This window comes from Mesorhizobium sp. M0590 (assembly GCF_040320905.1).
GTDB lineage: Bacteria > Pseudomonadota > Alphaproteobacteria > Rhizobiales > Rhizobiaceae > Mesorhizobium.
This window is the reverse complement of record NZ_JAMYQN010000016.1, coordinates 1-55,622: the sequence shown is the minus strand read 5'-3', so window position 1 is coordinate 55,622 and position 55,622 is coordinate 1. Positions and strand designations below refer to the sequence as shown.

General features: G+C 62.4%; 56 protein-coding genes and 3 tRNA genes (1 of these 59 running past the window's edge). 28 read left to right on the top strand and 31 right to left on the bottom strand.

All coding sequences use genetic code 11. The features are described 5' to 3' along the window. The 3 genes from NKI52_RS24010 to NKI52_RS24000 all read left to right on the top strand — a co-directional run. On the top strand, positions 1-187 hold the 3' portion of the coding sequence (locus tag NKI52_RS24010; protein WP_352451102.1) for a CBS domain-containing protein. 245 nt of this gene lie to the left of the window's left edge; only the last 187 of its 432 coding nucleotides appear in the window; the start codon falls outside the window, past its left edge; its stop codon occupies positions 185-187. A gap of 189 nt (positions 188-376) precedes the next feature. Next, entirely contained in the window at positions 377-1,876 is a 1,500-nt protein-coding gene (gatB, locus tag NKI52_RS24005; RefSeq protein ID WP_352699931.1) for an Asp-tRNA(Asn)/Glu-tRNA(Gln) amidotransferase subunit GatB, read from the top strand. A 1-nt stretch (position 1,877) separates the two neighbouring features. Then, positions 1,878-2,366 carry a GNAT family N-acetyltransferase gene (locus NKI52_RS24000; protein WP_352699929.1) on the top strand — a complete coding sequence of 163 codons (489 nt, stop codon included), beginning with the start codon at positions 1,878-1,880 and terminating at the stop codon, positions 2,364-2,366. A 16-nt stretch (positions 2,367-2,382) separates the two neighbouring features. Here the strand turns inward: NKI52_RS24000 and NKI52_RS23995 are convergent, their stop codons facing one another. The 5 genes from NKI52_RS23995 to NKI52_RS23975 form a co-directional block, all read right to left on the bottom strand. Next, the gene (locus NKI52_RS23995; protein WP_352699927.1) at positions 2,383-2,724 is read right to left on the bottom strand and encodes a hypothetical protein; all 342 of its coding nucleotides are present in this window, start codon (positions 2,722-2,724) and stop codon (positions 2,383-2,385) included. A gap of 151 nt (positions 2,725-2,875) precedes the next feature. Then, positions 2,876-4,087, bottom strand: a complete 1,212-nt coding sequence (locus NKI52_RS23990; protein WP_352699925.1) for a hypothetical protein — start codon at positions 4,085-4,087, stop codon at positions 2,876-2,878. A gap of 146 nt (positions 4,088-4,233) precedes the next feature. Further along, positions 4,234-4,533 carry a hypothetical protein gene (locus tag NKI52_RS23985; protein WP_352646745.1) on the bottom strand — a complete coding sequence of 100 codons (300 nt, stop codon included), beginning with the start codon at positions 4,531-4,533 and terminating at the stop codon, positions 4,234-4,236. Positions 4,534-4,627: 94 nt separating this feature from the next. Beyond that, positions 4,628-6,028 (bottom strand): ArnT family glycosyltransferase, encoded by a 1,401-nt coding sequence (locus NKI52_RS23980; protein ID WP_352699923.1) that lies wholly within the window; start codon positions 6,026-6,028, stop codon positions 4,628-4,630. Positions 6,029-6,237: 209 nt separating this feature from the next. After that, positions 6,238-7,410 carry a helix-turn-helix transcriptional regulator gene (locus NKI52_RS23975; RefSeq protein WP_352699921.1) on the bottom strand — a complete coding sequence of 391 codons (1,173 nt, stop codon included), beginning with the start codon at positions 7,408-7,410 and terminating at the stop codon, positions 6,238-6,240. Between the two features lie 254 nt (positions 7,411-7,664). Between NKI52_RS23975 and NKI52_RS23970 the strand changes: the two genes are divergently transcribed. From NKI52_RS23970 to NKI52_RS23960, 3 genes are all read left to right on the top strand, one after another. Beyond that, positions 7,665-8,063 (top strand): NADH:ubiquinone oxidoreductase subunit NDUFA12, encoded by a 399-nt coding sequence (locus tag NKI52_RS23970; protein WP_352458848.1) that lies wholly within the window; start codon positions 7,665-7,667, stop codon positions 8,061-8,063. Positions 8,064-8,234: 171 nt separating this feature from the next. After that, positions 8,235-8,717, top strand: coding sequence for a DUF2155 domain-containing protein (locus tag NKI52_RS23965; protein WP_023674819.1), 483 nt, complete (start codon positions 8,235-8,237; stop codon positions 8,715-8,717). A gap of 88 nt (positions 8,718-8,805) precedes the next feature. After that, positions 8,806-9,174 carry a hypothetical protein gene (locus tag NKI52_RS23960; protein ID WP_352700008.1) on the top strand — a complete coding sequence of 123 codons (369 nt, stop codon included), beginning with the start codon at positions 8,806-8,808 and terminating at the stop codon, positions 9,172-9,174. Positions 9,175-9,257: 83 nt separating this feature from the next. Here NKI52_RS23960 and aat read toward each other — a convergent pair whose 3' ends face one another. The 6 genes from aat to NKI52_RS23930 all read right to left on the bottom strand — a co-directional run bounded on the left by aat (position 9,258) and on the right by NKI52_RS23930 (position 14,605). Next, a complete protein-coding gene (aat, locus tag NKI52_RS23955) occupies positions 9,258-9,875 on the bottom strand; it encodes a leucyl/phenylalanyl-tRNA--protein transferase (protein ID WP_023674821.1) in 618 nt (205 codons plus the stop codon). 15 nt (positions 9,876-9,890) lie between these two features. Further along, positions 9,891-11,234, bottom strand: a complete 1,344-nt coding sequence (accC, locus tag NKI52_RS23950; RefSeq protein WP_023674822.1) for an acetyl-CoA carboxylase biotin carboxylase subunit — start codon at positions 11,232-11,234, stop codon at positions 9,891-9,893. 19 nt (positions 11,235-11,253) lie between these two features. Next, on the bottom strand, positions 11,254-11,712 hold the full coding sequence (gene accB, locus NKI52_RS23945) for an acetyl-CoA carboxylase biotin carboxyl carrier protein (RefSeq protein WP_023674823.1): 459 nt from the start codon (positions 11,710-11,712) through the stop codon (positions 11,254-11,256). Between the two features lie 26 nt (positions 11,713-11,738). Further along, positions 11,739-12,173 carry a type II 3-dehydroquinate dehydratase gene (gene aroQ, locus NKI52_RS23940; protein ID WP_031211260.1) on the bottom strand — a complete coding sequence of 145 codons (435 nt, stop codon included), beginning with the start codon at positions 12,171-12,173 and terminating at the stop codon, positions 11,739-11,741. A 163-nt stretch (positions 12,174-12,336) separates the two neighbouring features. Beyond that, the gene (locus tag NKI52_RS23935) at positions 12,337-13,140 is read right to left on the bottom strand and encodes a DsbA family protein (protein ID WP_023674825.1); all 804 of its coding nucleotides are present in this window, start codon (positions 13,138-13,140) and stop codon (positions 12,337-12,339) included. A 70-nt stretch (positions 13,141-13,210) separates the two neighbouring features. Beyond that, entirely contained in the window at positions 13,211-14,605 is a 1,395-nt protein-coding gene (locus NKI52_RS23930; RefSeq protein ID WP_352472763.1) for a M48 family metalloprotease, read from the bottom strand. Positions 14,606-14,750: 145 nt separating this feature from the next. Here NKI52_RS23930 and NKI52_RS23925 point away from each other — a divergent pair, with 145 nt between their 5' ends. Next, on the top strand, positions 14,751-15,899 hold the full coding sequence (locus NKI52_RS23925) for a pyridoxal phosphate-dependent aminotransferase (protein WP_352699919.1): 1,149 nt from the start codon (positions 14,751-14,753) through the stop codon (positions 15,897-15,899). A gap of 11 nt (positions 15,900-15,910) precedes the next feature. Further along, complete coding sequence (locus NKI52_RS23920; protein WP_352593829.1) at positions 15,911-16,858, top strand: glutaminase; 948 nt, start codon at positions 15,911-15,913, stop codon at positions 16,856-16,858. Between the two features lie 198 nt (positions 16,859-17,056). On the opposite strand, the gene NKI52_RS23915 is transcribed toward NKI52_RS23920, so the two are convergent. Next, entirely contained in the window at positions 17,057-20,026 is a 2,970-nt protein-coding gene (locus tag NKI52_RS23915; RefSeq protein WP_352699917.1) for an Rne/Rng family ribonuclease, read from the bottom strand. 666 nt (positions 20,027-20,692) lie between these two features. Between NKI52_RS23915 and NKI52_RS23910 the strand changes: the two genes are divergently transcribed. From NKI52_RS23910 to NKI52_RS23885, 6 genes are all read left to right on the top strand, one after another. Further along, positions 20,693-21,955, top strand: a complete 1,263-nt coding sequence (locus NKI52_RS23910) for an N-acetylmuramoyl-L-alanine amidase (RefSeq protein WP_352593831.1) — start codon at positions 20,693-20,695, stop codon at positions 21,953-21,955. Positions 21,956-22,169: 214 nt separating this feature from the next. Beyond that, positions 22,170-24,626, top strand: a complete 2,457-nt coding sequence (locus NKI52_RS23905; protein ID WP_023679927.1) for a penicillin-binding protein 1A — start codon at positions 22,170-22,172, stop codon at positions 24,624-24,626. 133 nt (positions 24,627-24,759) lie between these two features. Further along, positions 24,760-25,891 (top strand): peptide chain release factor 2 gene (gene prfB, locus NKI52_RS23900; protein WP_156937454.1). Its coding sequence is split into 2 segments (ribosomal slippage): positions 24,760-24,825 and positions 24,827-25,891, totalling 1,131 coding nucleotides; the frame shifts between segments, so codons are not numbered across the junction. Positions 25,892-26,364: 473 nt separating this feature from the next. After that, positions 26,365-26,751: a hypothetical protein gene (locus NKI52_RS23895; RefSeq protein ID WP_031212810.1), complete on the top strand. Its 387-nt coding sequence runs from the start codon at positions 26,365-26,367 to the stop codon at positions 26,749-26,751. 177 nt (positions 26,752-26,928) lie between these two features. After that, entirely contained in the window at positions 26,929-27,297 is a 369-nt protein-coding gene (locus NKI52_RS23890; protein ID WP_023679923.1) for a GFA family protein, read from the top strand. Positions 27,298-27,471: 174 nt separating this feature from the next. After that, positions 27,472-28,119 carry a YiaD family glycine zipper/OmpA-like lipoprotein gene (locus NKI52_RS23885; RefSeq protein WP_023679922.1) on the top strand — a complete coding sequence of 216 codons (648 nt, stop codon included), beginning with the start codon at positions 27,472-27,474 and terminating at the stop codon, positions 28,117-28,119. Positions 28,120-28,209: 90 nt separating this feature from the next. Here NKI52_RS23885 and NKI52_RS23880 read toward each other — a convergent pair whose 3' ends face one another. Together NKI52_RS23880 and NKI52_RS23875 are read right to left on the bottom strand one after the other, a co-directional pair. Next, positions 28,210-28,482 carry a DUF2798 domain-containing protein gene (locus NKI52_RS23880; RefSeq protein ID WP_352699915.1) on the bottom strand — a complete coding sequence of 91 codons (273 nt, stop codon included), beginning with the start codon at positions 28,480-28,482 and terminating at the stop codon, positions 28,210-28,212. 48 nt (positions 28,483-28,530) lie between these two features. Next, positions 28,531-29,415 (bottom strand): NmrA/HSCARG family protein, encoded by an 885-nt coding sequence (locus tag NKI52_RS23875; protein WP_352570915.1) that lies wholly within the window; start codon positions 29,413-29,415, stop codon positions 28,531-28,533. 120 nt (positions 29,416-29,535) lie between these two features. Here NKI52_RS23875 and NKI52_RS23870 point away from each other — a divergent pair, with 120 nt between their 5' ends. After that, positions 29,536-30,429, top strand: coding sequence for a LysR family transcriptional regulator (locus tag NKI52_RS23870; RefSeq protein WP_352699913.1), 894 nt, complete (start codon positions 29,536-29,538; stop codon positions 30,427-30,429). 447 nt (positions 30,430-30,876) lie between these two features. Continuing rightward, positions 30,877-32,889, top strand: a complete 2,013-nt coding sequence (locus NKI52_RS23865) for a BTAD domain-containing putative transcriptional regulator (RefSeq protein WP_352570917.1) — start codon at positions 30,877-30,879, stop codon at positions 32,887-32,889. 81 nt (positions 32,890-32,970) lie between these two features. Here NKI52_RS23865 and NKI52_RS23860 read toward each other — a convergent pair whose 3' ends face one another. The 7 genes from NKI52_RS23860 to NKI52_RS23830 all read right to left on the bottom strand — a co-directional run bounded on the left by NKI52_RS23860 (position 32,971) and on the right by NKI52_RS23830 (position 40,566). Then, positions 32,971-34,572: a DEAD/DEAH box helicase gene (locus tag NKI52_RS23860; protein ID WP_352570918.1), complete on the bottom strand. Its 1,602-nt coding sequence runs from the start codon at positions 34,570-34,572 to the stop codon at positions 32,971-32,973. A 190-nt stretch (positions 34,573-34,762) separates the two neighbouring features. Beyond that, positions 34,763-35,536 carry an NAD kinase gene (locus tag NKI52_RS23855; RefSeq protein ID WP_352699910.1) on the bottom strand — a complete coding sequence of 258 codons (774 nt, stop codon included), beginning with the start codon at positions 35,534-35,536 and terminating at the stop codon, positions 34,763-34,765. 460 nt (positions 35,537-35,996) lie between these two features. Then, entirely contained in the window at positions 35,997-36,758 is a 762-nt protein-coding gene (locus NKI52_RS23850; RefSeq protein ID WP_352578236.1) for an MBL fold metallo-hydrolase, read from the bottom strand. Next, positions 36,755-37,825: an ABC transporter ATP-binding protein gene (locus tag NKI52_RS23845; RefSeq protein WP_352699908.1), complete on the bottom strand. Its 1,071-nt coding sequence runs from the start codon at positions 37,823-37,825 to the stop codon at positions 36,755-36,757. Before NKI52_RS23845 ends, NKI52_RS23850 begins: the two co-directional genes overlap by 4 nt. Then, positions 37,822-38,604, bottom strand: a complete 783-nt coding sequence (locus NKI52_RS23840) for an ABC transporter permease (RefSeq protein ID WP_352699906.1) — start codon at positions 38,602-38,604, stop codon at positions 37,822-37,824. The genes NKI52_RS23845 and NKI52_RS23840 overlap by 4 nt, the downstream gene beginning before the upstream one ends. 2 nt (positions 38,605-38,606) lie before the next feature. Next, a complete protein-coding gene (locus NKI52_RS23835) occupies positions 38,607-39,446 on the bottom strand; it encodes an ABC transporter permease (protein ID WP_352699904.1) in 840 nt (279 codons plus the stop codon). Positions 39,447-39,459: 13 nt separating this feature from the next. Next, entirely contained in the window at positions 39,460-40,566 is a 1,107-nt protein-coding gene (locus NKI52_RS23830; protein WP_352699902.1) for a polyamine ABC transporter substrate-binding protein, read from the bottom strand. A gap of 91 nt (positions 40,567-40,657) precedes the next feature. Between NKI52_RS23830 and NKI52_RS23825 the strand changes: the two genes are divergently transcribed. Further along, on the top strand, positions 40,658-41,272 hold the full coding sequence (locus tag NKI52_RS23825; RefSeq protein ID WP_023679909.1) for a TetR/AcrR family transcriptional regulator: 615 nt from the start codon (positions 40,658-40,660) through the stop codon (positions 41,270-41,272). Positions 41,273-41,327: 55 nt separating this feature from the next. Here NKI52_RS23825 and NKI52_RS23820 read toward each other — a convergent pair whose 3' ends face one another. Together NKI52_RS23820 and NKI52_RS23815 are read right to left on the bottom strand one after the other, a co-directional pair. Continuing rightward, a complete protein-coding gene (locus tag NKI52_RS23820; protein WP_023679908.1) occupies positions 41,328-41,528 on the bottom strand; it encodes a DUF2905 domain-containing protein in 201 nt (66 codons plus the stop codon). Positions 41,529-41,576: 48 nt separating this feature from the next. Continuing rightward, positions 41,577-42,182, bottom strand: a complete 606-nt coding sequence (locus NKI52_RS23815; protein ID WP_352699900.1) for a cupin domain-containing protein — start codon at positions 42,180-42,182, stop codon at positions 41,577-41,579. A 31-nt stretch (positions 42,183-42,213) separates the two neighbouring features. Between NKI52_RS23815 and NKI52_RS23810 the strand changes: the two genes are divergently transcribed. Then, the gene (locus tag NKI52_RS23810; RefSeq protein ID WP_352699898.1) at positions 42,214-42,603 is read left to right on the top strand and encodes a hypothetical protein; all 390 of its coding nucleotides are present in this window, start codon (positions 42,214-42,216) and stop codon (positions 42,601-42,603) included. Positions 42,604-42,821: 218 nt separating this feature from the next. Here the strand turns inward: NKI52_RS23810 and NKI52_RS23805 are convergent, their stop codons facing one another. Then, the gene (locus tag NKI52_RS23805; RefSeq protein WP_156937488.1) at positions 42,822-43,061 is read right to left on the bottom strand and encodes a hypothetical protein; all 240 of its coding nucleotides are present in this window, start codon (positions 43,059-43,061) and stop codon (positions 42,822-42,824) included. A gap of 153 nt (positions 43,062-43,214) precedes the next feature. Next, positions 43,215-43,290, bottom strand: a tRNA-Thr gene (locus NKI52_RS23800). A 156-nt stretch (positions 43,291-43,446) separates the two neighbouring features. Between NKI52_RS23800 and NKI52_RS23795 the strand changes: the two genes are divergently transcribed. The 3 genes from NKI52_RS23795 (at position 43,447) to NKI52_RS23785 (ending at position 44,911) form a co-directional block, all read left to right on the top strand. After that, on the top strand, positions 43,447-43,614 hold the full coding sequence (locus NKI52_RS23795) for a hypothetical protein (protein WP_352492505.1): 168 nt from the start codon (positions 43,447-43,449) through the stop codon (positions 43,612-43,614). A gap of 176 nt (positions 43,615-43,790) precedes the next feature. Further along, positions 43,791-44,090 (top strand): BA14K family protein, encoded by a 300-nt coding sequence (locus NKI52_RS23790; protein WP_352636975.1) that lies wholly within the window; start codon positions 43,791-43,793, stop codon positions 44,088-44,090. Between the two features lie 464 nt (positions 44,091-44,554). Further along, on the top strand, positions 44,555-44,911 hold the full coding sequence (locus NKI52_RS23785) for a hypothetical protein (RefSeq protein WP_352457467.1): 357 nt from the start codon (positions 44,555-44,557) through the stop codon (positions 44,909-44,911). A gap of 40 nt (positions 44,912-44,951) precedes the next feature. Here the strand turns inward: NKI52_RS23785 and bhcR are convergent, their stop codons facing one another. Next, positions 44,952-45,809 (bottom strand): HTH-type transcriptional regulator BhcR, encoded by an 858-nt coding sequence (gene bhcR, locus NKI52_RS23780; RefSeq protein WP_352699895.1) that lies wholly within the window; start codon positions 45,807-45,809, stop codon positions 44,952-44,954. Positions 45,810-46,011: 202 nt separating this feature from the next. On the opposite strand from bhcR, the gene gcl reads away from it, so the two are divergent. From gcl to NKI52_RS23765, 3 genes are all read left to right on the top strand, one after another. Next, the gene (gene gcl / locus NKI52_RS23775) at positions 46,012-47,793 is read left to right on the top strand and encodes a glyoxylate carboligase (protein WP_352699893.1); all 1,782 of its coding nucleotides are present in this window, start codon (positions 46,012-46,014) and stop codon (positions 47,791-47,793) included. A gap of 169 nt (positions 47,794-47,962) precedes the next feature. Continuing rightward, positions 47,963-48,760: a hydroxypyruvate isomerase gene (hyi, locus tag NKI52_RS23770; RefSeq protein ID WP_023680427.1), complete on the top strand. Its 798-nt coding sequence runs from the start codon at positions 47,963-47,965 to the stop codon at positions 48,758-48,760. Between the two features lie 161 nt (positions 48,761-48,921). Then, on the top strand, positions 48,922-49,809 hold the full coding sequence (locus NKI52_RS23765) for a 2-hydroxy-3-oxopropionate reductase (RefSeq protein ID WP_352699891.1): 888 nt from the start codon (positions 48,922-48,924) through the stop codon (positions 49,807-49,809). A 109-nt stretch (positions 49,810-49,918) separates the two neighbouring features. On the opposite strand, the gene NKI52_RS23760 is transcribed toward NKI52_RS23765, so the two are convergent. Then, the gene (locus NKI52_RS23760) at positions 49,919-50,770 is read right to left on the bottom strand and encodes a TrmH family RNA methyltransferase (protein ID WP_352699889.1); all 852 of its coding nucleotides are present in this window, start codon (positions 50,768-50,770) and stop codon (positions 49,919-49,921) included. Between the two features lie 202 nt (positions 50,771-50,972). Between NKI52_RS23760 and NKI52_RS23755 the strand changes: the two genes are divergently transcribed. Together NKI52_RS23755 and NKI52_RS23750 are read left to right on the top strand one after the other, a co-directional pair. Beyond that, positions 50,973-51,057: transfer RNA gene (locus NKI52_RS23755), tRNA-Tyr, on the top strand. Positions 51,058-51,124: 67 nt separating this feature from the next. Then, positions 51,125-51,198, top strand: a tRNA-Gly gene (locus tag NKI52_RS23750). A 175-nt stretch (positions 51,199-51,373) separates the two neighbouring features. Here the strand turns inward: NKI52_RS23750 and NKI52_RS23745 are convergent. After that, positions 51,374-51,841, bottom strand: coding sequence for a YidB family protein (locus tag NKI52_RS23745; RefSeq protein ID WP_023680430.1), 468 nt, complete (start codon positions 51,839-51,841; stop codon positions 51,374-51,376). Positions 51,842-52,000: 159 nt separating this feature from the next. On the opposite strand from NKI52_RS23745, the gene NKI52_RS23740 reads away from it, so the two are divergent. Then, on the top strand, positions 52,001-52,258 hold the full coding sequence (locus NKI52_RS23740; protein ID WP_023717513.1) for a GlsB/YeaQ/YmgE family stress response membrane protein: 258 nt from the start codon (positions 52,001-52,003) through the stop codon (positions 52,256-52,258). Between the two features lie 45 nt (positions 52,259-52,303). On the opposite strand, the gene NKI52_RS23735 is transcribed toward NKI52_RS23740, so the two are convergent. The 3 genes from NKI52_RS23735 to NKI52_RS23725 form a co-directional block, all read right to left on the bottom strand. Next, entirely contained in the window at positions 52,304-52,963 is a 660-nt protein-coding gene (locus NKI52_RS23735) for a peptidoglycan recognition protein family protein (RefSeq protein ID WP_352699887.1), read from the bottom strand. A gap of 106 nt (positions 52,964-53,069) precedes the next feature. Further along, positions 53,070-53,519 carry a GFA family protein gene (locus tag NKI52_RS23730; RefSeq protein ID WP_352623234.1) on the bottom strand — a complete coding sequence of 150 codons (450 nt, stop codon included), beginning with the start codon at positions 53,517-53,519 and terminating at the stop codon, positions 53,070-53,072. A gap of 33 nt (positions 53,520-53,552) precedes the next feature. Further along, positions 53,553-54,440, bottom strand: coding sequence for a DMT family transporter (locus NKI52_RS23725; protein ID WP_352699885.1), 888 nt, complete (start codon positions 54,438-54,440; stop codon positions 53,553-53,555). 271 nt (positions 54,441-54,711) lie between these two features. Here NKI52_RS23725 and tuf point away from each other — a divergent pair. After that, on the top strand, positions 54,712-55,622 hold a 911-nt coding region (gene tuf, locus NKI52_RS23720), incomplete at its 3' end, for an elongation factor Tu (RefSeq protein ID WP_352699883.1).

Below are 55,622 nucleotides of genomic sequence, written 5' to 3'. Positions count from 1 at the left end.
CTGCAATGAGAACCACACCGTCAACGAGGTCATGGAGATCATGACCAAGGGCCGCTTCCGCCATCTGCCGGTGGAGAAGAACGGGCTGCTCGACGGCATCGTGTCGATCGGCGACGTGGTCAAGCGCCGCATCGAGGATGTCGAGCGCGAGGCCGAGGAGATCAGGGCCTATATCGCCACGGCATAGGTGACGGCGGCCGGGTTGCCGGCAGTTCGATTTTTCAAGCTGCTATCGCAGTTCGTCGCGGCAGGTGCGGGCCTGTGCCGCGTCGGCGCGTGCGGCTTTGCGCTTGTCTCTTTTGGCGGTTTGCACTAGCGAAGTTGCACATCAAAATATGCGTTCTCGCATATCCGCAATTTCAATATGCAGGCCCTTATGAGCATCATCGATACCCGCACGCCCGACGCCAAGCGCCTGGTTCCCGGCGCCACCGGCGACTGGGAGATCATCATCGGCCTCGAGGTCCACGCGCAGGTGACCTCGCAGGCAAAGCTGTTTTCCGGCGCCTCGACCATTTTCGGCGCCGCGCCCAACGCCAATGTCAGCCTGGTCGACGCGGCGATGCCCGGCATGCTGCCGGTCATCAACGAGGAATGCGTCAAGCAGACGATCCGCACCGGGCTGGGCCTGAAGGCCGAGATCAACCACAAATCGGTCTTCGACAGGAAAAACTATTTCTATCCCGACCTGCCGCAGGGCTACCAGATCTCGCAGTTCAAGCAGCCGATCGTCGGCGAGGGGAAGGTGATCGTCTCGGTCGGCCCGGACCGGCAGGGCGAATTCGAGGACATCGAGGTCGGCATCGAGCGCCTGCACCTGGAGCAGGACGCCGGCAAGTCGATGCACGACCAGCATGCGACGATGTCCTATGTCGATCTCAACCGCTCCGGTGTGGCGCTGATGGAGATCGTTTCGAAGCCGGATATGCGCTCCGCCGATGAAGCCAAGGCCTATGTCACCAAGCTGCGCACCATCGTGCGCTACCTCGGCACGTGCGACGGCAATATGGACGAAGGCTCGCTGCGCGCCGACGTCAACGTCTCGGTACGCCGGCCCGGCGGTGAATTCGGCACGCGCTGCGAGATCAAGAACGTCAACTCCATCCGTTTCATCGGCCAGGCCATCGACTACGAGGCGCGCCGCCAGATCGCCATCCTCGAGGACGGCGGCAAGATCGACCAGGAAACGCGGCTGTTCGACCCCAACAAGGGCGAAACGCGCTCGATGCGTTCCAAGGAAGAAGCGCACGACTACCGCTATTTCCCCGATCCCGACCTTCTGCCGCTGGAATTCGACCAGGCCTATGTCGACGAGTTGGCAAAGGACCTGCCGGAACTTCCCGACGCCAAAAAGGCGCGGCTGATCACCTCGCTCGGCCTGTCGACCTACGACGCCTCGATCCTGGTATCGGAAAAGGCGGTCGCCGACTATTTCGAGAAGGTGGCGGCCGGGCGCGATGGCAAGCTTGCCGCCAACTGGGTCATCAACGATTTGCTGGGTGCGTTGAACAGAGCCGGCAAGGACATTGAAAACGCTCCTGTTTCACCCGACCAGCTTGGCGCGGTCATCGACCTGATCAAGGAAGGCACCATCTCCGGCAAGATCGCCAAGGATCTATTCGAGATCGTCTGGAACGAGGGCGGCGATCCGCGTCAGCTGGTCGAAAGCCGCGGCATGAAGCAGGTCACCGATACCGGCGCCATCGAAAAGGCGGTCGACGAGGTGATCGCGGCCAACCCGGACAAGGTCGAGCAGGCGCGCGCCAAGCCGACCATGGCCGGCTGGTTCGTCGGCCAGGTGATGAAGGCGACCGGCGGCAAGGCCAATCCGCAGGCGGTCAACGAGCTGGTCAAGGCCAAGCTCGGGATCGAGTAGGATGTTTGTCCGCACCGCCGGCGAGCGCGATCTGGCGGCGGTGCGCGCATTGCTGGTCGAGACGTGGCATGCCACCTATGACGCCATCTACGGCGGGCCGCGGGTTACCGAAATCACCGATGAATGGCATTCAATCGCCGCGCTCAAGGCACGGCTGACGCGGCCGAACTCGGAGTTCCTGGTCGCCGACGACGGCAAAACCATCGGCGGCATGGCTTTCGCGGCCGCCACCACGGATGCCAGGATCGTCATGCTGAACCAGCTTTACGTGCATCCGGCCTGGCAGAGGCAAGGCATCGGCCAGGCGCTGCTGGACGAGATCGAGGCCAGCTTTCCGGAGGCCAGGACGCTGCGTGTCGAGGTCGAGGAAGCAAATGCTCCGGCTGTCGCCTTCTACCGCGCGAGGGGGTTCTTGCCCGCCGGCAACACGGCCGATTGCGGCGGCGCCTCGGGCTTGCCGGCGCTGGTTTTGGAGAAGCAACTCGGATAGCTCGTTCGCCTGACGCTCAGTTGCGTTTCTCAGGCAGGTTGGAGCAGCCGGCAGCGAGAAACTCGCACGGCAGGCTGCCGCCTCCACCCGACGTGTGCGGGGGCGTGGCGGCTTCGATTTTTTCCACCTCGTAATATTTCGAGGTGACACCCCATTTTTTGACGCCCTGGCACGTCGAGCGCACGCCAACCTCCGTCGCCTTTGCCGCAGTCTTGTAATAGGTGGTGATCCGGCAGGATTGGCTGACCGGCAGCGCGTTCGCCGGGCTCGTGACCGGCGGCAGGAAGTTCGGGAAGGCAAGCAGCGAGATTGCCGCAATGATCCGGACGGCGGGCATGGCGTGAGGAAGGTGCAGCATCGTTTGTCTCCATCGATGGCGCCGCTCGCTCTTGGCGCAGCGGCGCGTTTGTTCCGGCAAGATCAGGCCATGATGCCGGCGCTGCCGCATCTGCCGCGCGGGGGAAGGCGGCAGCGGTCTGAACCGCCGCCGTCATCCGCGAGCGGCCGCGTCAGGGCGTTTTCGGCTTGATGAGCGTCTTTATCGGAACGGCGACTTTTGGAGGCCGGACCGTACTGGTTCCACCATCGACGGCCAGCCCGCCGCTGTTGAGATAGCGCACCGTATAGTGCAGCTCATAGCCCGGAACTCTGATCCATGTAGGCTTGTGATTGAACTGGTCCGGCGGCCTCGAATACCACTTCGGGATCTGCATGATCTTGGAACCGGCACCGAATCCCGCAGTCTTGGCCGCTACCGCGAAGGCGCTGTCTCTGGGATCGTTCGGCGGCTGGTCGACATTGCCGATGACGACCAGCGAATCGTATTTTCGCGCGTCGAGCCTGAGTGCGGGAAGGTTCAGCGCAGCCACGTCGCCTTCGCGCATCGTCAGCGCCTTCTGACGGCCGTCCTCATTGGCGTAGACGTTGAGATTTATGGCCTCGGATTCCGCATAGACGACATTGTTGTGGAAGTCGCGGGCTGGCAGGCGTGTGAGGCTGTCGAAGGTCACTTCAACCGTCGGCTTGGCTATGGCGTCCGTCACCACCAGGTTGCGCCGCGGCACCGTCCAGAAGATGAGATCATCGCCGGTGGCCTGCGTGCCGGCATCGGAGCCGTCTATTGCCGAGCATTTCGAATTTGGAACCGGCGTCGTCACCGGCAGAGGTGCCGAAAACGAGCTCCGTACCTGAGCGTCGATGTAATTGCCGACGTTGAAAACGTCTTCGAGGATGTTGCCGCCCTCGAAGCTCGCCGGGCCGGGTTGCGAGCGGATGATGACCTGGCTGGAATCGGTCTGCCAGCCGCTGCAGAAGACGTTGACGTCTATGGGAATGCCGATGTGGCGGTCGGAGGTCACCGGGATCGAGACTTTGATGGTCAGGATGTAAGGAACTTTGACAAACCAGCTGTTTGGCTGGTTCAGCATCTGCGTCGCAAAGCGCGACGGCCGCCATTGCTTCAGCGATTCGATCGATGCGCGTGACGATCGTCCCTGGGCGGCCAGCTGTGCGTTGGTGGCGTCGACCTTGGCTTGCGCCAGGTTGCGGACGGTGTTGGTGATCAGGAACACGCCGAGTTCGGCTTTGCAGGGCCTGTTCGATTGTGTGGCGTTGCATGGGGCAAGTGCCGCACTGGGAACCGGCGGCCCCGAAGGCGGCGGCTGGGCGGCCGCGGTGGCCGCCATCAGGCAGAAGAACAGCATCGTGCAGGTTTTCAACATGGTATCCTCGCTCTGTCGTTGGAAACCACCCTCCGGCTAGACAGCAGCATGTGTTCGATGGCGGTTCATCGCCCGCACGGGGGATGAACCGCGAAACATCGGGCCGGCCCAGCGACGTCGAGCCGCCGTCCTTTCGGATTGGATATCTACTGCTTCACGACGCCTTTGGTTGTCGCCTTCGGCGCGACGACCTTGGGCTTGGGGGTTTTCGGGCCGGGGTCGACTACCAATGCGGCCGTGCAGGAGCATTTGCCCGAACCGCAGTTCAGGTCGCCCTTGCACATTTTGGAATGCCGCATATCGGTGCAGTCGGCGGTCCCGGAGCAGGAGCAACTGCCTTGCCCAATCGTTCCGGACTGACATTTGAAGCTCCATGCCGGATCGGCGGCAAGGCCGGCCACAGCGAGCGATAAGGCAAAAAGCGTCGTCGAGATGAGCTTGCGCATGAATACCTCCCGGTTCTATCGAGCGATGGAACCACGAAGCAGCAACGCCTTCATCTCCCGCGCGGGGGACGAACTCGCATACCGGTGACGATCGTCAATGCTGTCCCTTCAGCACGACGAGATAGCCGCGTTCGACGCGAAGCCGGAACGCGATTTGCCCTGCAGTGCCGGGATCCTTGGAAACCTTGTCGATGACATAGCCGCTGGGATGCGAGCCAAGCCATTCTTCCGGTTTGTCGGTGGTTTCGAATGGCTTTTGCAACCGGGCCAGGAAGCCGACTTCGCCTTGATAGTCGAAAGCTGCGGCCCAGTCCGCATCCTTTCGCTCGTCGATGAAGTTGGCGAGCGGCGTCAGATCATAGCGTTTGAACGCGGTTGCCGATGCCACCGCGTGGCCGATGCCGAAAATGACAAGCATGACGATGGCCGAGCTCTTCAGCCTGGCGAGCGGGATCTCCGCCATGAAATAGCCGAACAGGATGACCACGAACGGCAACATCGGCACGACATAATGAGGCTGCTTGCCGGATATCGCGCTGAACACGAGAAACACGGCAACGAACGAGAATGACAGCAGGCGCAAGGCGCGCAGATCCGGCGACTTCGCGTCGATCAGGCTGCGTATCCGCGTGCTCAGCTTCAACCGCCACACCTCGGGTATGAAGATCCACGGTATGGACATGACGGGCAGCAGCAGCAGATAGAAATAGAACGGCCGGCCATGCGAATTGCGCAAATTGCCGGTGACGCGCCCCGCCGACTGGTTCCAGACGAGATCGTAGACGAAATTGCCTTTTGTCAGGATGGTCGCCGGCACCAGCCAGATCGCCACCGGAATTAGCGCGGCGAGCAGGGCCAGGCCCACTCCAGCGAGGAAGTTCGGTGTCGTCAGTCCCGCCCGCCCGTCGCGCCAGAACGGGTAGAACAGGATGGGCGCGCCGATATGGATCAGCACCACCGGGCCTTTCGTCAGCACGCCCATGCCGATGAACAGCCCGGCCAGAACGGCCTGCCAGCGGTTGCCGCTGCGGGCAAAGGCAATCAACGACAACAGCGCGGCGAGCACAAAGACCGTCAGCAACAGGTCGAACAGGATCAGCGTCGAATAGATGACGAACACGCTGCTTCCGGCGACCAGCCAGGGGATGCGCCGCGCGATGTCGTCGCGGCCCGGAAACAGGGTCTTTGCCAAAGCCGTCGTCAGCCAGATGACGAGCGAGGAGGCGGCGAAGATGACCAGCATCGCCGCCGGCCGGCTGGCGCCGAGAATGTTCCAGACAAGGTCGACAAGCCAAAACAGCAGTGGCGGCTTCTGCAGATAGGGCGCGAAATTCATCGTCGGGACGAAGATCTGTCCGCTCAGATACATTTCCCAGGTGACGCTGAGATATCGCGTTTCGTCGACGGGCAGCAGTGGCCGGAAAGCGACCGCGATTACGATCAGCCCAAGCAGAAAGAGGTAGGGGAGCAGCCGCTCGGTAGATGTCGGTGTCAAAGATCGAGATCCGCGCCAGAAACCATTTTCATTCCAGCCGAGCATAGTGCCGCGTTTCTGGACCGCGAACGACCGCACCATGATTTTGGCCGAATTGCAACGATGCCGGTTTCGTTTCGCAGATTTTGCGGACGATGGTCTCAAGGGCTTGAAAAACTTGCCGGCCGAGTCTTTTGGACCGCTGCCGGTTCCGGGGAACCTGAGCAAAATCACCTGGAGCGCAAGGGTAAGCGCAAGGGTGGCGACAATTCGCGCATCAACAGTTCGAGCTCGCGCTGATCGCCTGTACCGGTCTTGTCGAAGATCGTCGCCAGCTGCGACTTGACGGTGCCGTCCGAGACGCCGCCGGCCGCGGCGATTTCCTTTCGCGTCAGGCCGGCGGCAACGTGACCGGCGACGCGCCTTTCTGCCGCGGTCAATCCGAACAGCGCCGCAATGGCGTCCAGCGCCGGGGTCGGTGTCGAACCGGCCGCGGCGATGAAGATCGCTGCGGCGGCGCGTTGCGAGATGCGCGCCGAGATTTCACGCCGCGCCAGCGGCATGACATGGGCCACCGCCGGAACGACCGTCCTGGCCAGGGGAATGTTGATGCCGCAAGGTCCGAGCGCGAATTCGTCGCGCGTGCCGAGCTGGACGGCACGGCCGATCGCGGCGTTGGCGTTGGCATAGGTGAACGAAAGCTGTCCGCGCACGCAAGCGACCGAGATGTTTTCGGCGAGCAGCGCTTCGGCTGACGGGTTGGCGAAGATGATGGTCATGTCTTCTGCGACGATCAGCACCGGATGGTCGAGGCTTTCGATGATGGAGCGGAAGATTTCGGCCTTGCGCCGCTCGGCCTCGAACAGGTCGCCGATGGTCACCGCGCGCCGCACATGCGGTGCCAACAGGCAGACAAGCTCGATATCCTCGCGGGAAATCTGGCGCCTGTCCTTGTCGGTAACCACCATCAACGTGCCGATCCGGGTCGGCCGCTTCATCAACGCCACCCAGAAGAAATCGTCCAGGCGGTTGGGTTGCACCCATTCGCGCACGATGCGGCTTTCGAGCCATCTCTGTCGCGTATCCGGGCCTTGCAGGGCGTAGATCGAATCGACGGTGAACGGCACGTCGATCTCCATCTTGGGAACCGCCGCATAGAAAGGCACTTGCGAGCCGTAGTCATGCTTCAACGGCTCAAGAACTGCGGGATCGCCGCAAGACACCGAAAACCGCGCGGAGCTGCTGATCGTGTCGATGACGGCGAGCATGGCAAGCTGGCCTTCCGCCAGGTTGCAGATGGCCTCGAGTGTCGCCTGCCAGCGGTCGACGTCGGCAATCGAATCGTAGATCGCCTCAACGACCTGCGGCAACGCGCGACCGGCCGTGCCCGCCAGCGATGACATGAGCCCCTCTCATTTGCCGTCCTTGAGGCAACGAAGCTTCAACTCCTAGAATAACGCTGCGTAAGGTTGCCAACAACCCATTTCATGTGCTTCGGGCGGCCGCGAAAATGACATGATCGTTTCGCTTCCCGCCACCCATTTGCTCCTCGGTTGCGGCAAGACGCTTGCCTTCGCAATGCCGTGACGCCATAAGCAGGAACAGGCGCCGCAGCCGCCGCGAGGACTTGCTTCAAGGACTTGCCACGAGGATTTGGATGAAAACTTTCCTTCTGCAGTTTTTCACCTGGTGGAATAGCCAGACATTGGGAACGCGCTTCCACACCTGGCGGCACGGCAAGAAGGTCGGGCAGGACGAGGTCGGCAACGTCTACTATGAGGGCGGCGTCGATTCGGAAGGCCGCACCCGTCGCTGGGTCATCTACCGCAACTATTCGGAAGCCTCGGCGATCCCGCCCGGCTGGCACGGCTGGATCCATCATCGTGTCGACGTTGCGCCGCCAAGCGAAGACTACAAGCCACGCGACTGGCAAAAGCCGCATGTGCCGAACCTCACCGGCAGCCCCGCGGCCTATCGCCCGAAAGGCTCGGTGCTGACCAACCAGCATCGTCCGCAGGTGACGGGCGACTACGACGCCTGGACGCCTGGTTCGTGATCGATCGCCGCGACACGCGCGCGGTCCCCACGGGGGCGGTCCCCACGAGGGCGGTCCCCACGAGGGCGGTCCTTTGTCGCCACAATTGCTGTTTAGCTGTTTGCTGATCCGACAGCAGCAACTAGCCTTGGCGTTGAGAGAATCACCCGGGCGCAAACCACCGGACCTTGCATGAGCATGTTCAGCCGAATTTTGACGGGCGGATTAACCGCGGTCGTTCTCGCTTCTATGGTGGCGCTTGCTACTGCGCAGGAATTGGCGCCGCCTGCGCCGGACGCGTCGGTGGCGCCTGCAGCACCCGCAGTATCCGAGCGCATCACCAATCCAGTCGCTGAATTCGCCGGCATCGACAAGATCACCGGCCGTATCATCACCTTCGATGTCTACATCGACGAGACGGTTCAGTTCGGCGCTTTGCAGGTGACGCCGCGCATCTGCTATTCGCGGCCCGAAAACGAAGAGCCGAAGACGGATTCGTTCGTCGAGGTCGACGAGATCACGCTCGATCGGAAGATACGCCGTATCTTCACCGGCTGGATGTTTGCCGAAAGCCCCGGGATCAACGCCGTCGAGCATGCCGTCTATGATATCTGGCTGAAGGGCTGCAAGCAGAAGTCCGACGTGCCGGCACCCGCCGCCCCCAAAACCAACTAGAATCTGTCAGTGCGCGGCGGATACCGCGCCCTGCGGAACCGCCGCGTTGCCCGAGCGTTGGTGCCTCTCTACGGAGGACGTTGCCATGATGATGGCCAACAAGAACGAACTTCTCGACATCGAAAGGGGATTCTGGAGCGGCGGTGCCGACTATTTCAAGGCCAATGCCGATACCGACTGCCTGGTGGCCTTCCCGCAGATGGCGCGGGTGATGAGCAATACCGATCTGGCCGCAACTGCCACGGACCCGAACCGCTGGCGCGATCTCGACATCGACCTCAAGGGCATCATCGAGCCGGGCAGCGACATCGTCATGCTGACCTACGAGGCGCGTGCGACGCGGCAAGATGGCGAAGCCTATGCGGCGCTGGTCAGCACCGGCTATGTCCACCGCGTCAATGGCTGGAAGATGATGTTCCACGCACAGACGCCGCTGGTGACGGCAGAAAAAGGCTGACCGGCCGCAAGAGCAATTCCAGGAAAGTGTGAACGGCTTTCCGTCCGGAATTGCGTTTCTGTGAAACGATGAACCATTCCAGGTTATGGAAAAAACACGGCCTCGCCCTTCAGCGCCTCGGCCAGCATCTTCTCGTACTTGCCGCGCGGCACGTCGATTGCACCGAAGCGTTTGAGATGCTCGGTGGTGAACTGCGTATCGAGCAGTGCAAAGCCACGCGCCTTCAGGCGTTCGACGAGGTGAACCAGGCAGGCCTTTGACGCGTCGGTCTCCCTGGCGAACATGCTCTCGCCGAAGAACACGCGGCCGAGCGATACGCCGTAGAGCCCCCCGACCAATCGGTCGTTGTGCCAGGCCTCGACCGAATGGCAATGGCCCATCCGATGCAGCTCGATATAGGCTTCGCGGATCGGCGCGTTGATCCAGGTCGACCGACGTTCCTCGCGCCTTTCGGCGCAGGCCTCGATCGTCGCCTCGAAGTCGAAATCGATGCGGAACTCGAACAGGTTCTTGCGGATCGTCTTTCTCAGGCTTTTCGGTATGTGGAACCCGTCGAGCGGAATGATGCCGCGCGTCTCCGGCCGCACCCAGAATACTTCGGGGTCATTGGCGCTTTCGGCCATCGGGAAGACGCCGGAGGCATAGGCTTTGAGCAACAGGTCGGTCGGGATGCGATAACCGGGTGCGTAGGGACGGGTCATCGCTTCGCCCCTGTGTCACTCGCCTTCGGCCAGGTATTTTTCCAGCCAGTGGATATCGTAGTCGCCATTAGCGATGTCGGCGTTGCCAACGAGGTCGCGAAACAGTGGCAGCGTCGTCTTGATGCCGTCGACGACGAATTCGTCGAGCGCGCGCCGCAGCCGCATCATGCATTCGACGCGGTTGCGGCCATGCACGATCAGCTTGCCGATCAGGCTGTCGTAGTAGGGCGGGATCTTGTAGCCGGAATAGACGCCGGAATCGACACGGATGCCGAGGCCGCCCGGCGTGTGGAAATGGGTGATGGTGCCCGGCGAGGGGGTGAAGGTGCGCGGATCCTCGGCATTGATGCGGCATTCGATGGCATGGCCGTGGAAGCGGATGTCCTCCTGGCGCACCGAAAGTCCGCCGCCCGAGGCGACGCGGATCTGCTCGTGCACGAGGTCGATGCCGGTAATCGCCTCGGTCACCGGATGTTCGACCTGCAGGCGCGTGTTCATCTCGATGAAATAGAACTCGCCGTCCTCATAGAGGAATTCGATGGTGCCGGCGCCGGAATAGCCGAGATCGGCGATCGCCCTGGCGCAGACGCCGCCAATATGCGCGCGCTCCTCGGCATTGAGCGCCGGCGAGGGCGCTTCTTCCCAGACCTTCTGGTGGCGGCGCTGCAGCGAGCAGTCGCGCTCGCCGAAATGCACGCCGCGCCCGGCGCCGTCGCCGAACACCTGCACTTCGATATGGCGCGGCTTCTGCAGATATTTCTCGATATAGACTGCGTCGTCGCCGAAGGCCGCACCCGCCTCCGAGCGTGCCGTCTGCAGCGCCACCTCGAGATCGGCCTCGCTACGCGCCACTTTCATGCCGCGCCCGCCGCCGCCGGCCGACGCCTTGATGATTACGGGGTAGCCGATCGCGGCGGCAATGCGCTTGGCTTCCTTGTCCTCGGTGACCGCGCCGTCGGAGCCGGGCACCACGGGAATGCCGAGGCGTTTTGCGGTACGCTTGGCCTCGATCTTGTCACCCATGATGCGGATATGGTCGCCGGTCGGGCCGATGAAGGTGATGTTGTGCGCGGCGAGGATGTCGGCGAACTTGGCGTTCTCCGACAGAAAACCGTAGCCGGGATGCACCGCGTCGGCGCCGGTGATCTCGCAGGCGGCGACGATCTGGTGGATGTTGAGATAGCTGTCGCGCGACGGCGGCGGGCCGATGCAGACGCTCTCGTCGGCGAGACGCACATGCATGGCGTCGGCGTCGGCGGTCGAATGCACCACCACCGTCTGGATGCCGAGCTCCTTGCAGGCGCGCAGCACCCTGAGGGCGATTTCGCCGCGATTGGCGATGAGGATTTTCTGGAACATCTTTCGCCTGTTCCCGGCTCTACTCGATCACGACGAGCGGCATACCATATTCGACCGGCTGCGCATCTTCAAACAGGATCGCCGTCACCGTGCCGGCGCGCGGCGAGGGGATCTGGTTCATCGTCTTCATTGCTTCGATGATCAGCAGCGTCTGGCCTTCCTTGACCTTCTGGCCGATTTCGATGAACGGCCTGGCGTCGGGCGACGGTGCCAGATAGGCGGTGCCGACCATCGGCGAGGCAACGGCGTTCTTCGACACGTCGGGCGTCGCCGGCGCGGCCGCTGCCGCAGGCTGCGCGGCTGCCGGGGCATAGGCCGGCTGAGCTGTGGCGACGGCATGGACGGCCGGGGCCTGCCGCGAGACGCGCACCTTCAGATCGCCCAGCTCGACCTCGATCTCGGTCAGGTTGGTGTCGTTCAGTATGCCCGCCAGATCGCGGATCAGCTGCTGGTCAACACCGTTCTTCTTTATCGACATTTTCGAGCCTTCTGTTTGTTGGCCGGTCATAGGCGTGCAGCCAGCGCCTGCAGCGCCAGCGTGTAGCCGAGCGGCCCGAACCCGCAGATCATGCCGACGGCGACCGGCGCGACCATGGAGACGTGGCGGAATGGTTCCCGCGCGTGGATGTTGGAGAGATGCACCTCAGCGACCGGCAGCGGCGCGACAGCGCGGATGGCATCGTGAATGGCGATCGAGGTATGGCCGTAGGCGCCCGGATTGATGACGATCGCGGCGGCCTTGTCGGCGGCCTCCTGGATCCAGTCGACGAGGTCGCCCTCATGGTTCGACTGGCGGAAATCGATCTCCAGCCCAAGTGCGGCACCTGCCTGCTTGCAGTCGTCGGCGATCGCGGCAAGCGTCTTGCCGCCATAGATGCCTGGCTCGCGCTTGCCGAGCGCGTTGAGATTGGGGCCGTTCAGGACGAAAACCGTTTTCAAAATATGCCGACCTTTCCCGGCGCGGCTAAGCCGGCGCGCCGGACCCTCTATAATGGGCATAGACGCTGGCGAAAAGAGCGCAAGTGCGTTCTTTCGCCGTCCACAACAGCCGGAAAACGGCCCGTGCCGGAAACCCGCAGCCTAATCGAAACCCGAATGCTGATCAGAGCGCGGCCTTCGCCGCCTCGATCTTTTCGGCCAGCACTTCCTGGCCAAGCGCGCCGAACACCACCTCGTTGCCGACGACATAGGACGGCGTTCCGGTGATGGCGAGCTTGGTGGCGAGGTCATAGGTCTTGGAGAAGGCCTCGGTGATGCTCGGGTCCTTCATCTTTTCGCGCAGCGCCGCCTCGTCGGCGCCGAGCGACAGCGCCACCTTGATTGCCGCCGCCTCGGTGGCGCGCCCCTGGCCGCCGAGCAGCGCATTGTGGAATTCGCCGTATTTCTCCGGCTTCATCAAATGGAAGGCCATCGAGACGACGCTCGCCTTCTGCGAATCCGGGCCGAGGATCGGGAACTCCTTGAGTACGAAGCGCAGGTCCGGATCGGCCTTGGTCAGCGCGCGCATGTCGTCGATGGCGCGTTTGCAGTAGCCGCAATTATAATCATAGAATTCGACGATGGTGACCTTGCCGTTCGGATTGCCGACAACACCGTCGAAGGAGGAATTGAAGATCTGGTCCTTGGCGTCTTTGATGACGCCGAGACTGGCGACGCGCTGTTCTTCCTTCTGCTTGGCCTCGAGTGCCTGCTGTGCCTCCAGAAGCACTTCCGGGTTCTTCAGGAGATAGTCGCGGACGATGCCTTCGACTTCGGTGCGGTCGAGCTTGGTACCCGAGGACGCCGTCTGGGCAAGCTGCGCCGTGCCGGCCTTCGCCGTCTGCGGATTGCCGGCGACGAAGCCGAATGCCAGCATGGCGAGAGCCGCTGCCACTCCGGTAGTGCCCAGCAGAATTGCCTTGGTCATGATCCTCGATCCTCTTGCCCGTGTTCCGGTCCGCTCGCTTTGGCTGTGTCGCAGCCTGCGTCCGAAAGGTTCACTTCTTCTTACCTGATGGTGCGTAGTTTATAATGTCCTGCGCGCGAAGCCAGCCCGGCTCGCCCCGCTTCATGCTCTGCTGCGCCCGCATGGCGAAGATTTTCGCATTCTTGTAGTCGCCGGAATAGAAATGCCCTTCGGCGGTTGCAAGCTCGGCGGCCGGGATGTTGCCGAGTTCCCCGTAAGCCTGTGCCAGATAGCGGTATCCGGCGGCGTTTTCGCGATCCCGTCCGAGGCCGGTGTTGATCTGCGCCACCGCCTTCTTCAGCGAATCCTGCGTGCCGATCGCCATCAGCGCCTGGCCGTAAGAGACCGGCAGCAGCCCCGATCGCGCCGGATCGAGGCTGACCGACTTGGCATAGGCGTCCGCCGCATCCTTCGGCCGGTTCGCCTTCATCAGGATGTCGCCGCGTAATTCCTGGAAATAGGGATTTTTCGGCTGTTCCTTGATCAACGCGTTGGTCTTGGTGAGCGCCGACGCCAGATTGCCGAAAAGATAGGTCATCTGCGCGTCGCCATAGCGTGAGGCGAGGCTGCCGGGGTTCTTGCGCATCAATCGCGACGCCGCCGCCTGGCCCTGCATGTAGGCGGCGATCTTGATGCGCATCATGTCGTGGCGCTGCTGCAGTGCCGGCGGGTCGACCTTGTCGACGTAAGGGCTCTGCTTCACCAGCACTTCGAGATTGGCGATACGCTCCTGCGGCATCGGATGGCTGATCCTGTAGGGATCGACTTGCGCGCCCGAGAGCGACAATGCGTTCTGGAAGCGGCCAAACGTCTTCAGCATGCCCATGCCGGACTGGCCGGTTGCATTGAGATAGGTGATCGCCGAACGGTCGGCGGTCATCTCTTCGGTGCGCTGATAAGCGAGGATACTGCGTTGCGCCATCTCGCCGCCGCCGGCCACCACGCCCATGCCGGCGCCGGCGAGACCGCGGCTGTTGCTGGTGGCGCCGGCCACCATGGCGCCGGCGCCAAGCAGCGTCGCCAGGATCGCCATCGTCTTGGCGCGCTCGAGCTGTTCTCGCAATTTCTGCTGGTGTCCGCCGGCGATATGGCCGGCCTCGTGGGCAATGACGCCAATGATCTCGTTGGGCGTTTCGGCCGTCATCAGCGCGCCGGTGTTGATGAACAGGCGGCGGCCGGCAACAAAGGCGTTGAAGCTCTGGTCGTTGACCAGCACGATGTTGATGGCGTCGCCCGACAAGCCCGCCGCCTTGAAGATCGGCCGCGCGTAATCGCGCACCAGCGCCTCGATCTCGGCATCGCGCACAACCGGCACATTCTGCGCAAAAGCATTGACCGAGCCGGCCATGGCGACCACCGCGGCAAGCGAAAGCGTCGCGAGGGCGCGCGCTGTCCTGGCGATCGTCGATTTGGGTCGGCTCAACATGGCAGGTCCACTGGTAGACGAGTGGGCGAAGGATGAAAAGTCGGCAGCCTAAACTTACCGAACTTGTGATCCCCACACCAATCGGGCATTTGTGCGGCGCGGCCAGCATGGCCGGCACGTGCGGACAAGTGTGGTGGATTGAAAAATGGTTGTTTCGCTTTCGCGCCGCGGCGCGGTCGAACCGTTCCATGCCATGGACATCCTGGCCGAGGCGAATCGGCTGAAAGCCAAGGGCCTGCCGGTCGTTTCCATGGCCGTCGGCCAGCCTTCCGATCCGGCGCCGGCCGGGGTTCGCGAAGCGGCGGCCAATGCCTTGAAAGCAGGCCGCATCGGCTATACCGACGCGCTGGGCCTCGCCGGCCTGCGCAAGGCGATCGCGGCGCATTATGGCGAGCACTACGGGCTTGACGTTTCGCCCGAGCGGATAGCCGTCACCACCGGATCGTCGGCTGCCTTCAACCTCGCTTTCCTGGCAATGTTCGATCCAGGCGACCGCGTCGCCATCGCTGCGCCCGGCTATCCTGCCTATCGCAACATCATGGCCGCGCTCGGCATCGACGTCGCCGAGATCGAGTTGGACGGCGCCGCCTATCTGCATGCCGAGCACCTGCAAGCCGCGCATCGCGAAAAACCGCTGAAGGGCGTGCTGTTCGCCAGCCCGGCCAACCCGACCGGCGCGGTCATTCCCGCCGGCGATCTCGAGGCGCTGGTCGAGACGGCGCAAGAGCTCGGCATCGCCGTCATCTCGGACGAAATCTACCACCGGCTGGCCTATGCGGCGCCCGACACGACGGCGCTTGCTTTCGGCGCGGATGTGACGGTGATCAATTCCTTCTCGAAATATTATTGCATGACCGGCTGGCGCATCGGCTGGATGGTGCTGCCGCAGGAACTGGTGCGGCCAGTCGAGCGCATCGCCCAGAGCCTCTACATCTCGCCGCCCGAACTGTCCCAGATTGCCGCGATCGAGGCATTCAAGGCGACGCCAGAGCTGGAAGCGGTGAAGGCGCGCTATGCCTGGAACCGCGAGCTCCTGATGCAACGCCTGCCGGAGCTCGGCTTTGCTTTGGCCGCGCCGATGGACGGCGCGTTCTACGCCTTCTGCGACGTCACCAGGCACACCAATGACAGCATGGCGTTTGCGCGCCGGATGCTTGCCGAGGCGCATGTGGCTGCGACGCCGGGCCGCGATTTCGACCCGCTGCAAGGCCATCGTACGATGCGCTTTTCCTATGCCGGCAGCCACGACGACATGGTCGAGGCGATGGCGCGTATCGAACGCTGGCTGAAGTAGCGGGTGCGACGATGCCGGAGTTTGATCAGGCGCCCCAACTCGAACATGCGTTGCGCGAGGTCGCTGCCGAAATGGCGGAGCGTACCGATCGCGGCGACGTCGCCAGCTATATTCCCCAGCTCGGCAAGATCGACCCGAAAAAATTCGGCATTGCCGCGGTGACCAATGACGGCCGCGTGCTGACCGCGGGCGATGCCGACGAGGCGTTTTCGATCCAGAGCATCTCAAAGGTGTTCACGCTGACGCTGGCGCTCGGCAATGTCGGCGACGCGCTGTGGCAGCGGGTTGGGCGCGAACCTTCGGGCAATCCGTTCAACTCGATCGTCCAGCTCGAGCACGAGAACGGCATTCCGCGCAATCCATTCATCAATGCCGGCGCCATCGTGGTCTCGGACATCCTGCTTGCCGGCCATCAGCCGCGCGAGGCGATCGGCGAGATCCTGCGCTTCATCCAGTTCCTGGCCGATGACGACACCATCATCATCGACCGCGAGGTCGCGGCGTCCGAACGCGCCACCGGCTTTCGCAATTTCGCACTTGCCAATTACATGAAATCGTTCGGTAATCTCAATCACGCGCCGGAGCTGGCGCTGGGCGTCTATTTCCACCATTGCGCTATCGCCATGAGCTGCCGGCAACTGGCCCTGGCCGGCCGCTTCCTTGCCAATGGCGGCAAGAACCCGGCGACCGGGCATTCCGTCGTCTCGGCAGAGCGCGCCCGCCGCATCGGCGCGATGATGCTGACCTGCGGCCACTATGACGGCTCCGGCGACTTCGCTTTCCGCGTCGGCATTCCCGGCAAGAGCGGCGTTGGCGGCGGCATATTGGGGATCGTGCCGGGCGTCACCTCGCTTGCCGTCTGGTCCCCTGGCCTCAATGCCAATGGCAATTCGAGGCTGGGGTCGATCGCGCTGGAAAAATTGGCGAAGACGATGAACTGGTCGATCTTCGCGCCATAAGCATTTTGCAGCCAAATGGAATCATTTGGCGTCCGCACAAATGCGGCAAAACAAACAGTTAGAGCGGAATGCCCCATTCAATTTGAATGCATTCCGCTCTGGTGCCTGTCGCCTGAATTGGGGCAAAAAAATCCCGCGCAGCCGATCGGCAGCGCGGGATTTTTTTAATCAGAAAGTCTGGCTAATGCACGGAAAGGCTTAGAAAAAGCCCTTCCGTTGCCACCAGCCGGCACGCTTCGGCTTGTCCTCGGCCTTTGCTTCCTCGGTCTTTGCCTCGTCGGGGACGATCGAGGAGACGACCGGCACGACCGGAGCATCCACCGGTACGGGCTTGCGCCGCGACGGCCGGACCTTCGGCGTTTCCTCGGCAGCCGCCGCTTCGGTCTCCTGCGAAGCCGGCGCAGCGGTCTCGCCGGAAGCCACGGAGGCGGCCTCGGCAGCCGATGTCTCGGCGCCCGCAATCTCGGCAACTGCTTCCGCCGCAACCTTCTTCGGCTTGGCGGCACGGCGCGGCTTCTTCGGCTTTTCGGCGCTCGGCATGTCGTCGTTCGCCGGAGCAAGCACCGCAAGCTCTTCGGCCGGCGGCGCACCTTCCGGCTCGCCGATTACGGGCTCTGCTTCCGACACGGCACCTTCCGTCATGGCGGTGGGCTCGCCGGGGGCAGCTTCCAAGCCGTCCTCGCCGTCCTCACGGCGATTGCGCTTGCCGCCGCGCTTGCCGCGCCGGCGCTTCTTGCCGTGACCGTCGTCCGCCGCTTCCGCCGTTTCGGCAACACCGGCCGGCGTTTCACGTTCCGCTTCGGCGCCTTGATCGCCGGCGGCTACGAAGGCATCGTCTATCGGCGCCGAAACGGAAGCACCTTCCACAGCAGCGCCATGCTCGCGATCGGCGTGTTCACGTTCCCCGTGTTCACGATCCCCGTGTTCACGATCCTTGCCGCCGCGCCGTCTGCGGCGCTTGCGGCGCTTGCGATCGCGGCCTTCGCCGTCCTCGCCGGACCTTGGCTGCTGCGGCTGCTGGGCAGGGCGTGGCTGCTCGGCCTGCACCGGTGCCTCGTCTTCCTCTTCGATGACGATCTCGTCCTCGGGTTCTTCCGGCTCGACATAGGCCGGGAACGTGCGCGCCTCGACAAAGCCTTCCGGCTTTTCGGCCAGCGCGCCGCGGAAGATGGCATAGTGTTGTGCACCGACCGCGTCATCGGCTTCGATGGTGATGGTCACGCCGAAGCGGTGCTCGAATTCCACCAGCGTGCCGCGCTTGTGATTGAGCACATAGAGCGCGGTCGCCGCCGGCGTCCGCACCGTGATGTGGCTGCGCGAATCCTTGAGCAGGAATTCCTCGATTGCCCGCACCACCATCAGCGCGACCGACGAATCGGAGCGCACATGGCCGGTGCCGCCGCAATGCGGGCAAGGCTTCATGGTCGATTCCAGCACGCTGGCACGGATGCGCTGGCGCGACATCTCCATCAGGCCGAAATGCGAGATGCGGCCGACCTGGATGCGGGCACGATCGTTCTTGAGGTGATCCTTCAGCCGCTTCTCGACGGAGCGGTTGTTGCGGTTCTCCTCCATATCGATGAAGTCGATGACGATGAGGCCGGCGAGATCGCGCAGCCTCAATTGCCGGGCGACTTCCTCGGCGGCTTCCAGATTGGTGTGAAGTGCGGTGTCCTCGATCGAGTGCTCCTTGGTGGAACGGCCCGAATTGACATCGATGGCGACCAGCGCTTCCGTCTGGTTGATGATGATGTAGCCGCCGCTCTTCAGCGTCACCTGCGGCTGCAGCATGCGGTCGAGCTGCGCTTCGATGCCGTTGCGCACAAAGATCGGCGTCGTGTCGCGGAACGGCTGAACCACCTTGGCGTGGCTCGGCATCAGCATGCGCATGAAGTCCTTGGCCTCGCGGTAGCCTTCTTCGCCGGAAACCAGGATCTCGTCGATATCCTTGTTGTAAAGGTCGCGCACCGAGCGCTTGATCAGGCTGCCTTCCTCGTAAACCAGGGCAGGGGCCGTGGATTGCAGCGTCAGATTGCGGACGTTTTCCCAAAGCCGCATCAAATATTCATAGTCGCGCTTGATCTCTGCCTTGGTGCGGCTTTCGCCTGCCGTACGCAGGATGACACCCATGCCTTGCGGCACTTCGAGATCGGCGACCACTTCCTTCAGCCGCTTGCGGTCCTGCGCATTGGTGATCTTGCGCGAAATACCGCCGCCGCGTGCCGTGTTCGGCATCAGCACCGAATAGCGGCCGGCCAGTGACAGGTAGGTGGTCAGCGCTGCACCCTTGTTGCCGCGCTCTTCCTTGACGACCTGTACCAGCAGGATCTGCCGGCGCTTGATCACTTCCTGGATCTTGTACTGGCGGCGCACCGGCTTGCGGCGGTTGCGCACTTCTTCCAGCGCGTCCTCGGCGCCGACCGATTCGACCTCGTGATCGTCCGGATGTGAGGATTGCACCTCTTCCAGCATGCCGCGGTCATTGTCTTCGGAGGTTGCTTCGCCGCTTGTCTCTGCCCCGCTTGTCTCGACTTGTGGAACGGCTTCGGAGATTACATCGGCATCGACGCTGGCAGCGATGGAACTCGATCCGCCTTCGGAAGGCTCGGTCTCGCCGCTATCGGCGACTTCATCGCTCTGCCCGGCGGCACCCTCGCTCTGTCCGGCAATGTCGGACATGGTGTTGTCGGCAACGGCATCCAGCTTTTCTGCGACGGCATCTTCGCCGTTCTCGCCATTCTCACCGTCGGCCGCGCCTGCCTCGCGCCTGTGCTCGCCGCGGTCGCGGCTCTTGCCGCCGCGCCGGCGTCCGCGCTTGCCACGGTCGCGGCTCTGGCGGTCCTCGCCTTCGGCGGCTTCCTCGTCCTCTTCGTCCTGGGCTTCCTGTGCTTCCGCACGCAGCAGCGCCTGACGGTCGGCGACCGGAATCTGGTAGTAGTCGGGATGTATTTCACTGAAGGCGAGGAAACCGTGACGGTTGCCGCCATATTCGACAAAGGCTGCCTGGAGGGAAGGTTCGACGCGCGTTACGCGGGCGAGATAGATATTTCCTTTGAGCTGCTTCTTGTCCTGGGATTCAAAGTCGAATTCTTCAATACGGTTACCGCGAACGACGACAACGCGTGTTTCCTCCGGGTGGGAGGCGTCTATCAGCATTTTGTTGGGCATTATTTCGTTTCCTCCCGGCAGCCGTCGGCCGCAGCTTGCAGGACACTGCCCGCTGCCGTGGACCTGGAACATGGGTGCCGGACAATTGAACGTCCGCCGGCCGCTGCCTGAGCGCCATGGCGGTGCCGCCCGCAGCCGTAGTGGCGCGGTTTGTTGCGGACCTTTCCATGATTGCGCTTGAAGCCATCGTCACCAGCAGAACCTTTTGAACCAAAGCCCGGAAAAAACCGGACCAGCTTGTTTGCTCATACAGAGCCGGCACGGGACAATCCCGGCCGTTTTGCTCACGCAGGCGATTCCCCCGCCACGGGAGCACGCCTGCGAAAATCGTCGCGATCACCGATGCCTTCTTCGCCTGAAGCGAAAGGAGCCGTCTTGCGTCTGACCTGTAGCAGGAAGCTGCGGAGGAGGACGGTTCCAGGATTGCAGTGATCCACCATCGCTTTTATGATTTGGCGGGTTGGAAGGCAACCCCGATTCCCGATGCCGGCAAAAAGCCGTTCCGCAGCGGAAGCCCCGGTTCCAAGCCTTCCATGAAAAGGCTTGGTTAACCTTCTCTGGATACCAATCGTTAATCGAGTTCGCGGCCTGCCAGCACTTTGACAAGCAATAGGGCACTTCGACAAGCGATCGGGCATGACGCCAACGGGAGCGATTGGTAGAAAGATGGGACTGGCAGGCTTCGCAGACAAGGGCCGTCATCATGGAGGCTGGTTCTTCCGCACCGCCTGCCTGCTGCCGCTGATCCTGGCTTGCCTGGTCTTTTCGCCGCTTTCGCGTGCTGCCGACGCACCGCTCGGTGCCATAAGCTACAAGATGGCCGGCGATGCCACCAAGATGCGTATCGTCATCAATTTCGACCGCGAGCCCGACATCAAATGGTTCCTGCTGCGCGGCCCCAATCGCCTGGTCATCGATCTCCCGGCCACGAGATTCGCCCTCAATGCCAAGGATATGAAGCCGCGCGGGCTTGTCCGCGCCGTGCGTTACGGCGGACTCGGCGAGGGGAAATCGCGGCTGATTCTCACCGGCAAGGGACCGTTCGCCGTCGACAATCTCGACGTGCTCAAGAACGATGACGGCAACGGCTACCGCATCGCCATCGACATGTCGGCGGCCTCGCAGCGGGAATTCGACGCAGCGCTCGCCAATCAGGCGCTGACCACCGGTTCGACGGTCTCCGCCGACAAGGCCGGCAGGGTCGGTACCGGGCCGGTCTCCAATCCGGGCCATCGTTTCACCGTCGTCATCGATCCCGGCCATGGCGGCATCGACGGCGGCGCCGAGGGCCTGAACGGGACGGTCGAGAAGAACGTGACGCTCGCCTTCGCCATGGAACTGCGCGACAAGCTCGCCGCCGGCGGCAAATACGACGTGTTCCTGACACGTGAGACCGACGTGTTCCTGCGGCTCGACGACCGCGTGCGCATTGCCCGCCAGCATGAGGCCGACCTGCTCATCTCGATCCATGCCGACACGATCAGCCTCAAGGGCATTCGCGGCGCAACGGTCTACACCGTGTCCGACAAGGCTTCCGATCCCGAGGCGCAGGCGCTTGCCGACCGTGAAAATCTTTCCGACCAGTTCGCCGGCATGGAGATCAAGGACGACAGCAAGGAAGTGACCGATATCCTGATCGACCTGATCCGCCGCGAGACGCATAATTTTTCGATGAGCTTCGCCCATACTCTCGTCGGACAGCTTTCCACCAGCGTCGGTCTGATCAACAACCCGCAGCGTTCTGCCGGCTTCAAGGTGCTGAAAGCGCCGGACGTTCCATCCGTGCTGGTCGAACTCGGCTATCTGTCGAACGCCAAGGACGAAGCGCAATTGCTCAGCGCCGATTGGCGCAACAAGGCGACCCAGAGCATAACCAACGCCGTTGCCCTATTTGCTTCGGCCAAGAGCGGAACGGGGGCCGGAGGCTGAAATGTCCGCCGGCGCCCACAACCTGAAGCAGCGTTGCACGGCGACAACACCCTGTGCTTTTATTTCCGGCATTCGAAACCGAAATTCCACGCTGCCGTATTTTGCCCACATGGTCGCGACATGGGTTTTGCGATTACGGTTTGGGATCGTCCCGAAAGCTTGCGCGAAGGGCGGCTTCGTTTAGGAAATTCCCGAACCAAGGACTGGAGCGGGTATGATTCGTCTCATTGGCTATTTCTTCGGCATCGGCACGACGCTGGCCCTTTTGGTCGCGGCGGGCGTGGCGATCTATATCGGCCATTTGTCGAAGGACCTGCCCGATTACGAGGTGCTGGCCAAATACGAGCCGCCGGTGACGACCCGCATCCACGCGTCGGATGGCGCGCTGATGGCCGAATATGCGCGTGAGCGGCGGCTTTATCTGCCGATTCAGGCGATCCCGGATCGTGTCAAGGCGGCCTTCCTGTCGGCCGAGGACAAGAACTTTTACAATCACCCCGGCATTGACGTGACCGGCCTTGGCCGGGCCATTGTCGTCAACCTGCAGAATGTTGGCTCGGGAAAGCGCCAGGTCGGCGCCTCGACCATCACCCAGCAGGTGGCGAAGAACTTCCTGTTGTCTTCAGACCAGACCTACGAGCGCAAGATCAAGGAGATGATCCTCGCCTTCCGCATCGAGCAGGCCTACTCGAAGGATCGCATTCTCGAGCTCTATCTCAACGAGATTTTCTTCGGCTTCGGCGCCTATGGCGTCGCCGGTGCTGCGCTAACCTATTTCGACAAATCGGTGAACGAGCTCACCGTGGCCGAAGCCGCCTATCTCGCCTCTCTGCCGAAGGGGCCGAACAACTACCATCCCTTCAAGCATGCCGATCGCGCCTTGGAGCGCCGCAACTGGGTGATCGACCAGATGGTCGAGAACGGTTACGTCACGCATGAGGAAGGCGAGAAGGCCAAGGCCGAGCCGCTCGGCGTCACGCCGCGCCGCACCGGCAACTATCTCTTCGCCGGGGAGTATTTCACCGAGGAAGTGCGTCGCCAGATCATCGCGCGCTATGGCGAGAATGCGCTCTACGAGGGCGGCCTTTCCGTCCGCACGACGCTCGATCCGAAGATGCAGCTGATTGCCCGCAAGGCCATGCAGAACGGACTTATGAAGTTCGACACGCTGCGCGGCTACCGCGGGCCGGTCACGAGCATCGACGTTTCCGGCGACTGGGGCGTGCCGCTGGGCAACGTCAAGCGGTTGGAGGACGTGCCGGAATGGTCGCTCGCCGTCGTGCTCGACAGCTCGGCCACCGGCCTGTCCATCGGCCTGCAGCCGACGCGCCAGATCTCCGGCGAAATCGTCAAGGACCGCGTCGAAGGCACTGTCAGCAAGGAAGACATGAGCTTCGCCATGCGCCACGTGGTCGACGGCAGGACCGTCAAGGCGAAGTCGCCCGCCGACGTGTTGAAGCCGGGCGACGTGATTTTCGTGCAGAAGAACGACGGCTCGGACAACAGCTACAGCTTGCGCCAGGTTCCCGAAGTGGAAGGCGGCCTGATCGCCATGGACCCGCATACCGGACGCGTCCTGGCCATGGTCGGCGGTTTCTCCTACGCGCAATCGGAGTTCAACCGGGCGACGCAGGCCATGCGCCAGCCGGGATCGTCGTTCAAGCCGATCGTCTATTCGGCCGCCCTCGACAATGGCTATACCCCCGCCTCCGTGATCATGGACGGGCCGATCACCATCCAGAGCGGCAACACGACCTGGACGCCCAAGAACTACGACGGAACGGTGGCCGGCCCGGCGACGTTGCGCTCCGGCATCGAGAAATCGCGCAATCTGATGACGGTGCGGCTTGCCAACGACATGGGCATGAAGCTGGTCGTGGAATATGCCGAGCGTTTCGGCGTCTACGACCACCTGGCGCCGTATCTGCCGATGGCGCTGGGATCCGGCGAGACGACGGTGATGCGCATGGTGTCGGCCTATTCGATCATGGCCAATGGCGGCAAGTCGATCAAGCCGTCGCTGATCGACCGCATCCAGGATCGCTACGGCAAGACCGTCTTTAGGCAGGACGAACGCGGCTGCTCGAACTGCAATGCCGCCGAGTGGCAGGACCAGCCAGAGCCGGAGCTGGTCGACAACTCCGAGCAGGTGCTCGATCCGATGACCGCCTACCAGATCACATCGATGATGGAGGGCGTCGTGCAACGCGGTACCGGCGCCACCATCAACGAGCTTGGCCGTCACATCGCCGGCAAGACCGGAACGACCAACGACGAAAAGGATGCCTGGTTCATCGGCTATACGCCGAACCTCGTTGTCGGCCTCTATATGGGCTACGATCAGCCGAAAGGTCTTGGCAAGGGCGCGACCGGCGGCGGCCTTGCCGCGCCGATCTTCAAGGATTTCATGCGCGTGGCGCTGGATGGCACGCCCAATGTCGACTTCAAGGTTCCGGAAGGCATGAAGCTGATTGCGATCAATCGCAAGACCGGCATGCGAGCCAACGCGGGCGACGCCGGAACCATCACCGAAGCCTTCAAGCCGGGTACCGGTCCCGCCGACAGCTATTGGGTGATCGGCATGGGTGCGGACGGCTCCAACGCCACCGGCGGGGCGCTGTCGCCGCAGGCCAACCAGGCCATCCAGTCGGGCGGCGGCGGGCTCTACTGACAATCGCTACATCGGGTCGGGCCGACTTGACGATGATGGTCGAGCCGGCCCATTCCGCTTTACAGGGGCCGGTGCCGTCCCTATGTATCGCGCCATCAAGCCGCCATTTAGCAACAGGACAGAACAGCCAGCCATGCGCGCGGAAACGCAAAATATTGTCGACGAGATCAGGCAGGCGATAACCCTGCTGAGGAGGCATCTTTGACTGGGATCAAGCCATAAAGCGGCTTGAGTACCTGAATGTCCGTGCCGAGGATTCGAGCCTCTGGAACGAGCCGCTGGAAGCGCAAAAGCTGATGCGCGAGCGTCAGGGCCTCGAGGAAGGTATTGCCGCGGTCAAAGGCCTCACCCAGGCCCTGGAAGACAATATCGGCCTGATCGAGCTTGGCGAGGAAGAGGGCGACGAGGGCGTAATCGCGGAGGCCGAAGCGGCGATCCGCTCGATGCGCGGCGAGGCCAAGGCGCGCCAGATCGAAACGCTGCTGTCGGGCGAGGCTGACGCCAACGATAGCTATCTGGAAGTCCATGCTGGCGCCGGCGGCACCGAAAGCCAGGACTGGGCCTCGATGCTTCTGCGCATGTATACGCGCTGGGCCGAGCGCCGCCGCTTCAAGGTCGAAGTGCTGGAAGTACATGACGGTGAAGAAGCCGGCATCAAGTCCGCCACGCTGCTGATCAAGGGCCACAACGCCTACGGCTGGCTGAAGACGGAATCCGGCGTGCATCGTCTCGTGCGGATTTCGCCCTATGACAGCAATGCGCGCCGCCACACCTCCTTCGCCAGCGTCTGGGTCTATCCCGTCATCGACGATACGATCGACATCGACGTTTCCGAATCCGACGTCCGTATCGACACGTATCGGTCGTCGGGATCGGGCGGCCAGCACGTCAACACCACCGATTCGGCCGTGCGCATAACCCATCTCGCCACCGGCATCGCGGTTGCCTGCCAGGCCGAGCGCTCCCAGCACAAGAACAAGGCCAAGGCCTGGGAAATGCTGCGCTCGCGGCTTTACGAGGAAGAGCTGAAGAAGCGCGAAGCGGTGGCGGACGCCACGGAAGCGTCGAAGAGCGATATCGGCTGGGGCCACCAGATACGGTCCTACGTGCTGCAGCCCTATCAGTTGGTGAAAGATCTGCGCACCGGTGTCGAGAGCACCAGCCCGTCGAGCGTGCTCGACGGCGACCTCGATGATTTCATGGAAGCCTCGCTGTCGCAGCGGATCGAGGGTGGCGCCGGCGAAACGGTGGCCGATATCGACTGAGGCCGCCGGGCACCAATCCGGCAGGAATGTGGGTTCATCACGCGAGAGTTACGGCCATCGTGCGAGAGTGACGAGCTCTCAATTTGCACCTACCTGTCGTTCTACAACTTTGTTTTTCGTAGAGTTTTTCAAAATCGATTTCCGCTTTTGACGCGGATGCCTCGGGCCTGCCGGTGCCAAGCCTGGAACCAGCGCGAGCCAAATCCCGTTATTGGCGATCCCTCTGCCGGGGGTCGACGAGGTTCGTCAACCAGGGCGGCAGGTTGGTTCCGGCTGCAGAGGTCGGCGTTCGATTGCGACAGCAATTCCTTGCGCCAACCAAGGAATCAGCCCAGCATTCATGCGCTGGGGAGGAAAAAAGCATTTATGGCCGGACGCGGCGTATCTGCGACCTGACGATCCGGCCACTGGGAAGACACGTTCCGGGAACGGGCAAGCGAAATGCTTGACAACCGTTGATAGGAACTGCGCTCATGCCTGCTCTCACAACCAGACCGGCCCCAGTCGCCCGCACGGCGCGCCGACTCCTGAATTCACTTGTCGCGGCAGTGGTTTTGATTGCTGCCGCCATTCCATTTGCGGCGCCTGCTCTGGCGCATGATGCCAAGCCGACCGCGGCAATGCCGCAAGGCTGGAGCTATCCGTTCTCCTGCTGCTCGGGCTATGATTGCCGCGAGGTCTCTCAGACATCGATCAGCGAACGTCCCGAGGGCTATGTCATCAAAGGAACCGGGGAAGTCGTGGCCTATAGCGACAAGCGGATCAAGAATTCGCCCGACGGCGAATATCATTGGTGCTCCGTTGCCGGTGCCAATGACGGAAAGACCATCTGCCTGTTCGTGCCCCCATCGTCCTACTAGCGCATGACGCCCAAAAGCTTGCCCACGGGCTGACCCGAGCGTGTGCAGCGGTTTTGGATCGATGGGCCTTCGATCTGTGCATCGCAGGCTCACAGGTCTGCTGACCGGCAGTTGTCAGGAGCGTTTCTTTATGCTGCCTTTGCCGTACGGGGCGGCGGCATTGTGAGGGACCAATTCATGACCATCAAGGCAAGCTGCCACTGCAAGGCGACGACGTTCGAGGTTTCGCAAGCGCCGCAGACAGTGACGCGATGCACCTGTTCCTTCTGTTCGAAACGCGGTTCGTTGTGGGCCTATTACACCCCATCGCAATTCAGACTCACCAGCCCGCCCGAGAATGTTTCGTTCTACCAGTGGGGATCGAAAACCATAAAACACGGTTTTTGCGCCACCTGCGGCTGCGGCACCTTCACCGAGACGCCGGACTGGTCGACAGGCGAGCCGAATTTCGACAATCCGAAGATCAGCGTGAACTCGCGGCTGTTCGACGATTTCGATCTCGACAAGGTCGAAGTGGTGGTCATCGACGGCAAGAATCTCTGGTAGCCGATCGAATTGGGGTGGTCGCGCGAGCCGCTGCAGGCGTGTGGAATTGAGCCGGGGAAAGCCGCGGCAACGGCTTTTGCTGGTCCGTTTTTCGCCGCATTTCATGGTACAAGTCGCTGGAAGGGCTGATGCGGTGCGCCGTTGCGCGACCGTGGAATGGAGAGGGACCACCATATGAAAAAGATTGTGCTCGCCGTCGTGGCGACGGCTGTGCTCGTGAGCGCATGCACCACCGATCCCTACACCGGGGAACAGAAGGTTTCCAACACCGCTGCCGGCGCCGGTCTCGGTGCTTTGGCGGGTGCCGGGCTCGGCATGCTTGCCGGCGGTAACGACCGCCGCAACGCGCTGATCGGCGCGGGCATCGGCGCGCTTGCCGGCGGTGCCATCGGTGCCACCATGGACCAGAACGAGGCCGAACTGCGCCGACAGCTTCAGGGCACCGGCGTCAGCGTCACCCGCACCGGCGACCAGATCATCCTCAATATGCCGTCCGACATCACCTTCAACGTCGACCAGGACGCGGTGAAGGCCGGTTTCTATCCGGTGCTGAATTCGGTTGCCCTTGTGCTGAAAAAGTTCCGGCAGACCACCGTCGACGTGTTCGGCCACACCGACTCGACCGGCGGCGACGAGCACAATTTCGACCTGTCGCAGCGCCGTGCTTTGGCGGTCGCCAACTATCTGTCCGGACAGGGCGTCGATTCCCGCCGCTTCGCCGTCACCGGCTTCGGCAAGACGCGTCCGATCGCCTCCAATGCGACGGCTGCCGGCCGGGCTCAGAACCGCCGCGTCGAGATCCAGCTGTCGCCGCTCACCTGAGGCAAGCACATGAACCGAGAGCGGCCCCGCAAGGGGCCGCTCTAATGGTTATGCCGGACCACCGGCCGCCGGCGCCCTTCGTTCGCGATATCAGGACCGGGCCGGCTGTTCGACAATTGCGGCAACGATCCGGCGCACGATCGGAAGCACAATCAGCAGGCTGGGAAACGCAACAAGCCATGAAGCGCCCCACGCATAGCTCCAGGCCGCTATAAACCCGTTAGTCCAGCCTGCGCCGATTGCCGTCGAAACCGCCGAGACAATCGAGGACATCAGAATCGAAAGAACCAACGGCATCACCACCGCGCCGTAGGAGGGCGGCAGCTTTCTCAACTTGAAGGCTCGGTCCGGTGATGCTTGCATCGAAATCTCCTAATAAAAAAATATGCGTAGGCGCTATTGTGAGGACGATCAGGCGGCATATGCCGTCTGCAGCGCCAATTCCCGAATGAAGCTTCGCAGCGAACGCGGCTCGCGGCCAAGCACGGCACGCAACGTCAGGCTGTTCCCGCCGAGGCCGTATTTGGCGTAGTGGCTGTGTACTTTGGCCAGCATCTGCAACTGCCGGTCCGTATAGGGAAGGCGGGCCTTCGCCGCCCAGTCCTGAAATGTCGGCTCGCCCGCCGAAACCGGCCGGCCAAGCGCTTCGCTCATCATGGCGACGACCTCTTCGCGGCTGTGCATACCGTCGGCGCACAGCTCGAGGGTCGCATAGGACAAACGCGTTTCGGTCAGTGCGATTGCCGCAACTTCAGCCACATCGCGATAGTCGACGCGGGCGAGCTTCGCCGTCCTTGGAAACGGCTCGGCGAAAACGCCGTGCTCGACGACGGACGGCCAGGCCGCCGCGATATTTTGCATGAAATTGGCCGGGTGCAGAATGGTGTACTCCATGTTCGTCGAATAGAGGGCAGCTTCAACGGGTACCTTGCTTGCATGGTTTTCCAGCCTCGTATTGGTCGGCTGGATCACCGACGAAAAGACGAACTTTCGAACGCCTGCTCGCGCCGCCGCCTCAACCATGGCAACCCCCATGGCGGCTTCGTCGGGAGCAAAGGCCGGTCCGATGTGAAAGACACCGTCGACACCTTCCACGGCCTGCTCAAGGCTCCGATGGTCGCGCAGATCTCCGATCGCGATCTCGGATGCACCGGCTTTCTGGGCTTTTTCGGCACTCGCGGCGTCACGAACAAGCGCCCGAATCCTGGCATTGCGGCGGACGAGTTCAGGCACCACCAAACCGGCAACGCGGCCTGCGGCGCCTACGATCAGGACCGTTGGACTGGGTGTTCGCATGACGATCTCCTTCCCTCAAGTCTGCCTTTCGGCCTATGCAGGGAAGATAAAATCTAGCGAACTGCGTTACAATTGATCGATTTTGCGATAGTTTCTCCCGATTTTCGGGAGAAAGGAGCGATGAGCCGGATAGATGATTTCGAAGCCTTCATTGCCATTGTCGAGCACGGCAGCCTGACGGCTGCCGCACGCCGGCTGAACCGCTCACTGCAGTCGGTCAGTCGGTCCTTGGCGACATTGGAGGAATCCATCGGGGTCGAGCTTCTGCACAGGACGACACGCCGCTCGACGCCGAGCGAAGCCGGAGCGGCTTTTTTCCAGCGCATCAAACCCGCCGTCGAGGAAATTAACGAAGCCAGGCTTCAGGCGGCCAACCGACGGTCGGAGCCGTCGGGCATCCTGCGTGTGAGTGCCCCGGTTCTGTTCGGCCCGGATTTCCTGATGCCGGTCATCGCCGACTGTATGCGGACATATCCCCGCGTCGAGGTTGACCTCCAGCTTTCCGATGAATTTGTCGATCTTGATGCCGAGGGTCTCGATTTGGCGGTCCGGATCGGCAATTTGCCGGATTCCAATTTACGTGCGAAGCGGCTGGGGGCGTTGCGGCGCGTCGTGTTCGGCGCACCTGCCTACTTCCAGCAACGCGGCCGACCGGCCCATCCGCTTGAATTGCGTGAGCACGATTGCATCGTACGAACTGTCGACGGCCGCCCGGGCGAATGGATGTTTCAGATTGAAGGCAAGCCCCGGTCGGTGAAGGTCGCGGGCACTTTCCGGTCGAATTTGATGATATCCATCTATGCAGCCGCGGTTCACGGATTGGGTCTGGGCTACTCGCCGCTTTGGCAGATAAAACACCTGGTGGACGACGGCCGCCTGGAACTGGTTCTGACCGAATTCGAGCCTGTGCCGGTGCCGATACACGCCGTGTGGCCGGAAGGCAGATCATCCTCCGCCAAAGTTCGCGCTTTTCTGGACCTGCTGGCATCCCGCCTGGAGCTCAAGAACCTTTAGGGCGCAAAACTAATCTGAGCGCCGATCTTACCTCATCGACATCAAGTTCGTGATCAGAACTGCCTTGGCGGCGTTGACCACGGGTTGATGGACCTCCGAATGACCGATGTCATTCAGCTGATCGGTCGTCAAATTTGCCAATGCCCTGCGTCTTGCGACGGTCCGCCGCCACCCCGTGAAGGCAGTGATCATCATTGCTGCGCTTTTCAGGCCAGACCCAAGCCAGCGGCGTTTGGACGCGCTGCTGCCGGCGCGAGTTCCCGTGTGAGCCATTTCTTAGTCTCCCGTTTCGAGTTTGCGGGTGGGAGCGTGCCACGCAGGTGTTTTCGGGCTGTTCGGCTGTGCGTGAACAATTGGGAGGAGTCCGACGATCCGCCGTTAAATCGGTGTTAAATCAATCTACCGAGATGCTATTCTGTCGCTGCGGTCAAAGTCTGGAGACGATTTGTGCGCATCCGGTTGCTTGGTGGCCTGGAGGTTACTTCCCCGGAGCACCGGCCCGTCCGGTTCGCCACACGCAAGACTTCGCTTCTTTTTGCTGCTCTGGTTCTCGCAGGCCGCCGCGGCCATCGTCGCGAGCAGCTTTCCGAAGCCTTTTGGCCGGGGCGAAGCAATGGGCAAGCCCGCAATAGTCTGCGGCAAGCGCTTGTCGACATCAGGCGCTCGTTCCCGGCCAGCTTGGATGCCACCGTCTACATCGATGGGGATCAGGAGACCGTCGTGCTGATTGCCGGTCCGGATGAGGCGGACATCTCGGTGTTCGACCGGAAATTAGAGGAGGGCCGGACCACCGATCTCGCCTTCGCAGCCGATCTCTATCGCGGTGAGCTGCTTGCCGGGCAAACGATTCCTGACGAACTGGACGAGTGGTTTGGACCGTATCTGAGCAAGTATCAGCGCAAGGCGCTGCAGTTGGTCGATCGGCTGAGCCTGGCGCTGCCCGCACCCGGCTCAGCGGAAGAGACGGCCTGCGAAGGGCTCGCGGAGAGATTGCTCGCCTCGGATCCGACGGCGGAGGCAGCCCATCGGGCGCTTATCCGCATCCACGCTCATCGAGGTCACGAAAACGCGGCCTTGCGCCAGGTCGAGCTGTGTCGGGCAGCTTTAAAAAAACATCTGAATGCGGACCCAGAGGAGCAGACAAGCTCACTTGCGGCTTCCCTGCAGTCCCGTGAAAGAACTGAACGTCAGCGGCCTGAGCCAAGCTCTGCCGCCGCATCACTGGCGCAGGTTCTGGCGGCCCCGACGAGGCGCGACGACCAGCCGTCGATTGCGGTGCTGCCGTTTCAGAATCTAAGCGGTGATGTGGAGCAGGAATATTTCGCCGACGGCATGGTGGAAGACATTGTCACCGCCTTGGCTCACTTTCGTCACCTGTTCGTGGTCGCACGGAATTCGAGCTTCACCTACAGGGGACGGTCCATAGACATAAAGCAGGTCGGGCGTGAGCTGGGCGTGCGCTATGTGGTCGAGGGAAGTGTTCGCCGGGCGGGCGACCGCCTGCGCATCGCCGGGCAGCTCATCGACACCTCGACGGGGGCCTATCTCTGGGCCGACCGTTTTGATGGAACGCTCGCCGAAGTTTTCAGTCTGCAGGACCAGGTCGCCTCGAGCATCGTCGGCGCAATCACACCGAAAATGGAGGAGGCTGAGATCGAGCGTGCCAAACGCAAACCGACAGAAAGCCTCGATGCTTATGACTACTATCTCCGCGGGCTGGCGGCCTTTGACCGAACGATCACTAGTAGATCGGCGATTGACGACGCCTTGCGCCTCTTCATGAAGGCGATCGACCGTGACCCGGAGTTCGCGATAGCCCATGCGCGGGCGGCGCGGTGCTACGCTACCCGAAAAAGCAACGGCTGGATGGTCGACCGTGCAGAAGAGATTGCCGAAGCTACTCGACTGGCCAGGAGAGCGGTCGAACTCGGAAGGGACGATGCAATTGCGCTTTCCTACGGTGGATACGTCCTCGGCTACGTAGGCGGCGACCTTGATGATAGTGCGGCTTGCATCGATCGCGCGCTCGCTCTCAACCCGAACTTGGCCGCTGCTTTGGGCGTCAGCAGCTGGGTGAGGGCTTGCTTGGGCGAGCCAGGCAAGGCCATCGAGCACGCCGCGCTTGCCATGCGCCTAAGCCCATTGGATCCACGCCTGTTCGCTTGGCAGTTCAACACCGGGCTCGCTCATTTTTGTGCAGGCCACTACGATGACGCCGTCGCTTGGGCGGGAAAGTCGCTGCGGCACCAGCCGAACTACGTGAGCGCGATGCGTGTAGTGGCGGCGGGTCATGCCCTTGCGGGGCGCCTAACGGAAGCGCAGCAAATGATGGCCCGGCTTTGCGAGTTCGATCCCTCGCTGCGGCTTTCGAATCTCGCCGAGGTGCTGCCGCCGTTTTATCGACCGGACGATCGCAGCAGATATATCGAAGGCCTTCGCAAGGCGGGCCTGCCGGACTAACCCCATCTCAGCGCGAAGCGAGGCTGTCTTATGCAGGTTTCGGTGCTTCGCGCGTCCGCAGGACGCACAAGCGCTGCAGCATCAGACCTTGGCGACGATCCGCATGAAGGCCGGCATGTCGTCGCCGAAGCCGACGGTCGCGTCATTGTCTTCCTGTCGCTGGCGGGCAGGGCGCTCGCGCTGCGGCCTGGTGTCGCCGCGTTCGGGCGCGCGCCTTTCGTTGCGATCCGGCGAAGCCTTCCGTTCAGGTGAAGCCTGGCGTTCGCTGTTTTCCGACCGGATCGCCTCTTTGCGGGTACGCCGCTCGTCGATGTCGGCGACGGTGGCTTCGGCCACGACTGGCTGTTCCTCGCTAACCGCTTCCGGCGCCGCTTCCTCGCTGCGCTTGACGTGGCGTTCACGCGGTTTGCGCTCGCCCCTGTCCTTGGCGTCGGCGTCGTCCTTGCGGCCGGCACGGCGTGGCGCACCGCGGCCACGGCGCGGGGCCTCATCCTCGCCGCCTTCGCTGGCAACGACCGTCGACAAATCGCCGTCATGCCACTCGATCTTCGTGCCGATCAGCCGCTCGATGGCGTCGATGTATTTGGTGTCCGACTTGGTCGCGATGGTGAAGGATTTGCCCGAGCGCCCGGCGCGGCCGGTACGGCCGATGCGGTGGACGTAATCCTCCGCGTGGATCGGCACGTCGTAATTGAAGACATGGCTGACATCGGGAATGTCGAGGCCGCGCGCCGCGACATCCGAAGCAACGAGGTAGCGCAGCTTGCCGTCACGGAAATTGGCAAGCATCTGCATGCGCGCGCGCTGGTCCATGTCGCCATGCAGGGCGCCGGCGTCGAAATCATATTTCAGCAGCGAGCGGAACAGCTCCGATACCTCGATCTTGCGGTTGCAGAAGATGATGGCGTTCTTCAGCTCGGCATCCTCGGCTTTCATCAAATTGCGCAGCGTCTCGCGCTTGTCCCACGGCTTTGGCCCGGATTTCACCAGCCGCTGGATAATGTTGGTGGCGGCCGATGCTGCCTTCGACACTTCGACGCGCACCGGCGCGTGCAGGAATTTCTCGGTGAGCTTGGTGATTTCCGGCGGCATCGTCGCCGAGAAGAACAGCGTCTGCCTGGTGAACGGGATCATCTCGCAGATACGCTCGATGTCGGGGATGAAGCCCATGTCGAGCATGCGGTCGGCCTCGTCGATGACGAGGATCTCGACACCATTGAGCAGGAGCTTGCCGCGCTCGCGATGGTCGAGCAGGCGGCCGGGAGTCGCGATCAGCACATCGGCGCCGCGCTCGAGCTTCTTGTCCTGCTCGTCGAAGGACACGCCGCCGATCAGCAGTGCGATGTTGAGCTTGTGGTTCTTGCCGTATTTGACGAAGTTTTCCTCGACCTGCGCGGCGAGCTCGCGCGTCGGCTCGAGGATCAGCGTGCGCGGCATGCGGGCGCGGGCGCGGCCCTTTTCCAGCCGGGTGAGCATCGGCAGGACGAAGGACGCCGTCTTGCCGGTGCCGGTCTGGGCTATCCCCAGCACGTCCTTGCCGAGCAAGGCGTGAGGGATGGCGCCAGCCTGGATCGGCGTCGGCTCGGTGTAGCCGGCATCGGTAACTGCGGAAAGGACCTTCGGCGACAGGCCAAGGTCTGCAAAGGTCAACGCTTCTTGAGCGATCTGGGTGTCTGAGGACAAGTTTGGCTGTCTTTGGCTGGTTCGGGGGCGCAACATATGCAGTCGCGGCAAGCGCCGCGCGCCTGCAAGATTGGTATTGCAGGTAGGCGCAAGCCCACGATTTGTCAACACAAACGGGCGGCATTGGCGCGATTGTGAAGTCGTAACCTTAATCGCGATGCTTAATTTGCGCAGTGGCCGCTGCGCCGGCTCAATACCTGAACTGTTCGGCGAGAATGCGCTCGTTCCACGAATGGTTGGGATCGAACAGCAGCGTCGCCGTTGCCGTCGGCGATTCCCTCACCGTGACCGTCGTCACCGCCTTGACCTCGGTGTGGTCGGCGGCGGCATTCACCGGCCGCTTTTCCGGCTCCAGAATGTCGAAACGCACGATCGCCTTGTTGGAGAGCAGCGCGCCGCGCCAGCGGCGCGGACGAAACGGGCTGACCGGGGTCAGCGCCAGCAGCGGAGCGTCGAGCGGCAGGATCGGCCCGTGCGCCGACAGATTATATGCGGTCGAGCCGGCCGGCGTCGCAATCATCACGCCGTCGCAGTGCAATTCCTCCAGCCGCTCCTGCCCATCCACGGTGATGCGGATCTTGGCCGTCTGGTACGACTGGCGCCAAAGCGCGACCTCGTTGATCGCGAGCGCCGAAATCGTCTCGCCTTCGGCCGTCACCGCCTGCATCTCCAGCGGACGGATCGTTTCGGCAACGGCCGCCGCGATGCGCCCGGTCAAGCCGCTGGCGCGGTATTCGTTCATCAGGAAACCGATGGTGCCACGGTTCATGCCGTAGACCTTCTTTCCCGTGCTCATCGTCTCACGCAGGGTCTGCAGCAGAAAGCCGTCGCCGCCGAGCGCCACGACGATCCTGGCTTCTTCGACGGATGCCTGGCCGTAGCGTGCCGAAAGGCTTTCCAACGCCGCATTGGCGTCGGCGGTACCGGATGAGACGAAGGCGAAACGGCTGGCGGTTTTGCTCATGGCTCTCAACGACAACCGATTGGGACGACCGCCTGGCGACCGATTGGCGGCGACCGGTTGCTGGGCCGCGCCAGCGCCGGGTTAGCATGGGTGGGCATTTCTGCAAAGGGAGGGAGGTGCCTGCAGATGGCGACCAAACAAGCCGCACTCGCGCATCATGTCGGAGGACAAAATGATGTGATGGTTAAGACTCGCCTTAAACTCTCGTAAAGCCATATCGATCATGTTAGCCGGCAGCGGACGGGCGGCGTGGGGGCTAACCAGTCGAGGCCGATCTATTGCCGCTGGCACGCTTGATTATTGTCTTCCTGATGCTGGCAAGTTTTGCCCTGGCTTTCGCGGAACTGGTGCGCCAGTCGGAGGAAAAGAGCTTTAGACCCGAGCCCACGGCCTCACGCTGCGGCGACGCGGCGGGGACACCCTGTCCGCAAAGGGCGCTTTGACGCCATAGCGCCAGTGCTTATCGGGCTTGCAACAGATGGCAGCCGGCCTGGCGCTTTTGCGCGAGATACTCGTCGACAAGCTGGCGATAGCGGACTTTGCCGAAGCTCGGGAAATGGCCGCCGTGCACGACCGAGACATCGAGATCGCGCATGCGCAGCAGCGTTTCGACATAATCGTCGATATCGGAGTGATAGACGTCGTCGATCAGCGGGCCGTCATAGATGATGTCGCCGGAAAACAGGATGCCCGTCCTGTTTTCGTAGAGCGCAATGCCGCCGGGTGAATGGCCGGGCGTGTGGATGACCTCGAAGGCACGGTCGCCGAGATCGACGATGTCGCCTTGCTCGAGCAACCGGCCGGCTGGTGCGGGCAGGATCTGGTAGCGCTTCGTGTCCCAACCTTGCGGCATGCCGTCGAACATCTCGTCAGTGGCATAGCGGTCGGCAACCGTCCATTCGTTGCGTGGATCGGCGAGGATTTCGGCCTCGGCCGGGTGCACGCAGCGGTCGGGAAATTCGTGATGGCAGCCGATATGATCGAAATGCGTGTGGCTGGCCACGCAGGTGAGCTTGCGCTCCGTGACCAGCGGCACGTGGCGGCGCAGGCTGAAATGGCCGAGGCCGGTGTCGAACAGAAGATCGCGGTCGCGGCCGCGCACATGCCAGATGTTGCAGCGGAAGAACGGCTTGATCCACGGCTCGTGGATCAGCGTCACGCCATCGCCCATGCGGATAGTTTCGTACCAGTCAGGAGCGTCGATGATTGGAAGCGTGCTCATGTTTGGTCCGCAAGCAGGATGATGTCGCCAGCATCGCACGATACCGCGACAACGTCGCCCGGCTGGACGGCCGATGCTGCCGCGACCTTGGCGATGAAGTGCAGCGCCGGGTCGGTCGTGGAGGTCCCCAGCACACGCTTGAAGCTGCCCTGGAAGACGACGTCGCTGACCTTGGCCGTACCGAGCGCCACAGCACCGCCGGCACCGCCGAGAACAAGATGCTCCGGGCGGATGGCCAGCGCAACGGTCGAGCCGGCTGGCAATGTGCCGGGCAGCGAGAGCGACCCAAGTTTCGTGGTGACGGTGATTTTGCCGCTCTTCGCCTCCGTCACCGTTCCCGATATCAGCGTGCTTTCGCCCATGAAAGTCGCGGAAAAGCGCGTCGCTGGCCGTGCATAGACGCGCTCGGGCGGTCCTTCGTCCTCGATGCGCCCGTCATTCATCACCACGCAATGATCGGCCAGCGCCATCGCCTCTTCCTGGTCGTGAGTGACGTGGATGAAGGCGGTGCCGACGCGTTTCTGGATCGCCTTCAACTCGTCCTGCATCTGCCGGCGCAATTTCAGGTCGAGCGCGCCGAGCGGCTCGTCGAGCAACAGCACCGCCGGCTCGACCACCAGGGCGCGCGCCAGTGCCACGCGCTGCCGCTGACCGCCGGAAAGTTGGTGCGGCTTCTTGTCGAAGGCGGTGGCGAGCCCGACCAGCGCCAGCGCCTCGCGCGCCCTTGCTGCCCGGGTTGCGGCATCGACACCCCGCATGCGCAGGCCGAAGCCGACATTGCTGCCGACGCTCATATGCGGAAACAGCGCGTAGTCCTGGAACACGGTGGTCGTCGGCCGCTTCGCCGGTGGCACGGCGGTGCAGTCCTCGCCGCGGATCAGCACCTTGCCTTCGCTCGGCGTGACGAAGCCGCCGAGGATGGACAAAAGCGTCGTCTTGCCGGAGCCGGACGGCCCGAGCAGGATCGTGTAGCTGCCCGGCTCGATCGTCAGCGAGACGTTCTTCAGCACGGTGTGCTGACCGAAGCGATGCGAGACAGAGCTTATATCGACCAGTGGCGCGGTCATGCCGGCTTCCTCCGCAACAGCATCAGCTCGAACAATACCACCAGTACGATGGAGACGGCGAAGACCAGCGAGCCGACGGCGTTGGTCTTGGGATTGAGGCCGGAGCGCAGCAGGTTCCAGATCTCGACCGGCAGCGTCGTGTCGAAGCGCGTCAACAGGAACGAGATGACGAATTCGTCCCAGGAGAAGGTCATCGACAGGAAGAAGCCGGCGAAGATGGCCGGCGCCATGACGGGCACGGTGATCAGCAGCAGCACCTTCCATTCGGGCGCGCCGAGGTCGCGCGCGGCGCGCTCGATATTGATCTGGTGGTCGCCCATCTGGCTGTAGACGATGGCAAAGCAGAGCGGCAGGTTGATCACCACATGGCCGATGCCGGCGGCAGTGAGCGACTTCGGCACGCCGGCCCAGTTGAACAGCACCAGCAGCCCCATGCCGATGATGAGATAGCTGACGGTCAAGGGCAAGGTGATCACCCCGCGCATCAGGCCCGAGCCCGGCAAGGCGAAGCGCGCAAAACCCCAGGCGGAGAGAAAGCCCAACGTGACGGCGACAGCCGAGGAGACGACCGCCACCAGCAGCGAATTGACCAGAGCCGAAGTCAGCCGCGTGTCGGCGAGCACGGCCTCGTACCAGCGCAGCGACGGCCCGGTGAAGGGCGGGATCGGAAACGACGTCGCCTGCAGCGAAAACAGCACCAGCACCACCACCGGCAGGAAGATGAAGCCATAGATGGCGATGGCATAAAGGCCGGAGACGAGGCGGATGAGCGCGCGCATGGTCAGGCCCGCTCGATCTTCAGCCAGCGGGAGCAGGCGAGGTAGGCGATAGTGACCACCGCCATCAGGATGATCGACAGCGCCGAGGCGAGCGGAAAGTCGCCGCGCCGGCCGATCTGCATCATGACGAGTTGCGGCATCAACAGCTCGTTGTTGCCGCCGAGGATCTGCGGCGTGATGTAGTCGCCGATGCATAGCACGAAGGTGAGGAAGGCGCCGACCATGATGCCAGGCAGCGTCAGCGGCAGAACGACATGCAGGAATGTGCGCATCGGCCCGGCGCCGAGATCGGCGGCGGCCTTGCGGTAGCTGGGGCTGAGCTGCTTCAGATTGGCGAAGATCGTCAGCGTCAACAGCATGACGAAGAAATGCACGAAGCCGGTGACCGTCGCTAGCCGCGTATTGGCGAGCTGCAGTGGTTCGCCGAACAGGCCGGAGCCGGTCAACGCGCGGTTGACGACGCCGTTCTGTGCCAGCACCAGCAGCCACGAATAGGAGCGCACGACATAGGAGGTCCAGAAGGGCAGCACGGCCAGCATCAGCGCCAGCCGCTGCCAGCGCTCCGGCACCTGTTCGGCCAGAATCCAGGCAAAGGGATAGGCGAGCAGCACCGAGATCACGGTGACGATGGCGGTGACCTGCAGCGAGTTCACCATCGCCTGCCAGTAGGACGGATTGGCAAAGAACTGGCTGTAGTTGGACAGCGTGAAGCCGCCGCCTTCATGCGCCGTCAGGCTGGATACCGCCATGGCGACGAAGGGCAGCACGAAGAACAGCAGCGTCCAGCCGAGCGCCGGCGTGACCAACGCCCAGGGCAGGGGACTCTTTGCCGCAACGCTCACGACCGGCAGCCGGTCATTGCGCCTGCAGCATTTCGGTCCAGACGTCCTGCATCTTCTTGTCGAGATCGGCATTCGGCGCCGGATAGGACTGGGCGCGGGCGAGGAATTCCGGCTGCTCGTCGAAACGCAGGATCTTCTTCTGCTCGTCGCTCAGCGCCGCCTTGCTGTTGGCCGGCATGCCCCAATAGCAGGACGAGGTGGCGAGCCGCGCCTGGCCTTCGGGGCTCATAATGTACTGGATGAATTTAAGCGCCAGCTCCTTGTTCTTGGAATCCTTGAACATTGCCAGCGACTGCGACCACAGCACAGCGCCTTCTTTCGGTATCGAGAAGTCGAGGGCAGGGTTTTCCTTGGCCAGCCCCGCCGTCACCCATTCGCCGCCGCCGACCAGAATGTCGACCTCGCCGGTCGCCAGCGCCGTCTGGCTGGCGGTCACTTCGCCGACCAGCTTGGCGTTGGCCTTCATTTTGAGCAGCTCTTCCTTGATGGCGGGAAGGTCGGCTTCGGTCAGGTCGGCGGTCTTTTTGCCGATCGCCAGTGCGGCCATGCCGATGACCGGCAGGTAATAATCGTAGATGGCGATCTTGCCCTTGTATTTGTCGCCGGTCAGCGCCGCCATCGACTGCATGTCGGCCGGGTCGACCTTGGTCTTGTTGTAGCCGATCGTGTTGTAGCCGAACTTTTCGGTGATGCCGTAACGCTTGCCGTCGACGACGGTGGAGCTATCCATCTTCACCTGCGGAAACAGGTCGGCCAGCGGCAGCTTGTCTTCCGGTAGCGGCTCGAACAGGCCTTTTTCGACACCGCGCGGTACGTCGATGCTGTCGATCACCATCACGTCCCAATCGCCGGGCTGTGATTGATCGATGATGGCCAGGCCGGCGCCGGTGCCTTCGAACTCCTTGACATTGACCTTGACGCCGTTCGCCTCCTCGAACGGCTGCAGCAGCGCCGGATCGGCGTGATCGCACCAGATCAGTGCGTTGAGATCCTGCGCCTGAGCGAGGCTGCCCGCCGCCAGCAGCAGTGCTGCCGCGGCACAGGCGCCTTGGAGATGGCTCTTCAGAACGGAAAGCGGATTCCTGACGGTTGGATTGGTGGTCTTTGGATTGACGGACATCGAGTGTTCTCCCTTGCCTTTTTGGCTTGTAGGAAAAAATTGAACCAATTCTAAAATTGAGTCAATTCTGTTTTTGTGGCAAACAGCCGCTATGAGCGGATTGCGGGCAAGGCAGAAGGCGGATCGGCACCGCCGCATCATCGAGGCAGCGGCGGCGCTTTTCCGCGATGCCGGTTATGAAGGCGCCAAGATCGAGACCATCGCGGCGCAGGCCGAAGTCTCGGTCGGCACCATCTACAATTACTACCAGAACAAGGGCGACATCCTCGGCGCCATCGTCTCGATGGAGGTCAACGAGGTGCTGAATGCCGGGCGCGGCGTCGTCGCCAACCCGCCGGCCAATGTCGGCGACGCGCTGGATACGCTGCTCGGCATCTATATCGAGCACTCGCTGCATTACCTCAGCAAGGAGATGTGGCGGCAGGCGATGGCGATCTCGACGCAACTGCCCGACAGCCCGTTCGGCCAGGCCTATACCGCGCTCGACCGGGCATTGACCGAGCAGATCCGCGCGCTGATCGTCCGCCTGCAGGCGCTCGGCCTGGTGCGCCGCGACATCGACGGGCCGGCGCTCGGCGAACTCATCTTCAACAACATGAACATGATGTTCATCGAATTCGTGAAGCGCGAGGAGGCGAGGATTGCCGAACTGCGCACGGCGATACGCAGGCAGAACAGGATATTGGTGGCGGCGATCGGAGTGTAAGAAGATCAAGGGCGAATAGGGCCTGCAACACAAATCGCCGCAGCCGGAGCATCGCCTAACGGTTGATCAGCCATAGAATGGCCGAGAGCACGATGCTGACCAGTATCCCCGTGGTGATAGGGACATAAAGCCTGAAGTTCTCACGCTCGATCACGATATCGCCGGGCAGCCTGCCAAGGCCGGTCCGAGCCAACCAAGGCCACAGCAGGCCTATGGCAACTATGCTGAGACCAACCACGATCAGAGTTCGCGACATGGCAGCATCCTGCCGATAAAAATGCCGGGCGCCTAGTATGGACCCGGATCACCCAGCCGTTAGGCCTGCTCGAGCGAGGATTTCAGGAGCCGGCGTGACATGCCCGTGCGGCTTGCAGTAGACGGGGTCGATCGCGTGATAGCCGAGCAGATGGCCGAGTGGCGCCAGGATCCCCAGCGCCACTCGCTGAATCGCAGGTGGCGGGTGCGTGAAGACGATCACGTCGGCAAATTCTCTGGCGATGACTGCTGCCTGAAGCGGCGAAGGTCTACCTTTTCTGTCCACCTGGCCGGCATTGGCCAGGCCGAAGAGCATGCCGATCAGCAGCTCGAAACGGTTCGGGTCGACATTGTCCGCACCTGGCGCCCGGTCGATTTCGACCAGGACATGCGCTTCTTCCGTTTTGCTGCTGTTCCACCAATCATGTGCGACGCCTGCTTCGACCGTGGCGGATTGGCCAGGCTCCAGGGACAAAGTCTTCCGGGCGATGCAAGCGTCGAGACGGCCACGGAGGACGGTAAACCGTTCCGTCAGATTCGGGTGGAAGTGCTCGCCCACCACTGCGGCTCCCGGCCGGGCGGTCAGATGAGCGATGCCAGGTCCCTGGCCGCGGTCTTCGGTGCCACGCAGGATGACCGCATATTCGCCGGTCACCTTGTTCTCGTAGACATCTCCACAGCGTGACATGGATCAGCTCCGGGTTCAGAGCACCGGTGTCCGGCAACTTTATCGTCAACGGATTGATCGTTCAACGACGCTCGAACAGGCGATTGCGGAAACACCAGTTGCCGGCTCTTCTTCAACGCGGGCGATCAGCGCTCTACCGAACATGCTTAGGCGGCCGCGCTCTCGGAAACGGCACGACCGTCAGTGGCGCCTTGCGGAATTCCGCGATGGCTATTTCTTCAATCAGCGCGTCGAGGGCCTCGTTGACGCGTCGGCTCGTTTCATCCGCGCCGCAGAGGCGGTTTTGTGCGCACTCCAAAAGCTCGCGCGCCGCGGCGAAATCACTTCGCATGACAACACCCTTTGGTTTTTGGCCCGCCGCACCGACATTGTCGGCGCGCTTAATTGAGCGAGTGCTAATATACACAGGAGCAATTTAATCGAATGGTACGAGATGGCCGAGGCCGGGAGAGAGGGCCGAAATGACAGCTCTGCAACGGCGAAGTCACGCCCGGGCTCAGCGTCTCTAGATATGAGATGCTAACTCGTTGTCTGGCGACAGATTTTGCCAGCAATTTCACGGAAGTTTCTGGTGACCCGACGAGGACGGTCCCGACACGTACGCCCCTAATACGATCTTGGGCGGCTTATATATTCTCTGGCGGCGGCAATCTGGCGCCGGTGCTCGCGGAGGAAGGCTGCGCCGAAACAAATGGCAAAGGCCAGTACTGAAAGGCTTGTCGTTGCTCTTGATGTTGGATCGGGATCGGGACTTAGCAGGAAACGGAAACCGAACGCGAAGGCGAAGACGATAAATCCGCCAAATATGCCGTTGATGAAGGGGGCGGTCGTGCGTTTCTGCTCCAACGAAGACTCCTAGGTTTTCCGCTAGGGAACTATGGTTTCCGCTAGGGAATATATGCGTTGAAGCTGATGTGCTACCGATCCTGACGGCCCCGGCCTGTGGATATCGGGGATGAGCAGATATCAAGCGCCCCGGAGGTCTCAAGAAGCCCGTACTGGTGCCCCCGGACGGAATCGAACCGCCGACCTTCGGTTTACAAAACCGCTGCTCTACCAGCTGAGCTACAAGGGCACGGCGCTCCGGTTACCATATCTGCTGCGCCAGTAAAGACAAAACTCCGTTTTCGGCTGCCGCGAACGCGCCGGTTCTGCCGCCAGGGCGTCCTGAAAACGGCCAATTCGCTTCCTATATTGATCGAAGGTGCAATCGCATCAGCGAGGCAGTCGCATGATCAGGTTTGTCATCATTCTCCCGCTCGTCGTCGTGGCCTGGGTTCTCCTGGTGAAGCTCATCAAGGACCTGAAGCGCGCCAATATCGACTGGACCGGCGTCACCACCATCATCGGTTTCATCGCGCTCGCCTTCTGGCTGCGGCATATCACCGGCATGGGATGAGGCCTGCCGGTTGTTTCGGTGAACTGTCGACGGCGCGACCGTTCGTGGTCGCGCATCAGACCCCGCGATTTCTCCCGCCGAGAAAAAATCCAAAAAGACCTTCGAACCTTTTTCCTTGTTGCGACGACTGATGGTCAAGAGGCGGTTGGATCGCCTCCCACAACAAGGAGATCGTCATGTTCAAGCGCACCATCGTTTCCGGCCTCGTCGCCACCACCGTCGCCGCCGCCATGCTGGTTGGTACGGTTCAGCCTTCGGCCGCCCATCACAAGCACAAGCACCTCGGCATCGGCATTGCTGCAGGTGTCGGCGGCTTCCTGCTCGGCAGCGCGCTGGCCCAGCCGCGCACCGTCTATATCGAGGAAGACGGCGGCTCCTGGCACGTCCGGCGCTGCCTCAATCGCTACCAGAGCTACGACCCGTACTCGGACACCTATGTCGGCTACGACGGCTATCGCCATCGCTGCTGGCTTTGAGGGCCACTATGCCAGCTTGGGAGGAGGTGACCGTTTCAGGCAACCGGAAGAAGGGGCACCCCACTGCCCCTTTTTCTGCGCGTCTGAGTGGCAGGGCAGAGGGGTTGTTCCTCCGACCTCTTAGGACCTGGGTTCCTCGCCCGCCGCGAAGCGGGGGAGAGGTGGCCGCCCACGGGTCTTGCCTTCGGCAAGCCCGAGGACAGGCTCCGCGGCCGGAGAGGGGGCCTTCGTAGGGCGCGGTCCCCTCTCCGTCGCGGCTTCGCCGCGCCACCTCTCCCCACTTCCGTGGGGCGAGGAACCCAAGCTGGAATAAAGCCGCGCTCCGTCAGCCTCTCTGTCCTGTCGAACATCGCCCACTTAAGACGAGATCGGATGCCGCTTCAGCATTCGCCAACACTCTTGCCGATGTACAGCGATTTCCCAACAGCCTAATCTGCACCGATATTGAAACAGGGAGAGGGCACTTGGGCGAGCACGATCCGAACGAAGAGCCGATCGAGACGGTTTTCCGCAACGGCACAATCACCACCGTCGGCATCCTGCTGGCGTTCTCGCTGGGCTTCATCACGCATTGGGCCGCCAACCCGATACCATGGGAAATCTATCACCTGGCCGCCGTCGCGCCGATTTTGATCGGCATTGCCCTGCAGATACGAGCGCTGCGGTTGCTGCTCGACATAACGTCTCTACAACGGCGCGTTTATGAACGCGCCAATCGTATCTTCATTGCCGGCCTCATCTTCACCGCCTGCGGAGTTGGGCTGGCGATGCTGCTTGATTTCTACGACCTATCGACCAAGAGCGCGGTGCCCGGGGCCTAGCTTTGGCCATCCTGGCAGGTGTCGCACCATTCGACGCTGGTCAGCGCTGCCATGCGCTCGGTTCGCTGCCAAGGCCGGGAGGGGTCGGCAGCCCGCCGATCATCCTCGTCACCTCCGCCGCCGCGTCGCGCACCAGCGGGCCGATCTCGGCCAGCCGTTCCGGCGTCACCCGCACCGTCGGCCCGGAGACCGAAACGCCGCCGATCGGCTCGCCGAATTCATTGAAGATGGCGGCGGCAACGCAGCGCATGCCCGGATGCCGCTCCTCGTCGTCAACCGACCAGCCGCGCAGCTTGATCGTCACCAGGTCGCGGGCGAGCGCCGAGATATCGGACAGCGTGTTTTCGGTGAAGCGCTCCAGCCCGGCGCGGCGCAGGATGGTGGCGACGCGCTCCGGCTCGAGATGCGCCAGCACCGCCTTGCCGATGCCCGAGGCATGGAAGGAGCTGCGCGTGCCCGGCCGGAAAAAGGCGCGGATCGCCTGGTGCGTCTCGACCTGGCTGACGAAGACGACGCAATCGTCCTCGGCGACGCCGAGATTGGCGGTCTCGCCGGTCTTCTCCATCAGTTCCTGCATGACGATACGGGCGCGGTCGACCAGCTTGCGGCGGCGCAGGAACGCCGCGCCCATGCGATAGGTCTCGACGCCGATCGACCACAGCTGGTCAGGGCCGTCGAACTCGACCATGCCGTGGTTTTCCAGCGTCGTCAGCATGCGGTAGGCGGTGGATGCCGGCAGACCGGAACTGGCGGCGATCTCGCTCAGCGACAGGCCACTGCCATCGGCGACGATTGCCAGGATGCGCAGCGCCCGGTCCAGCGACTGCACCGAGGCGGCCTCGGCCGGCCCGTTGAAGGCGCGCGGCCGGCCGCGCTGGCGTTTTTCGGTGGTCTCCATCGGGCCATTCTTCGCTCTGTTCGCCCAACAAGCAATGAAAAAGTTTTTCACCGATTTGCCAAGCGAATTCGTGGAAAACAGAAAGTCAAATCAATTCAATTCACAAGAGCCGTGTTCTAGAAATGAAAAAATATTCTGAAAAAATTGAAAAATCATTGGTGCGCTGGCATCATAGGCTATCAACAATTCCGTGGAGGCTGACATGGCCAGGATGCGCGCAGTCGACGCAGCGGTTCTCGTTCTCGAAAAGGAAGGCATCTCCTGTGCCTTCGGCGTGCCGGGTGCTGCGATCAACCCGCTCTATTCGGCACTGAAGGCGAGGGGCAGTATCCGCCACATCCTTGCGCGTCACGTCGAGGCGGCCTCGCATATGGCCGAAGGGTTTACCCGCGCCAGATCGGGCAATATCGGTCTGTGCATCGGCACTTCGGGTCCCGCCGGCACCGACATGATCACCGGCCTCTATTCGGCCGCTGCCGATTCAATTCCCATCCTCTGCATCACCGGGCAGGCGCCGCGCGCGCGTCTCAACAAGGAGGATTTTCAGGCCGTCGACATTGCGGCGATCGCCGCACCCGTCGCCAAATGGGCTGTTACCGTCATGGAACCCTATCTGGTGCCGATGGCGCTGCAGAAAGCGTTCCATCTGATGCGCTCGTCGCGGCCGGGGCCGGTGCTGATCGATTTGCCTGTCGATGTGCAACTGGCCGAGATCGAGTTCGATATAGATGCCTATGAGCCGCTGGTGCCGTTCAAGCCGGCAATGTCGCGCGCTCAGGCCGAGAAGGCGTTGACGATGCTGAACGCGGTGGAAAAGCCTGTCATCGTCGCCGGCGGCGGCATCATCAACGCCGATGCGTCCGATCTGCTGATCGAGTTCGCCGAGGTCACCGGCGTGCCTGTCATTCCGACGCTGATGGGCTGGGGTGCGATCCCCGACGACCACCGCCTGATGGCCGGCATGTGCGGGCTGCAGACCTCGCACCGCTATGGCAATGCCACGATGCTCGAAGCCGATTTCGTTTTCGGCATCGGCAACCGCTGGGCCAACCGCCACACCGGTTCGATCGACGTCTACACCAAGGGTAAGAAATTCATCCACGTCGATATCGAGCCGACGCAGATCGGCCGCGTCTTCGCGCCGGACCTCGGCGTCGTCTCGGACGCCGGTGCGGCGCTGAAAATGCTGCTCGACGTCGCCACCGAGTGGAGGACGGCCGGAAAATTGCGCGACTGGTCGGGCTGGGCCGGCGAATGCCGGCAGCGCAAGAAGACAATGAAGCGCAAGACCCATTTCGACCAGGTCCCGCTGAAGCCGCAGCGCGTCTACGAGGAGATGAACAAGGCGTTCGGCCGCGACATCACCTATGTCACCACGATCGGCCTGTCGCAGATCGCCGGGGCGCAGTTCCTGCACGTCTACAAGCCACGCAACTGGATCAATTGCGGCCAGGCCGGCCCGCTCGGCTGGACGCTGCCGGCAGCGCTCGGTGTTCGCGCCGCCGATCCGGACCGCACCATCGTGGCGCTGTCCGGCGACTATGATTTCCAGTTCATGATCGAGGAACTGGCGGCCGGCGCACAGCACAGATTGCCCTACATCCATGTCGTCGTGAACAATGCCTATCTCGGGCTGATCCGCCAGGCGCAGCGCGGCTTTTCGATGGACTTCGAAGTCAGCCTGGCCTTCGAGAACGTCAACCGGAAAGACGAGCCTGAGGCGGGCTACGGCGTCGACCACGTCGCCGTTGCCGAGGCGATGGGCTGCAAGGCGGTCCGGGTGCGCCGGCCGGGGGAATTCGCCGGTGCCTTCGAAGAGGCAAAGCGCCTGATGAACGAGCACCAGGTTCCGGTGGTGCTCGAATTCATCCTCGAGCGCGTCACCAACGTTTCGATGGGTACCGAAATCGACAAGATCACCGAATTCGAGGAGCTAGCCGAACATCACGAAGATGCCCCCACGGCGATCGTAATGCTCGACTAAGCTGTGTCGATATTCAGGTGATGCCGGCCTGCAAACGGCGGTTTCCTGCGCTTCCGGTGCTCACGTACCCAAAAGTACGCTCAGCTCCGGTTCTCGGAACCCACCATTTTCGGCTCGGCCTGACCTGAATCGCAACACACTTAGGACGGCGAGGAAGAAGGAGAAAAGAATGCCACGGTTTTCAGCCAATCTTTCGATGCTCTTTGGCGAGCATGACTTCCTCGACCGCTTCGATGCCGCCGCCCGCGCCGGCTTCAAGGGCGTCGAGTATATCGGCCCCTATGACCATGCGCCGGATGTCGTCGCGGCCAGGTTGAAGAAGAACGGGCTGACGCAGGTCCTGTTCAACCTGCCTGCCGGCGACTGGGCCAAGGGCGAGCGCGGCATCGCGATCCTGCCCGACCGCATCCCGGAGTTCCGGCAGGGCATTGCCAAGGTCGTCACCTATGCCCATGCGCTCGGCTGCGAGCAGGTCAACTGCCTCGCCGGCATCGCGCCGCAAGGCGTCGATCGCTCCGTGCTGGAAGACGTCTTCGCCGAAAATCTGGCTTTCGCGGCCGAAAAGCTGGAGCAGGCCGGCATCAGGCTGCTGATCGAGCCGATCAACACCCGCGACATTCCGGGCTTCTTCCTGAATTACTCGGACCAGGCTCTGGCGCTGATCGACCGCGTCGGATCGAAGAACCTGTTCCTGCAATACGACATCTATCACATGCAGATCATGGAGGGGGATCTCGCCCGTACCATAGAGGCAAACCTCAACCGCATCGCGCATATCCAGCTTGCGGACAATCCCGGCCGTCATGAGCCGGGGACGGGCGAGATCAATTTTCCTTTTCTGTACAACCACATCGACCGCATCGGCTATGCCGGCTGGATCGGGGCGGAGTATAAGCCGAAGGCGGGGACGGATGCCGGACTGGGGTGGTTCCGGGACCTGGCCGGGCAGGGCAGCGCGGCGGCGTAGCGGGCAAGAGAGGCCCCCTCATCCGGCCGCTGCGCGGCCACCTTCTGCCCGCTGGGGAGAAGAGGCTGGCACCGGCGTTCGCGATCTCTTCTCCCCTCGGGGAGAAGGTGGCCCGAAGGGCCGGATGAGGGGGCGTTTCACATAGTCACTTGGAGAAAAACATGGAAACCATCGGCTTCATCGGCCTCGGCATCATGGGCGCGCCGATGGCGGGGCATCTGCTAGACGCCGGTTATCAGGTCGTCGCCAGCGACCACCGCTCGAAGCCGCCGGCCGATCTCGTCGCCAAGGGCCTGAAGACAGTCACCGGCCATGATGCCGTCGCGCGTGCCGCCGACATCGTCATCACCATGGTTCCGGATACGCCGCAGGTCGCCGACGTGCTGTTCGCTGAGAACGGCGTCGCGTCCGGGCTGACAAGAGGCAAGCTGGTCATCGACATGAGCTCGATCTCGCCGATCGAGACCAAGGAATTCGTAAAAAAGATCAACGATGTCGGCTGCGACTATCTCGACGCGCCGGTGTCGGGCGGCGAGGTCGGCGCCAAGGCGGCTTCGCTGACCATCATGGTCGGCGGTGAGGAAAAAGCCTTCGAACGCGCTAGGCCCATCTTCGAGAAGCTTGGCAAGAACATCACTCTGGTCGGACCGAACGGCGTCGGCCAGACCACCAAGGTCGCCAACCAGATCGTCGTCGCGCTGACCATTGAGGCCGTCGCCGAAGCGCTTGTTTTTGCATCGAAAGCCGGCGCCGACCCGGCCAAGGTCAGGCAGGCGCTGATGGGCGGGCTCGCAAACTCGCGCATCCTGGAAGTGCATGGCGAGCGCATGATCAAGCGCAGCTTCGCGCCCGGCTTCCGCATCGAACTCCACCAGAAGGACCTGAATCTCGCCCTTGAAGGCGCGAAAGCGCTCGGCGTCGCCCTGCCCAACACTTCAACGACGCAGCAATTGTTCAACTCGTGCGCGGCGAATGGCGGGTCAAAGGAGGATCATTCGGCGCTGGTCAAGGCGCTGGAGCGAATGGCGGGATGTGAAGTGGGTGAATAGTGAATAGTGAATAGTGAATAGTGGGTCGGTAATCAGTAGCAGATGGGTGAGTCGTTGGTAGTGAATTGGTCACGACTTACGTACACTCTCACCATTCACCATTCACCATTCACTCTCTCAAAAACTTCCTCGCCGCATAAAGCGCCACCGCCGCCGCATTCGACACGTTGAGCGAACGGATGGCGCCCGGCATGTCGAGCCGGGCGAGTGTCGTCACCGTCTCGCGTGTCTTCTGGCGCAGGCCTTTTCCCTCGGCGCCGAGCACCAGAGCGATCTTGTCGCCGGCAAAGCTGGTTTCAAGTTCCGCCGGCCCGTCCGAATCCAGGCCGATCGTCTGGAAACCGGCCTCGTGCAACTGCTCCAGCGCATCGGCGAGGTTCTTCACCTCGATCTGATCGATGTGTTCGAGCGCGCCGGAGGCCGACTTCGCTAGCACGCCGGATTCCTGCGGGCTATGGCGCGACGTGGTGATCAGCGCACCGGCGCCGAAGGCGACGGCCGAGCGCAGGATCGCGCCGACATTGTGCGGGTCGGTGATCTGGTCGAGCACCAGCACCAGCCTGGTGTCGCCGAGCGCATCGAGGCGTTTCGGTTTCAGCGGCTCGGCCTCGATCAGCACGCCCTGATGCACGGCATCCGAGCCGGTGACCTTGTCGATGTCCCTGGGTTCGACCAACTCCGCCTTGAAGGGCAAAGCGCCAAGGTCGGCGATTGCCAGTCGCTCGGCAGCGTTGCGCGTCACCAGCATCTTCTTGATTTTGCGGCGCGGATTGTCGAGTGCGGCCCGCACCGTGTGCAGCCCGTAGAGCCGCACCAGCCCATCCGCCGGGTTCTCGCCGGGCGGCACCGGCTGGCGTGGCCTGAATGCAGGCGCGCCACCGCTCTTCTCGTCGCGATGCGCGCGGCGCAGCTTGGCGTAGTGGGTGTCTTTAGGGGTCTTCGATTTGTTGTCGTTGCTCATGGCCGGCTTCTATAGCCGTGTCGTCCGGCCATGGATACAGCTGCATAAGCTGCTTGTCGGGCGAGGCGTGAGATTCAGCGCTTTTTGCCGGACTGTTGCGGTTGACAGTTTTGGGCGCTGCCGCCATAAGGCGCTTCGCGGAAGGGCTGCTCAGGCAGCCGCGACGCGTCGATGCCTCGTTGCATGGCTCCGGCGGCAGACTGGAGAGGTGCCCGAGTGGTTAAAGGGGACGGACTGTAAATCCGTTGGCTATGCCTACGTTGGTTCAAATCCAACCCTCTCCACCACTGCCGGCCCGGAAGCCCTGAAACGCAGAGCGAGCGTCGGAGCGGATCCGATGCTTGACTGAAAGGCGCGGGTATAGCTCAGTGGTAGAGCAGCAGCCTTCCAAGCTGAATATGCGGGTTCGATTCCCGCTACCCGCTCCAGATTTCCCCCAAGCCGCGGCGCACCTCGCGCACGATGCCGAAGTAGGCAGCCCCAAGCGAAGCGCTTTGCCGATAGTTCAAAGTATTCGTTGCGCGTCCAGACGGACGCGCATCTTAATCTGTGTTATCGTTGTTATCGTTGTCCCGAACCGCAGGCGGCGTTGGGCGACAGGCGTCAGCTCGCGAATTTGCTGAATATGGACGCGAGCTGGTTCTGCTGCGGCACCTGCCCGTTCGGCGTCAACTGGTCGACAAGCCCTGGCAAGGCCGCGGACAATTGCTTGAGCAGATCCTGCTGGTTCAGGCCCGTCCTTTGCGCGATCTCCTGGATGATTTGTGGCCCGAGAGCACTGCCCAGATCGCTGGGGTTGATCGGCTGGTTCTGACCGGTGCCGACCCACGAATTGGCAACGTTGCCGTGGCCGGCGTCCTTCAGTTTGTCGAGCAGTCCGCCCAGACCGCCGAGCAGTCCGCCGTCGGCGGATGCGGTTGTATCAGGCGGGACGGGGGCAGGGCTCTGCGCCGCCTCCGGCTGGGCGGAACTTCCACCGCTCAGCATTTTTCCCACCAAAAGTGCGCCGAGCGCGATCATCAGCGGCTTGGCGACGTTGCCGCCGGGAACGGCATTGTCAAACAGTCCCATTGTGGATCTCCATGTCAAATTGCCCGTCCGTCTCCAACAATGACGCATCCATGGCGAATTTCAAGCCGGTTTGAGCTTTCCGTAATCATGATTTTCAAGTTGGCTTGAGCTTTGCTTAATAATGTGGAAGTAATCGGGTGCGGGGAACGGAGAGGAAAAATGTCAATATTAAGCTGGATTATTCTCGGCGTCATCGCCGGCTTCATAGGCAGTAAGATCGTCAATAAAAGCGGGCAAGGCCTTGTGCTCGACATCGTGCTCGGGATTGTCGGTGCCATCGTCGGCGGGCTCATCTTCAGCGCCTTTGGAGCGTCGGGCGTTACCGGGCTCAACATCTATAGCCTGATCGTCGCCGTGGTCGGTGCCGTGGTGGTCCTGTGGGCCTATCACCAGTTCAGCGGCAAGAGGGCTCTGTAGAAGCCGCTCGGCAATTGCGTCGGCATTCACCCGAATGCCGACCGCCTATCTGATCCTTTTGAGGATTTCGCTGATCAGCGTGTTGAGGCCGGCTTCCAGCCCTCTCACCATGATCGGCCATAGTTCCTCCAGCAATCGCTGCCATACCGCATCGCGCCCAATCCTCACCGGCAGATTTGGCATCGCGCCCATTGCCGCCGTCACGTCGCGGCGCAGCCGCTCGCCACAGGCGCTTGCGCCGCTGATCGTCGGATCGAAGGGCAGCCGGGTGAAATCCCATTTTCCGCGCTGCTCGATGCCGAGATTGCTCTCGACTTCGGCATGCGACAGCACCGTTTTGGGCGTGACCTTGATGCGGTAATATTTGCAGAGTTCGGCGACAACCGCGGTCATCGCGTCCCACTGCGCCCCGGTCATCGGATAGCGGCCGGCATCGAACGGCCTTTCCTCCGCCCCGGCCATGCAGCACAGCGAAACCCCGATCGAGCCGCCGTTGCAGTTGAGCGTGTGCGCGGCATATCCCGGTTTTACCCGGCCTGAATTGAGCGCGATCGAAGGCCGGCCCCTGACCAGGCGGCCATTCCCCTCGACCAGTATGTGATACGCATCCCTGTCGGTATCGCCGGCCGAATGCGAGCCGGCCGTCCAGTGGCAAATGACGCGCTTCATCGCAACATTGGGCAACCAGTTGGGCGGCAATGCCACAGAAATCCCCCGCGACATAGGTTCAGTGACGGAGCACAGTATAGTTTCCTTGGCGGCGGACGCGAAAACGAAACGATAATTTGGTTGAGCGTTTTCTAACGGTCAGCTATTCGCCGGCATCTCCGGCGACCGCGTGTTCTCTGTATTGCGGCAGATCGTCGGTGATCGTGAACCACTTCGCCTTGGAGCCGACGAAGATGTGCTGCGTCGGGCGGATGGTCGGCTCGTCGACGAGACTTCCCATGGCGACATGCACGAAGGCACCGTCGCGGACCACCGAATAGAGCAACGAGCCGCAGGTCTTGCAGTGCGCGTCATGGCCGGTTTCGTCGCCGAAGATCATGAGATTGTCCTCGCCCCTGGTCAGGCTCAGCCTGTCGCGTTCGATGCCGGCGAATGGCTTGAACGCCGAGCCGGTGGTGCGCCGGCAGTTCGAGCAGTGGCAGTTCGCGGCATAGATGAACGCGTCCGCTACCGCGTACTGAACGGCGCCGCACAGGCACTTTCCGATAAGCCTGCGGCTGCGTGAATTCTGGTTGTCATCCGGGCTTGCCACGCGCTCCTCCCATTGTGCAGGCCGATTTCAGTTTCAAGCGACGACGGTGAACCGGCGCTTTCGCTCGTCGAGCGAGACGATGGTCAACCCGCTGGCGACCACCAGCAGGATGCCGCAGATGGCCAGCGCATTCGGGAGCTGCCGGAATACCACCACGCCTGAAATTACCGCCCAGACGGTAAAGCAATAGTAGAACGGCGCCACCACGCTGGTCGGCCCGATGCGATAGGCCATGAAGATAAAGAAGTGGCCGAAGATCAGGAACAGTCCGGCGCCGCCCATCAGCAGCAGGTGACGGATTTCAGGCACCACCCACTGCTCGGAAACCAGATGCGCAACGCCGGCGCCGGCGAGCACCACAATCACCGCGGAAATGGCGACGACCATCCCCGGCACGTCGGCGGCGACCTTGCGTCCCGCCAGATCGCGCGCGGCGGACAGAGCTGCGTTGCCTAGCGCCAGCAGCGCGTAGACCGAAATCCCCTGCATTGTCGGTTGTGCCACCATCACCGCGCCGACAAAGCCGAGCCCGATCAGCGCCAGGCGTACCCCGCCGATCCGTTCGCCAAACAGCATCGAGGAGCCGACCAGCATCAGCAAGGGCGTGATCTGTCCGAGCGCGGTCGAATCGGCGATCTGCATGTTGGCGAGCGCCACCACGTAGCAAAGGATCGCACCCAGTTCGAGCAGGTTCCTGCGCAAAACCTTGGCGTCTAGGATCAGCGGGATCTGCTTGCCGTAGCCCAGCATGAACAGCAGCGGAATGCCCCACAATGTTGCCGCAGCGCCGCGCAGGAACAGCACCTCATAGGGCGGCAGTCCCGCGGTTGCGAGTTTCATCATCGTGTCGTTGACGATGTAGGACCCGGTCGAAACGACCATGAACAGCGGGCCTCGTATGGCAGTCGGGATGAAATGCATCGGCCCACGAAATCAGACCGGCGCCAGGGCGGCAATGGGCCAGATCCGGCTGTAAATCCGGCAAAGCCGTCAGCCGCCGCCGTAACCATTCCATTTGCCCTTGTTCGTTCCTATATCCGCGCCACATTCTCCGAAACCGGATCACGCGTTCGGGCGGGCGAGCGCGCTCGGCGACAAGGCACTTGTGTTTTTCGGCCTTAGTCGCTAATCGCCCCGCATTCGACTGAACTGAAGGTCCAGGCCGTCCCCAGGCCGTCCAAGGAAAGAGACTATGGCAAAAGGTAAATTCGAGCGCACTAAGCCTCATGTGAACATTGGCACGATTGGTCACGTCGACCATGGCAAGACGTCGCTGACGGCGGCGATCACCAAGTATTTTGGCGAATACAAGCGCTACGACCAGATCGATGCGGCGCCGGAAGAGAAGGCGCGCGGCATCACCATTTCGACGGCGCACGTCGAATACGAGACCGCCAACCGCCACTATGCCCATGTCGACTGCCCCGGCCACGCCGACTACGTGAAGAACATGATCACCGGTGCTGCGCAGATGGACGGCGCGATCCTGGTGGTGTCGGCCGCCGACGGCCCGATGCCGCAGACGCGCGAGCACATCCTGCTCGCCCGCCAGGTCGGCGTGCCCTCGATCGTGGTGTTCTTGAACAAGGTCGACCAGGTCGACGACGCCGAGTTGCTCGAACTGGTCGAGCTCGAGGTGCGTGAGCTTTTGACCAAGAACGAGTTCCCCGGCGACGACATTCCGATCGTCAAGGGTTCGGCGCTTGCCGCACTTGAAGACAGCGACAAGAAGATCGGCGAGGACGCCATCCGCGAACTGATGGCTGCGGTCGATGCCTACATCCCGACGCCGGTTCGTCCGCTCGACAAGCCGTTCCTGATGCCGATCGAGGACGTGTTCTCGATCTCGGGCCGTGGCACGGTTGTGACCGGCCGCGTCGAGCGCGGCGTCGTCAAGGTCGGCGAGGAGCTGGAGATCGTCGGCATCCGTCCGACCACCAAGACGACCTGCACGGGCGTCGAGATGTTCCGCAAGCTGCTCGACCAGGGCCAGGCCGGCGACAACATCGGCGCGCTGTTGCGCGGTGTCGACCGTGAAGGCGTCGAGCGCGGCCAGGTCCTGGCCAAGCCCGGCACCGTCAAGCCGCACAAGAAGTTCGTTGC

What these genes read in the sequence shown, in the direction of transcription:
- NKI52_RS23790 (WP_352636975.1), top strand. Translation starts at nt 43,791, where the DNA reads ATGTTCAAGCGCACCATCGTTTCCGGCCTCGTCGCCACCACCGTCGCC.
- NKI52_RS23840 (WP_352699906.1), bottom strand. Translation starts at nt 38,604, where the DNA reads ATGCGCGCGCTCATCCGCCTCGTCTCCGGCCTTTATGCCATCGCCATC.
- NKI52_RS23765 (WP_352699891.1), top strand. Translation starts at nt 48,922, where the DNA reads ATGGAAACCATCGGCTTCATCGGCCTCGGCATCATGGGCGCGCCGATG.
- NKI52_RS23905 (WP_023679927.1), top strand. Translation starts at nt 22,170, where the DNA reads ATGATTCGTCTCATTGGCTATTTCTTCGGCATCGGCACGACGCTGGCC.
- NKI52_RS23855 (WP_352699910.1), bottom strand. Translation starts at nt 35,536, where the DNA reads ATGAGCAAAACCGCCAGCCGTTTCGCCTTCGTCTCATCCGGTACCGCC.
- hyi (WP_023680427.1), top strand. Translation starts at nt 47,963, where the DNA reads ATGCCACGGTTTTCAGCCAATCTTTCGATGCTCTTTGGCGAGCATGAC.
- NKI52_RS23925 (WP_352699919.1), top strand. Translation starts at nt 14,751, where the DNA reads ATGGTTGTTTCGCTTTCGCGCCGCGGCGCGGTCGAACCGTTCCATGCC.
- NKI52_RS23960 (WP_352700008.1), top strand. Translation starts at nt 8,806, where the DNA reads ATGATGGCCAACAAGAACGAACTTCTCGACATCGAAAGGGGATTCTGG.
- NKI52_RS23870 (WP_352699913.1), top strand. Translation starts at nt 29,536, where the DNA reads ATGAGCCGGATAGATGATTTCGAAGCCTTCATTGCCATTGTCGAGCAC.
- gcl (WP_352699893.1), top strand. Translation starts at nt 46,012, where the DNA reads ATGGCCAGGATGCGCGCAGTCGACGCAGCGGTTCTCGTTCTCGAAAAG.
- NKI52_RS23930 (WP_352472763.1), bottom strand. Translation starts at nt 14,605, where the DNA reads ATGTTGAGCCGACCCAAATCGACGATCGCCAGGACAGCGCGCGCCCTC.
- NKI52_RS23845 (WP_352699908.1), bottom strand. Translation starts at nt 37,825, where the DNA reads ATGACCGCGCCACTGGTCGATATAAGCTCTGTCTCGCATCGCTTCGGT.
- NKI52_RS23820 (WP_023679908.1), bottom strand. Translation starts at nt 41,528, where the DNA reads ATGTCGCGAACTCTGATCGTGGTTGGTCTCAGCATAGTTGCCATAGGC.
- NKI52_RS23830 (WP_352699902.1), bottom strand. Translation starts at nt 40,566, where the DNA reads ATGTCCGTCAATCCAAAGACCACCAATCCAACCGTCAGGAATCCGCTT.
- NKI52_RS23965 (WP_023674819.1), top strand. Translation starts at nt 8,235, where the DNA reads ATGAGCATGTTCAGCCGAATTTTGACGGGCGGATTAACCGCGGTCGTT.
- NKI52_RS23990 (WP_352699925.1), bottom strand. Translation starts at nt 4,087, where the DNA reads ATGTTGAAAACCTGCACGATGCTGTTCTTCTGCCTGATGGCGGCCACC.
- NKI52_RS24000 (WP_352699929.1), top strand. Translation starts at nt 1,878, where the DNA reads ATGTTTGTCCGCACCGCCGGCGAGCGCGATCTGGCGGCGGTGCGCGCA.
- NKI52_RS23850 (WP_352578236.1), bottom strand. Translation starts at nt 36,758, where the DNA reads ATGAGCACGCTTCCAATCATCGACGCTCCTGACTGGTACGAAACTATC.
- gatB (WP_352699931.1), top strand. Translation starts at nt 377, where the DNA reads ATGAGCATCATCGATACCCGCACGCCCGACGCCAAGCGCCTGGTTCCC.
- NKI52_RS23915 (WP_352699917.1), bottom strand. Translation starts at nt 20,026, where the DNA reads ATGCCCAACAAAATGCTGATAGACGCCTCCCACCCGGAGGAAACACGC.
- NKI52_RS23910 (WP_352593831.1), top strand. Translation starts at nt 20,693, where the DNA reads ATGGGACTGGCAGGCTTCGCAGACAAGGGCCGTCATCATGGAGGCTGG.
- NKI52_RS23975 (WP_352699921.1), bottom strand. Translation starts at nt 7,410, where the DNA reads ATGTCATCGCTGGCGGGCACGGCCGGTCGCGCGTTGCCGCAGGTCGTT.
- NKI52_RS23875 (WP_352570915.1), bottom strand. Translation starts at nt 29,415, where the DNA reads ATGCGAACACCCAGTCCAACGGTCCTGATCGTAGGCGCCGCAGGCCGC.
- NKI52_RS23985 (WP_352646745.1), bottom strand. Translation starts at nt 4,533, where the DNA reads ATGCGCAAGCTCATCTCGACGACGCTTTTTGCCTTATCGCTCGCTGTG.
- NKI52_RS23745 (WP_023680430.1), bottom strand. Translation starts at nt 51,841, where the DNA reads ATGGGACTGTTTGACAATGCCGTTCCCGGCGGCAACGTCGCCAAGCCG.
- NKI52_RS23890 (WP_023679923.1), top strand. Translation starts at nt 26,929, where the DNA reads ATGACCATCAAGGCAAGCTGCCACTGCAAGGCGACGACGTTCGAGGTT.
- NKI52_RS23880 (WP_352699915.1), bottom strand. Translation starts at nt 28,482, where the DNA reads ATGCAAGCATCACCGGACCGAGCCTTCAAGTTGAGAAAGCTGCCGCCC.
- NKI52_RS23825 (WP_023679909.1), top strand. Translation starts at nt 40,658, where the DNA reads ATGAGCGGATTGCGGGCAAGGCAGAAGGCGGATCGGCACCGCCGCATC.
- NKI52_RS23725 (WP_352699885.1), bottom strand. Translation starts at nt 54,440, where the DNA reads ATGCATTTCATCCCGACTGCCATACGAGGCCCGCTGTTCATGGTCGTT.
- NKI52_RS23795 (WP_352492505.1), top strand. Translation starts at nt 43,447, where the DNA reads ATGATCAGGTTTGTCATCATTCTCCCGCTCGTCGTCGTGGCCTGGGTT.
- NKI52_RS23810 (WP_352699898.1), top strand. Translation starts at nt 42,214, where the DNA reads ATGGATCAGCTCCGGGTTCAGAGCACCGGTGTCCGGCAACTTTATCGT.
- NKI52_RS23740 (WP_023717513.1), top strand. Translation starts at nt 52,001, where the DNA reads ATGTCAATATTAAGCTGGATTATTCTCGGCGTCATCGCCGGCTTCATA.
- NKI52_RS23935 (WP_023674825.1), bottom strand. Translation starts at nt 13,140, where the DNA reads ATGACCAAGGCAATTCTGCTGGGCACTACCGGAGTGGCAGCGGCTCTC.
- NKI52_RS23895 (WP_031212810.1), top strand. Translation starts at nt 26,365, where the DNA reads ATGCCTGCTCTCACAACCAGACCGGCCCCAGTCGCCCGCACGGCGCGC.
- bhcR (WP_352699895.1), bottom strand. Translation starts at nt 45,809, where the DNA reads ATGGAGACCACCGAAAAACGCCAGCGCGGCCGGCCGCGCGCCTTCAAC.
- aat (WP_023674821.1), bottom strand. Translation starts at nt 9,875, where the DNA reads ATGACCCGTCCCTACGCACCCGGTTATCGCATCCCGACCGACCTGTTG.
- NKI52_RS23970 (WP_352458848.1), top strand. Translation starts at nt 7,665, where the DNA reads ATGAAAACTTTCCTTCTGCAGTTTTTCACCTGGTGGAATAGCCAGACA.
- NKI52_RS23885 (WP_023679922.1), top strand. Translation starts at nt 27,472, where the DNA reads ATGAAAAAGATTGTGCTCGCCGTCGTGGCGACGGCTGTGCTCGTGAGC.
- accC (WP_023674822.1), bottom strand. Translation starts at nt 11,234, where the DNA reads ATGTTCCAGAAAATCCTCATCGCCAATCGCGGCGAAATCGCCCTCAGG.
- accB (WP_023674823.1), bottom strand. Translation starts at nt 11,712, where the DNA reads ATGTCGATAAAGAAGAACGGTGTTGACCAGCAGCTGATCCGCGATCTG.
- NKI52_RS23995 (WP_352699927.1), bottom strand. Translation starts at nt 2,724, where the DNA reads ATGCTGCACCTTCCTCACGCCATGCCCGCCGTCCGGATCATTGCGGCA.
- NKI52_RS23920 (WP_352593829.1), top strand. Translation starts at nt 15,911, where the DNA reads ATGCCGGAGTTTGATCAGGCGCCCCAACTCGAACATGCGTTGCGCGAG.
- NKI52_RS23760 (WP_352699889.1), bottom strand. Translation starts at nt 50,770, where the DNA reads ATGAGCAACGACAACAAATCGAAGACCCCTAAAGACACCCACTACGCC.